The 57,671-nt window shown below is 72.1% G+C and carries 42 protein-coding genes, 1 tRNA gene and 2 pseudogenes (2 of these 45 cut by a window edge); 24 read left to right on the top strand and 21 right to left on the bottom strand.

Going from position 1 to position 57,671, the window contains the following annotated elements; translation table 11 throughout:
* The 10 genes from ACWCWD_RS09185 to ACWCWD_RS09140 form a co-directional block, all read left to right on the top strand.
* Nucleotides 1-165, top strand: partial view of a cellulose binding domain-containing protein gene (locus ACWCWD_RS09185; protein WP_450771382.1) — the 3' portion only. It extends 1,962 nt beyond the left edge of the window; only the last 165 of its 2,127 coding nucleotides appear in the window; the start codon falls outside the window, past its left edge; its stop codon occupies nt 163-165.
* A 415-nt stretch (nt 166-580) separates the two neighbouring features.
* Nucleotides 581-1,375 carry a Crp/Fnr family transcriptional regulator gene (locus ACWCWD_RS09180; protein WP_450771381.1) on the top strand — a complete coding sequence of 265 codons (795 nt, stop codon included), beginning with the start codon at nt 581-583 and terminating at the stop codon, nt 1,373-1,375.
* 1 nt (nt 1,376) lies between these two features.
* Nucleotides 1,377-2,300 (top strand): hypothetical protein, encoded by a 924-nt coding sequence (locus tag ACWCWD_RS09175; protein WP_450771379.1) that lies wholly within the window; start codon nt 1,377-1,379, stop codon nt 2,298-2,300.
* A complete protein-coding gene (locus tag ACWCWD_RS09170; RefSeq protein ID WP_450771377.1) occupies nt 2,297-4,474 on the top strand; it encodes a hypothetical protein in 2,178 nt (725 codons plus the stop codon). The genes ACWCWD_RS09175 and ACWCWD_RS09170 overlap by 4 nt, the downstream gene beginning before the upstream one ends.
* Entirely contained in the window at nt 4,471-5,355 is an 885-nt protein-coding gene (locus tag ACWCWD_RS09165; RefSeq protein ID WP_450771375.1) for a hypothetical protein, read from the top strand. Before ACWCWD_RS09170 ends, ACWCWD_RS09165 begins: the two co-directional genes overlap by 4 nt.
* 212 nt (nt 5,356-5,567) lie before the next feature.
* Nucleotides 5,568-5,831 carry an S-type pyocin domain-containing protein gene (locus ACWCWD_RS09160; protein ID WP_450771374.1) on the top strand — a complete coding sequence of 88 codons (264 nt, stop codon included), beginning with the start codon at nt 5,568-5,570 and terminating at the stop codon, nt 5,829-5,831.
* Nucleotides 5,818-7,830: a hypothetical protein gene (locus ACWCWD_RS09155; protein WP_450771372.1), complete on the top strand. Its 2,013-nt coding sequence runs from the start codon at nt 5,818-5,820 to the stop codon at nt 7,828-7,830. Before ACWCWD_RS09160 ends, ACWCWD_RS09155 begins: the two co-directional genes overlap by 14 nt.
* A 26-nt stretch (nt 7,831-7,856) precedes the next feature.
* Nucleotides 7,857-8,585 carry a hypothetical protein gene (locus ACWCWD_RS09150; protein WP_450771370.1) on the top strand — a complete coding sequence of 243 codons (729 nt, stop codon included), beginning with the start codon at nt 7,857-7,859 and terminating at the stop codon, nt 8,583-8,585.
* Nucleotides 8,582-8,854 (top strand): helix-turn-helix domain-containing protein, encoded by a 273-nt coding sequence (locus ACWCWD_RS09145; RefSeq protein ID WP_450771369.1) that lies wholly within the window; start codon nt 8,582-8,584, stop codon nt 8,852-8,854. The genes ACWCWD_RS09150 and ACWCWD_RS09145 overlap by 4 nt, the downstream gene beginning before the upstream one ends.
* Nucleotides 8,855-8,947: 93 nt before the next feature.
* Nucleotides 8,948-10,003, top strand: a complete 1,056-nt coding sequence (locus tag ACWCWD_RS09140) for a hypothetical protein (RefSeq protein ID WP_450771367.1) — start codon at nt 8,948-8,950, stop codon at nt 10,001-10,003.
* A 699-nt stretch (nt 10,004-10,702) separates the two neighbouring features.
* Here the strand turns inward: ACWCWD_RS09140 and ACWCWD_RS09135 are convergent.
* Nucleotides 10,703-11,404: pseudogene (locus ACWCWD_RS09135) on the bottom strand (hypothetical protein).
* Between the two features lie 27 nt (nt 11,405-11,431).
* Here ACWCWD_RS09135 and ACWCWD_RS09130 point away from each other — a divergent pair.
* Nucleotides 11,432-11,800: a hypothetical protein gene (locus tag ACWCWD_RS09130; RefSeq protein WP_450771365.1), complete on the top strand. Its 369-nt coding sequence runs from the start codon at nt 11,432-11,434 to the stop codon at nt 11,798-11,800.
* Nucleotides 11,801-11,977: 177 nt separating this feature from the next.
* On the opposite strand, the gene ACWCWD_RS09125 is transcribed toward ACWCWD_RS09130, so the two are convergent.
* Nucleotides 11,978-12,050 (bottom strand) — tRNA-Arg (locus tag ACWCWD_RS09125).
* A 317-nt stretch (nt 12,051-12,367) separates the two neighbouring features.
* Between ACWCWD_RS09125 and ACWCWD_RS09120 the strand changes: the two genes are divergently transcribed.
* The 7 genes and pseudogenes from ACWCWD_RS09120 to ACWCWD_RS09090 all read left to right on the top strand — a co-directional run bounded on the left by ACWCWD_RS09120 (nt 12,368) and on the right by ACWCWD_RS09090 (nt 22,457).
* A complete protein-coding gene (locus tag ACWCWD_RS09120; RefSeq protein ID WP_450771364.1) occupies nt 12,368-14,014 on the top strand; it encodes a dynamin family protein in 1,647 nt (548 codons plus the stop codon).
* Nucleotides 14,011-16,431 (top strand): GTPase, encoded by a 2,421-nt coding sequence (locus ACWCWD_RS09115; protein WP_450771363.1) that lies wholly within the window; start codon nt 14,011-14,013, stop codon nt 16,429-16,431. Before ACWCWD_RS09120 ends, ACWCWD_RS09115 begins: the two co-directional genes overlap by 4 nt.
* Nucleotides 16,432-16,669: 238 nt before the next feature.
* A pseudogene (locus tag ACWCWD_RS09110) lies at nt 16,670-17,035 on the top strand (single-stranded DNA-binding protein); the annotation flags it as partial.
* Between the two features lie 800 nt (nt 17,036-17,835).
* Nucleotides 17,836-19,272, top strand: coding sequence for a Cys-Gln thioester bond-forming surface protein (locus ACWCWD_RS09105; RefSeq protein ID WP_450771362.1), 1,437 nt, complete (start codon nt 17,836-17,838; stop codon nt 19,270-19,272).
* A gap of 376 nt (nt 19,273-19,648) precedes the next feature.
* Nucleotides 19,649-21,313, top strand: coding sequence for an energy-dependent translational throttle protein EttA (ettA, locus tag ACWCWD_RS09100; RefSeq protein WP_450771360.1), 1,665 nt, complete (start codon nt 19,649-19,651; stop codon nt 21,311-21,313).
* 5 nt (nt 21,314-21,318) lie between these two features.
* Nucleotides 21,319-21,741: an acyl-CoA thioesterase gene (locus tag ACWCWD_RS09095; RefSeq protein WP_450771358.1), complete on the top strand. Its 423-nt coding sequence runs from the start codon at nt 21,319-21,321 to the stop codon at nt 21,739-21,741.
* Nucleotides 21,738-22,457 (top strand): hypothetical protein, encoded by a 720-nt coding sequence (locus tag ACWCWD_RS09090; RefSeq protein ID WP_450771357.1) that lies wholly within the window; start codon nt 21,738-21,740, stop codon nt 22,455-22,457. Before ACWCWD_RS09095 ends, ACWCWD_RS09090 begins: the two co-directional genes overlap by 4 nt.
* A 30-nt stretch (nt 22,458-22,487) precedes the next feature.
* On the opposite strand, the gene ACWCWD_RS09085 is transcribed toward ACWCWD_RS09090, so the two are convergent.
* Nucleotides 22,488-22,892 carry a globin gene (locus ACWCWD_RS09085; RefSeq protein ID WP_327175860.1) on the bottom strand — a complete coding sequence of 135 codons (405 nt, stop codon included), beginning with the start codon at nt 22,890-22,892 and terminating at the stop codon, nt 22,488-22,490.
* 40 nt (nt 22,893-22,932) lie between these two features.
* Nucleotides 22,933-24,318 (bottom strand): MFS transporter, encoded by a 1,386-nt coding sequence (locus tag ACWCWD_RS09080; RefSeq protein WP_450771356.1) that lies wholly within the window; start codon nt 24,316-24,318, stop codon nt 22,933-22,935.
* Between the two features lie 270 nt (nt 24,319-24,588).
* Between ACWCWD_RS09080 and ACWCWD_RS09075 the strand changes: the two genes are divergently transcribed.
* A complete protein-coding gene (locus ACWCWD_RS09075) occupies nt 24,589-25,485 on the top strand; it encodes a LysR family transcriptional regulator (RefSeq protein ID WP_450771355.1) in 897 nt (298 codons plus the stop codon).
* Nucleotides 25,486-25,608: 123 nt separating this feature from the next.
* Nucleotides 25,609-26,598: a methyltransferase domain-containing protein gene (locus tag ACWCWD_RS09070; protein ID WP_450771354.1), complete on the top strand. Its 990-nt coding sequence runs from the start codon at nt 25,609-25,611 to the stop codon at nt 26,596-26,598.
* 58 nt (nt 26,599-26,656) lie between these two features.
* Here the strand turns inward: ACWCWD_RS09070 and ACWCWD_RS09065 are convergent, their stop codons facing one another.
* The 14 genes from ACWCWD_RS09065 to ACWCWD_RS09000 form a co-directional block, all read right to left on the bottom strand.
* A complete protein-coding gene (locus ACWCWD_RS09065) occupies nt 26,657-28,177 on the bottom strand; it encodes an FHA domain-containing protein (protein ID WP_450771353.1) in 1,521 nt (506 codons plus the stop codon).
* A 138-nt stretch (nt 28,178-28,315) separates the two neighbouring features.
* Entirely contained in the window at nt 28,316-29,659 is a 1,344-nt protein-coding gene (locus ACWCWD_RS09060; RefSeq protein WP_450771351.1) for a vWA domain-containing protein, read from the bottom strand.
* 159 nt (nt 29,660-29,818) lie between these two features.
* Entirely contained in the window at nt 29,819-31,426 is a 1,608-nt protein-coding gene (locus ACWCWD_RS09055; protein WP_450771350.1) for a PP2C family serine/threonine-protein phosphatase, read from the bottom strand.
* Nucleotides 31,427-31,428: 2 nt separating this feature from the next.
* A complete protein-coding gene (locus ACWCWD_RS09050) occupies nt 31,429-34,419 on the bottom strand; it encodes a tetratricopeptide repeat protein (RefSeq protein ID WP_450771349.1) in 2,991 nt (996 codons plus the stop codon).
* The gene (locus ACWCWD_RS09045) at nt 34,416-35,807 is read right to left on the bottom strand and encodes a hypothetical protein (RefSeq protein WP_450771348.1); all 1,392 of its coding nucleotides are present in this window, start codon (nt 35,805-35,807) and stop codon (nt 34,416-34,418) included. Before ACWCWD_RS09045 ends, ACWCWD_RS09050 begins: the two co-directional genes overlap by 4 nt.
* Nucleotides 35,808-35,851: 44 nt before the next feature.
* Nucleotides 35,852-36,877 (bottom strand): glutamate ABC transporter substrate-binding protein, encoded by a 1,026-nt coding sequence (locus ACWCWD_RS09040; RefSeq protein ID WP_450771347.1) that lies wholly within the window; start codon nt 36,875-36,877, stop codon nt 35,852-35,854.
* 44 nt (nt 36,878-36,921) lie between these two features.
* Nucleotides 36,922-38,301, bottom strand: a complete 1,380-nt coding sequence (locus ACWCWD_RS09035; RefSeq protein ID WP_450771346.1) for a hypothetical protein — start codon at nt 38,299-38,301, stop codon at nt 36,922-36,924.
* Nucleotides 38,302-38,571: 270 nt separating this feature from the next.
* The gene (locus tag ACWCWD_RS09030) at nt 38,572-39,546 is read right to left on the bottom strand and encodes an N-acetylglucosamine kinase (RefSeq protein ID WP_450771344.1); all 975 of its coding nucleotides are present in this window, start codon (nt 39,544-39,546) and stop codon (nt 38,572-38,574) included.
* Nucleotides 39,537-40,802 (bottom strand): 6-phospho-beta-glucosidase, encoded by a 1,266-nt coding sequence (locus tag ACWCWD_RS09025; protein WP_450771343.1) that lies wholly within the window; start codon nt 40,800-40,802, stop codon nt 39,537-39,539. The genes ACWCWD_RS09030 and ACWCWD_RS09025 overlap by 10 nt, the downstream gene beginning before the upstream one ends.
* Before the next feature lies 1 nt (nt 40,803).
* Nucleotides 40,804-41,709, bottom strand: coding sequence for a carbohydrate ABC transporter permease (locus ACWCWD_RS09020; protein WP_450771341.1), 906 nt, complete (start codon nt 41,707-41,709; stop codon nt 40,804-40,806).
* 3 nt (nt 41,710-41,712) lie between these two features.
* Nucleotides 41,713-42,654: a carbohydrate ABC transporter permease gene (locus ACWCWD_RS09015; RefSeq protein WP_450771340.1), complete on the bottom strand. Its 942-nt coding sequence runs from the start codon at nt 42,652-42,654 to the stop codon at nt 41,713-41,715.
* Between the two features lie 6 nt (nt 42,655-42,660).
* On the bottom strand, nt 42,661-43,992 hold the full coding sequence (locus ACWCWD_RS09010; RefSeq protein ID WP_450771338.1) for an ABC transporter substrate-binding protein: 1,332 nt from the start codon (nt 43,990-43,992) through the stop codon (nt 42,661-42,663).
* Nucleotides 43,993-44,050: 58 nt separating this feature from the next.
* Nucleotides 44,051-45,274: an ROK family transcriptional regulator gene (locus ACWCWD_RS09005; protein WP_450771336.1), complete on the bottom strand. Its 1,224-nt coding sequence runs from the start codon at nt 45,272-45,274 to the stop codon at nt 44,051-44,053.
* A 205-nt stretch (nt 45,275-45,479) separates the two neighbouring features.
* Nucleotides 45,480-46,544 (bottom strand): mechanosensitive ion channel family protein, encoded by a 1,065-nt coding sequence (locus tag ACWCWD_RS09000; RefSeq protein WP_450771334.1) that lies wholly within the window; start codon nt 46,542-46,544, stop codon nt 45,480-45,482.
* Nucleotides 46,545-46,863: 319 nt separating this feature from the next.
* On the opposite strand from ACWCWD_RS09000, the gene ACWCWD_RS08995 reads away from it, so the two are divergent.
* The 4 genes from ACWCWD_RS08995 to ACWCWD_RS08980 all read left to right on the top strand — a co-directional run bounded on the left by ACWCWD_RS08995 (nt 46,864) and on the right by ACWCWD_RS08980 (nt 50,391).
* Complete coding sequence (locus ACWCWD_RS08995; RefSeq protein ID WP_390963072.1) at nt 46,864-47,400, top strand: HNH endonuclease; 537 nt, start codon at nt 46,864-46,866, stop codon at nt 47,398-47,400.
* A gap of 253 nt (nt 47,401-47,653) precedes the next feature.
* Nucleotides 47,654-47,986 carry a hypothetical protein gene (locus ACWCWD_RS08990; RefSeq protein WP_450771332.1) on the top strand — a complete coding sequence of 111 codons (333 nt, stop codon included), beginning with the start codon at nt 47,654-47,656 and terminating at the stop codon, nt 47,984-47,986.
* Nucleotides 47,987-50,137, top strand: a complete 2,151-nt coding sequence (gene malQ / locus ACWCWD_RS08985) for a 4-alpha-glucanotransferase (RefSeq protein WP_450771330.1) — start codon at nt 47,987-47,989, stop codon at nt 50,135-50,137.
* 20 nt (nt 50,138-50,157) lie between these two features.
* A complete protein-coding gene (locus ACWCWD_RS08980; RefSeq protein ID WP_386890766.1) occupies nt 50,158-50,391 on the top strand; it encodes a hypothetical protein in 234 nt (77 codons plus the stop codon).
* Between the two features lie 204 nt (nt 50,392-50,595).
* Here ACWCWD_RS08980 and pepN read toward each other — a convergent pair whose 3' ends face one another.
* The 3 genes from pepN to ACWCWD_RS08965 all read right to left on the bottom strand — a co-directional run.
* A complete protein-coding gene (gene pepN, locus ACWCWD_RS08975; RefSeq protein ID WP_450771329.1) occupies nt 50,596-53,172 on the bottom strand; it encodes an aminopeptidase N in 2,577 nt (858 codons plus the stop codon).
* 169 nt (nt 53,173-53,341) lie between these two features.
* Entirely contained in the window at nt 53,342-54,370 is a 1,029-nt protein-coding gene (locus ACWCWD_RS08970) for an aspartate-semialdehyde dehydrogenase (protein ID WP_450771328.1), read from the bottom strand.
* A 342-nt stretch (nt 54,371-54,712) separates the two neighbouring features.
* A protein-coding gene (locus ACWCWD_RS08965; protein WP_450771327.1) for a S8 family serine peptidase crosses the window boundary here: on the bottom strand, nt 54,713-57,671 show its 3' portion. Its footprint extends 347 nt past the window's final position; the window shows 2,959 of its 3,306 coding nt (coding positions 348-3,306); the start codon falls outside the window, past its right edge — the gene reads right to left on this strand; it ends in the stop codon at nt 54,713-54,715.

Here is a 57,671-nt window from a genome sequence, read left to right as displayed (position 1 = left end):
TACCAGACCGGCTCCCACGTGCGGGTGACCGCACCCGACGGCGCGGGGCCACTGGCCCCGGACGGCGGCTCCACGGTCTCCTTCGGATTCGTCGGCGCCAACGACGGACCCAACCCGGACCCGACGGTCTTCCGCCTCAACGGGGCTGTCTGCGCTCGCGGCTGACGCCCCGTCTGCCCCATCCCGCGACCTTGCCCCCAGGCCCACCCTCCCGCGCGGACCATTCCTGCGGTGGGGTGGGCCTGAGCGGGAGGGACGGTCCGCCCCCGCCCTGCCCTACCCCGACGCGCTTGCCGTCCAAGGTGCGGGGAACCCCCTGGACGAGAGCTGGCAGAGCCTCATCGAGCGGTCCTGCAGAACGCCGCGCTCACGACGGCAGGGAGAACCGAACACGAGCACCTGGGCCGGTCGGCAGGCGGTTTTGGCGGCACCCCGGCCAGTACTCCGAGCTGCGGCGTGGCCCGGTCGGGCGCGGCTGAATTTTCGCCGGATGGAAGAGTTCCGGCCTCTTTGCCGTTCCGCGGACACGGAAAGCGGAGTTCGACGCTCACTCAGAAGCCCCCTCCTCTACTGTGATCGCATGAGCGAAGATCACTCCCTCTCGCTGTCGCCCCTTCGTGCGCTGGTGCCGCACGAGAAGTGGGCGGAGCTGACGCGGAATCCGACCCAGACCTACCTTGCCGGTCGAGCGTTGCTGCGCCAGGGCGACAGGGGAACTCACGTGCTTGCACTGGTCAATGGGTTGGTTAAGGTAGTCCGAACCGACCGCGACGGGCGGCAGCGGCTACTTGCCTTTCGGGGGCCTGGCGAGATCCTGGGTGAGATGGCGCTCCAAGGCGCCGGCATGCGAATGGCTAGTGTGTGGGCAATGAGCAAATGCAAAGCAGTGCTCGTCCCTGGGGAGAAATTCCGGTGTTTTGTGGACGATCACCGGCTCGCCTATCCACTCGCTGTGATGGCGTCCCGCCGTCTGCTGGAGCAGACCGAGATCCATGACGGGGCTGTCCACGAGCGGCTTGCCGTGGCCCTGCTTCGCCTGGTCGAGGTATCCGGCGGGGCCCAGTCCTTCGATCTCTCCAGGGAAGACCTGGCCCAGCACATCGGCGTGGGCCGCAAGGCCGTCAGCAAGGCGCTGGAACGACTTGGGCAGGACCGGGTGAAGGCGGGGAAGCGCCGGATCGAGGTGATCGATGCTGAAGCTCTGCGCGAGATGACCGGCGTCCCGGGAGTGGGGTGTGCTCCACGTCACCTCCCGTCCGGTCTTGCGGCGCAGAACGTTCTCTCGCCCCCTGTGAGGCTCGAAACGCGAGACACCCCACGCACGAACGGCCCGCTCCGACCTCCGAGAGGCCGGGTGGGCTTCACAGAGGAGTGATATGCGAGAGTTGACCAGCGAACTGCCCGGGCGAATCGCCGGCCCCTACACGCACAGCCGGCCCCTGCCGCCCTATCTGGGCATCCTGGCGGTGGACGCCAAGGACTTCACGGGACGCCCGGCTGTGGAGCACGAAGCCGTCAGCCGGGTTGTACCGGAGCTTCTCAAGACCGCGCTGGCCAGGGCCGAACTGGGAGACCTCTGGGCGAACCGCGCCTTCCCCGCCACGACCGGGGACGGCTACGTCTTCGGGTTCGACCCCGCACACCTGCCCTTCGTGATTCACCCCCTGCTGCTCACGCTCCAGGACGTACTGACCGACTACAACGTCCTGTCGTACGGGGCGGTGCCCATCAGGCTCAGGGCGAGCGTGCACGTCGGCCCGCTGCCCGACACCGGCGACGAGTTCGGCGGCAACGGTACGGCCCGCAACGACATGCACCGGCTGCTCGACTCACGTCCCGTCAAGGCCGTGCTCACGTCGCACAGGGAGAACGTCACCCACGTTGCTGCGATCCTCTCCGACCGCTGCTACGAGGATGCTGTCGCCAGTGGGTACACCGGGCGGCATCCCGACCACTTCGTGGAGGTGGCCGCGACGATCGATGGCAAGCCGTTCTCCCAGCGGGCCTGGATCTATGTGCCCCAGCCGTCCGGACCCCTCTACGAGGAGACCTCAGACGCCGACACAACCGAGGAAGCCGCATTGGAAACGGTGCATCCGCAGCCGCGTGACGGCACGCCGACTCCCCCGGCGAGCAATGTTGCCCCCCGGGGCAACATCAACACCGGTACGGTCCACGGCGGACAGAGCGTGGCCAACCACCATGTCGCTGGGGATCACGTCGAGGGCAACAAGGCCGGCTGTGTCCGCGGTTTCCAGGGAGATCAGGTTCGCGGCAACAAGTACCAGGGGCGGCAGTGACCCCGGACGAGGAGCCGCAGTCGACGGAGCCGTCCGGTTCTGCACCGTCCGCGCCGCAGCCGTCACCCGCCGACGGACCGCCGCGTACCGAAGCCGAGCACGACATCCCCGAGCTGCTCGACGCCATCGGCGCAGCCGTCAGGGGGGCGCGCCCGTTCGTGTACGCCCCACGGGGAAACTTCAACTCCGGAGCGGTCCACGGGGGCCAGCGGGTGCACAACGGATCCGTGGGCGAAGGGCGGGGGCCCAGGGAAGGCCGGGTGCGCGAGGGACCCGTCCCGGAGGCCGAGGTGCGGGCCGCTGCCTTCGGGTTCGCGCGTCCCGACTGGTTCGGGGAAGCCCTCGCGGAGTTGAAGAAGGGGCCGCTCTTCCTGGCCGGGAGACCGGGCTCGGGCCGCCGTACTGCGGCGCTCAACCTATTGCGCGAGAGCTGCGGGGAGGGTGCTCTGCTGCGGGCGTTGGACAGCGTCATCGAACTCGACCGCTGGCAACCCACCGACTCTTCGGCGCGGGGTTACTTGATGGACGGACTGTTCCCGGCCCGGCCTCTGCGGCCCGCTGTCCTGGGACATGTGCGCTCACTTCTCGAAAAGGCGACGGCACAGATGGTGATCATGTTGCCTGATGACGCGGCGTTACTGCGTCGCCTCGAACGAGACTTGCACGTCAAGCCTGTCCAGTGCACCCCGCCGATGCCTGGCATGGTCTTCGGAAGCTACTTCGAGGCGATGGTTCCGGACCAGCGGGAGCGCGAGCGCCTCATGTCCGCGCTGAATCCGCGCCACGAGCTGAGCGACCTGCTGGTGCCGGAGCTGGTTCCGGCCGAGGTGGTGGAGCTGGTTACGGCCCTTGTGGAGGCCGATGGTGATGCCGACGCGCTCGGTGATCTGGGAGCGAGGCTGAGCTTCCAGGCGGAGCGGGAGGTTCCCGCACTCATGCGGAAGTTGCGCGATGACCCGGACGCTCTGGCCTTCTTGCTGGCAGCCTCCGTCTACGAGGGCCTGGATCACCGGCTCGTCATGGAGGAAGCCGCGCGCTTGCTGAAGCTCGCCGGAGGCCGTCTGGCGGCAGAGTTGCCGCCCAGGGACACCTCGGGGGCCGAGAAGTCCGGGGGACCGAACCCGGAGTTCGTCTTCCGCAGGTCCCTGACCGACCTACTGCACAGCGTGCGTGCCGTCCGCCAGGAACGTGCGGTCAGCACGGAGGGAGCCTACGCGCACAGTGTGCAGAGGGTCGTCTTCGTCAGGCACCGGCAGGCCGAAGCGGTACTCAGGCACGTGTGGCGCGAGTACGGGCAGCTGTCGGACCTTCTCGTCGAGTGGCTGCGGGAGGTGCGGCGCACCACCGAACTCACACGTCCAGTGGGCCAGTTCATGGGCAGAGCGGCGAGCTGGGGAGGTGGGCGACAAGCTCTGCAGCACATTCAGGCCCTCGCCGAGTCGGATCGCAGGACCAGCCGCCTCATCGCGGCGAACGCGCTGGGCATCGCGGCCGAGGACCCGGTGCTCGTTGCGGAGGTGCGGTATCGCCTCCAGAGCTGGAGCTGGGCAGCCGGTGTCGGCCTGAGGACGACGGTGGCGTACACCTGCGGGGCTGGGTTCGGGCTTTCGCGCCCCGACTTGGCCCTTCGGCTTCTTCGCGATCTCCTCCTCGGCGTCCGCAGCCGTCCCGGGGATCGAGGCCGGAAAGACGATGACGATGTCCTGCTCGCCGTGCGGGTGGCGATACTGAGTCTTTTCCAGGCCGGCAACGAAGCGAAGGTGTTCGGTCGGCTTGTCGAATGGCTGAATTCGGAGCTTGGTGACCCGGAACAGGTGTTGTCGCTGTTCGGCGAGCTGCTCCAGTCCCCCGACTGGTTCATGCGAGAACTCGCGGACGGGACTCCGGAATCTGGGGCGATCGTGGAAATCGTCCGGCGTGCTTTGAACGGGAAGAGTTCGTTCGACGCTACCTGTGCGGCCATACTGCGCTGCGCGGACTGGGCGCGATGGGAAGAGACCCAGGCGCAAGCGATGGAGTACCTGATCACCGAATTGGCCCGTGACATGCGATTCGGTGAATTCCGGTTGTTCGTCGAAATGGACGGGAGGGGAGAGCCCGGGTGGGCCGGTCTGAACACTGCGCGGGCCTCGCTCAGCAGGTGGCGCGCCGGTGAACGAGTGGCGGCAGAATGAGGGCCGAATCGATCGAACGTCTCTTCTTCCGGGTCGCCGGCCCGCCCTGGCGGGAGATCCTCCGGCAGCGTTGGTCCGGGAGCAAGGACTGGTCCCTGGTGCTCAGGGACGAGGCCGGGGACTACCTCTCTCTCGGCCGTGGTGCGGATCCGGACGACGCCGGAGCCTATGAACCCGTGCAGGACGGGGCGGCTGCGCCCGGCCTGCGCGGGCGGTACACGGATGTCTTCCGGGTTGACGTCACCGAGCACGTGGACACACGGGCGGTCGGACTCCCCACCGTGTACGGATCGGAATCCGTGGATCTGTGGGTCTCCTGGTGGGTCCACGACCCCGTACGCCTAGTACGTACGAGGACCGCGCACGGCTGGCATGTCGTGCGGACGTCCCTTACCGGCGCTCTGCATCACCTGGCCGAGGCGCAGGCGGTGGCGGGCGGCCGGCTGGGCGCCCCGGAGATCATGCAGTACCTGGGCGTGCCGCAACGCCTGGACGAAACGGGTCTGAGCTACCGGGTGTTCGACGTCCGGCTACGTGAAAGCGGCGAGGAGCTGCTGATCGGCCAGGAGAAGGTCGACGGAGTCCGCTACTCCTGGACTGCTGACCGAAGCGGTGAGTACGAGTTCTGCCTTCAGGCGCTGCATTCGGGGCCGGTGTCCCTGGCGGCACTCTGGCTCCTCAGGCATCCCGACCAGGTGCGCCAGGTACTGGACTGGGCCGTGGACCACCAGGGTCTGCTGAGTCCTCCGCGCAGTGACTGGCAGGAGGAACTGGCTGCCCTCCTGGGCACGCTCACAGAACAAGAGCGCAAGGAGATCTCCTACATCCTGCGGGACCGTATTTCCGCGCTCGGGCGTCCCGTTCCAGGTGCGGCCATCTGACCTCAGCCTATGCGCTCGATAATCGAATAAATGGGCGAGTGTGCTGTCTTCGGGCAGCACACTCGCTTTTTCCTTGAGGAAGGTTTCCGGATTCTGGTTCTGTGATCACGGTCACCCGCCTTCTGGTCTTCGGGAGCGGATGCGCAGGCCGATGCGCGGGATTCTCGATTCGTCCAGGAGACGCGGGTGCCCGATCCATATTTCGGGTGTCCATGGCATTGAAGGTCGACATGAGAGCAGAAAAGAATCGACGTGAAGACGGCGTCGTAGAGTTTCCCCGGCCGCAGGTGAGTGCCGAGTCGATGGTGGCCCGACGCGAGAAGCAGGGCGCCGACTCCGAGGCGGAGTCGTCCCGGAGAACGGTCCTGAACGCCGAACGGGGCATCATCAACACCGGCATCGTCCACGGCGGCCAGCACATCACGACCGCAGAACTTTCCAACCACGTCGACGGTGGGGCCGATGGGGACATCTGAGACTCCTCAAATCGGCGACCTCGACGCCTTCGTAGCAGCCCTGGCCGGACGGGAGATGGTGGTCGTGGCGCCCCACGGCACCGTCAATACCGGCCTGGTGACTGGCGGCCAGCGGCACACCGCGTCCCACCACCCGGCCGAGGGCGCCGCGGTCTCGGGGTCGATGCGACAAGGCCCCGTACGGGCACGGCACCTGGAGACGCTGAGGCGACGCTTTGTGCCGCCGCCCGGCTTCGAGGACGCTCTCGCCGCACTCGACTCCGGCATCACCGTGCTTGTCGGAGAACCGGGGTCGGGACGCGAGACGCACGCCCTCAACCTGTTGGCCCACGGTGGCGAGGAGCCCGTGCTCGTCCAGGTGGACGGGGCCGTCAATTTCGCTCGATGGGCGCCGCGGGCTCAAGGGGTCTATGGCTACCTGGTGATGGACCCCCCGGACCCGTTCGCGCTCCGGGCATGGGAACTCTCCCGTCTGGAGACAGCCTTGGCCGAGGCGGGGGCTCGTCTGGTCATCGTGCTGCCGGATGTCCCGGGACTGGCTGCCGCCCTGCCGGAACGCCTGGGCATACCCGTGGTGCACCACTGCCAACCGGACGCACTGCAAGTCTTCAGCGCCCATCTGGCCGAGGCGTCCTTCGGCCGAGAAGCGGTTGCCGGGTGGCTGCGGAGCCTGGAGCCGCGCCAATTGGCCGAGTTGTTGCCAGAAGGGTTGCCGCCCCGCTACGCCGCGCGGGCGGCGGAGGCTGTGCGCCGACTGGGTGGCGCGAACGGTGGTGAGGTGCTGCGCCATGTGGCCCGGGCAGAGGGCGCTGAAGTCGTCGCCCGGACTCAGACGGATCCGGCCCTCCGTGCCGCCTTGCTTGCTGTCACCGTCTACGGAGGGCTGCAGCACAGCGTGGTGAGGGCGCGAGCCGACGATCTGCTCCAACTGGTAGTGCCGGGAGTGGATTGCGAAACCGATCCGCACAGTTTGCACGGCCGCACGGCGGGCGGAACCTACCGTCAGGCATGGCCCAAGACCTTGCGACTGATCGGGGCACGTCGTGCGTGGTGCACCGAGGGCGGGAGGACGGACACGCTTTCCTTCTTCTGGCCTGCCGTGAGCGAGGGGGTGTGGGAAGTCCTGTGTCGGGACCATGCGGATCTCGTCCCCCTGCTGCATTCCTGGCTCGCCGACCCCGGCCCCGAGGCCGACCAAGTCGAACGGGCCGGGCGGGCGGTCGCCGCCATGGCGGTGGCGACTGGAGGCCGATCCTTGGAGAATCTGCGTGAGCTGGCGCTGGCTCCGTCACGTGCGGCTTCTCTGGTGGCGGGATGGTGTCTGGGGGCGCTTGTCCAGGATCCGACCGCGGGAAGGGTAGCTGCTGACCTGCTGGAACAGTGGAGTGTCGCGGCCGAGGCGCCGCTCCGCGAGACAGTGGTCCACGCCTGCCACCCGGATTGCGGCCAGGTCGAGGAAGAGCAAGCCCTGCGGCTGTTGCAACGACTCATCGCAACGGACGAGGGCACGGGTGCTGCCCCGTCCGCCGTTGCCATCGTGGAGACGCTGGTGCGCCGTTTCGAAGCGGGGGGCTCCGATGCCAGGGCAGCCCTCCAGCGCCGACTGCGCGACTGGACGGAGTTGGAGGGCATTCCGAGCTTGCTGACGGCCCTGTGCTTTCCCGCGGTGGTGAACAGAGACCTCGCATGGTGGAGCAACCGGCTTCTCGCTGACGCCGGGTCGGCCTCCAGCACCGTGCAGCTTGCAGCACATGCTCTGAACGAGCCAACCGCCTTCGCGGCCATGCGGGACGTCCTCCTCGACTGGTGCGCCGAGGCGGCATCCGCGGAGCGGCGGGACCGGGCATTGGGCGAACTCCTCGACGGCCTGGTGTCCTCCCGCCAACCCGGCGTACTCCGATGGCTCCTGGCCATCGACAGAGGCCCAGAAGCGATGCCCGGGAAGGAGCAGGCGGCTCGGGCGCTGGCCGCGTGGCGTGCGGCGAATCACGTGTCTTGAACTCCGATCGACCAGGAGGACCACCGATGTCACTTCCCCCTCACCCCGGCATCTTTGCCGCCGTCGAACGACTCTGTGCCTACAGCGAGCCGACACCCCTGTTACGTCTCTACGAGGGAACGGAACGGGCCGGCGTTCCACTGGCTCTGGTGCGTGCCCGTCAACTGCTCTATGACCGCTCCGTGTGCCCCGAGACGCGTTCGAGCCTGTGGCGCCAAATCGCCGAGCGTATTCATTCCGATGTCGTCGGGCGCGAATGGCCGGAGGCCGTCGTGTGGCTGGGACTACCAGGTCTCCGCCGCACCGCCTACAAGATCAGCCGGCGCTTCGGAGTCGATCGAGGCGACGCAGAAGCTGAGTTGATCACCTGCTATCTCGAAGCGCTGGCAGGCCTCGGGACGGATGATCCGGACCCAGGTGCGACTGTGCTGCGTACAGCTTGCTCACGCGTGTACGACCTGTGGCGCGACGCTCGCCGTGAAATGGCCGTGGACAGCATGGAGCGGGTCGGCGGCGCTCTCGGCGAAGCGGGGGCCGTGGGCTGCTGGCAGGCGGACTACGACCCGGTTCCGCGCCACGCCGGGCTCTCGGCCACGGTGCGTGTCACCGTCCCGGCTCACCGGGTCGAGGGCATGCGCCTCGGCGCTTTGGCCCGGACGTGGGGAGTGGCCGATGCCGCCACGAGCGTCGGGTTCTCGGGCCGAGGCCGACAAGTTGCCAAGGTATCCCTGCGCCGCGTACGGAGGAACGGATGAACGACCGCGTCGACACGCCTCTCACCTTCCGCGAGATCTTCGATCTTCCGGTCAGCGTCAGTCTGCGTACGGCGGCCAGGGCTTTCGGGGTGTGCCTTGGTACGGCCTACCGGCTGGTGGACCAGAAGGCATTCCCGTGCCCTACGGTGCGCGTCGGCCGACGCCACCGCGTGCTCACTGCGGACCTCCTGAGCGCACTGGGCATTGAGGAGCGCCCCGTGTTCGCGGACGAGGTCGCTGACGGAGTGGCGCTCACCCTCTTCGACTGATCGCCACCTCCAATCATCACCCCGTCGGTTGCCCGGTGCCTGACGCTGCCTGCCGACCGACGGGGCTCCCGTCCCCATCCGAAGGAGTCCGTCATGCCCACCTGCCTCGCCATCTGCGGAACCTCCGCCGCTGTCGATGCTCCTGGTCAATCCAGTCCAGGGGAGCGGCAACGATCCACGGTCCTCTACGAGGACATCGTGCTGCCCGCTTGTGAACAACTCGGCCTCACCCTCCTGCGAGCGGACCTGCTCGAAGAAGCCGGCCTGCCCGCAGACCAACTGCTGCGCATGCTCATCGAAGCGGATGCCGTTGTCGCCGATCTCGCTGCATCCGGCGCGGAGTTGTTCTATGGGCTTGGCATGCGACACGCGCTCGGGCGGTTCACCGTCCACGTCACAGAGGGAACCGAGCGGATCCCAGGCCCCGGAACGATGCCCCGGATCCCTTTCCCGTCTCACTCCGCCGAAGCCGCCGCCATCCGAGGGCGACTGACCAGCGTCCTCGCCGAGGGACTGAGCGGGAGCGGCCCGCTGCCGCTCCTCGGGACATCCCCCGCGGGTCGCGATGCCGAACTGGCTGCTGGGGGCAACGAGGACGCCCCGGGCCTGTTCGATCGGATTGTCGAGGCGGAAGCGCAGATGGAGGCCATCCACAGCGACATGGCCGACGTGGAGTCCGCCCTGACGGACCTCGGGGAGATGATGGCGCTGATCGGCGAGGACATGGACAGAGTCAACCATCCCGGGGCTTCCATGAACATGCGGATGACCGTGATCAACCGCCTGGCCAAAGCCATCGAAGGACCGGCCGACGACTTGGCGGCATCGGCCGAGCGCTTCGCGGCGCGGATGGGAGCCAGCGTTGACGCGTTTCGGGCGTTCCTGGAATGGGCTGCGAGCACACCACGCAACGAATGGCCCGCGGGTGCGGACGAGGCGCTGGACCAGGTGCTTACGACCTCTGAGGAAGTACAGGGCGCTGCTGGCGCGTTCCATGAGGTTATGGCCGTGATCAGCATGTTCGGCTCCTCCAGCCGACAGTTGCGCCGCCCTTCCCAGCAGATCAACAAGTCGCTTCAGACGATGCTCCGGGCCGTGACGGTGCTGGATGAACTGAGAGACCAGGCCCTGGCGCTGAGGAAGATGTGAGGCTCCTCGGCCGTAGCTGACACGGGAGATGATCGACTGCGGCCGGGAAAGCGGTGCAACCTCGCACCAGCAGGGTCGTCCGCGTGAACGTATGAGTCCCGGTGCCTGCAGTGCATAGACAGCGATGTGGTTACCGGTCGTGCAGGCACGATCCCTCTCACCTCCTCCAGCGGTTCGGCGAGGGATGCGGAGCCGAAGGCCGACGCTGTGGCGGTCGGCAGAAGTTGGAGCGGTCCTTCGGGGTCTTGGTGCTGGTGCGCACCAAGGCCCCTCCGTGTGCTTTGAGGGGCGGGTGTGATGACGGCCGATATGTCGAACGCCGTGACAGATGGCGCATCGCTTCGTCATCTTCGACGCCGGCTGGCCACACGTGCGACGCAGCCTCCCCGGCTCGCTGAGAGGTGCCGGGCGCTCCGGATCGCCGAGTGGGGTGCGGCGCAGTGCGATCGCCGCCCGGTCGTACGGGAGTGGAGCGCGGAGACGGCCGCCTGTGCCCGTGGTCCTACGCGGCCGCGGACCGCGCCTGCTCAGCCGTTCAGAGTCGTACGGACTAGGTATCCTGACCGCCGCCCTGCCGGGTGAATTCGGCCCAGGCCGCCCACCTTGCGTACGTCGAGAGTCTGCGGAAGCCACGCGCAATGGTCATCCTGATCGGCACCTACGAGCCCACCGCACCAAAGCGAGTGGCGACGTGGACTGCTATTGAGGGATGGTCTCGGAGGGGTTGGTGGACCAGTTGGTGACGATGGGCTTGTCGACCGTGGCGGTGTCGGGGAGCTTGAGTTCGGCGGGGTAGGGGTCGTCGTCGGTGGTGGCGATGATGACGCTCTCGAACTCCTTGCCGCCGTCGCTGGCGATGGTCTTGGGGCTGATTCCGGTGCACACGACGGCGGATCCGGTGAGCTTGATGGGGTCGTCGCCGCCCTGTCCGAGCGGGGAGACGACGCCGTCGGCTCCGGAGCCGACGGACACCTGGAAGTGCTGACGTCCACGTAGCTGGTGATGCTGGAGTTGGCCTTGGCGGTGACGAGGTAGTAACCACCAGCCTGGGACTTCGCGGTGACCGTGAAGTGCAGGTCGTTGGTGTTGCAGGACTGCCCGTAGCCGCTCTTGTCGCCGTTGCTGTCGGAAGCCGCGGTCTTGTCGCCGGATCCGCTCCAGGTGAAGCCACCGGAACCGAAGTTGCTGGAACCAGCTCCGTTGGGAGTGGATGCTCCGGAACGGTAAGCGCTGGCGGAGGTACTCGTGCCGGAGGATGTGCTGTGGCTTGCGGCGGAGGGAGCCGAGGAACTGTCGGCGCCTTCGGCGTCGTCGTGGCGGTAGAGCTGGTGACGAGGGGCGGTCACCGGCTGCGGCGGCGAGGAAGGGACGAGTGAAACGTTTGGCGAGGCGCGAACGCATCATGATCTCCAGCGACGATCGGTTGCGGTGCTTCTGCTTTCACCGATTGCACTAGGGACCAGCCGATCTTGCGGTGATCTGCTCTTCCAAGGTGAGACGGGCGGCGTCCTCGCGGGCTCGGTGATCCGGCGGGCCTGGCGGAGTGCCCGCGAGGCGGTGTTGGCTCCGCACGTCATCGAATCGCCCACCGGACGGCGGGTGTACGACAACCGGCACACGCGCCTGACGAAGTGGCTGAATGACGGCGTTCCGCCGGCCCAGGTCGCGGACTGGGCGGGCAACAGCGTTCCGGTGCTTCTGGCCACCTACGCGCGGTGCGTGGAAGGGCAACTTCCCGATCTCAAGAGGCGGCTCGAAGCGGCGGGAGACCTCCCGGAGTCGCAGGACGCCGGTTGACCGTTCGCCGAAAACTTCGACTCGTATTCGACTCGGCCACCCGCAAAAACCCGGTGACAGCCGTACAGCCCCGGTGTCCGACCTTGGTCACAGAGGGGGATGCCGGGGCTTCGTCGCTCCCACCGAAACCCGCCCTGACCAGCGAAAAGCCCTCCCGGAGGGGAGGGCTTCAGGCAGTGCCCCCGGCAGGACTCGAACCTGCGGCCAAGCGCTTAGAAGGCGCCTGCTCTATCCACTGAGCTACGGGGGCCGGGTGTGGGCCGTGGCGGACGGGAGCCCTGTGGTGGGGGAGTCCCTCGCCGTGCCGGGACAAGGATAGGGCTCTTGTCGCGGTGTCCCGGTTGCTTCGCCTGCGTGGCACCTTGTGGAGGTTCGGTGAAGCGAACCGATAATCGCAGCTGGGTACGGATCGCGCACCGGTTTTCGGGCCGGATCGCGCGGGTGTTGTGCACTCGTTATGCCCGCGCTGTGCGTGTCCCGCCTGCTCTCGGGGTGGAACCGCCGCGCACGGGTGGCCATACGCTTCAAAAAGGCGCCAAAAGCGGGCATTCTTCGCATGTGGTGACCATGGATGTACGGCCTCAGCTCATCGACGCACTCTCCGCCCTGCGCGACCGTGTCGCTGCCGTGCGTCTCCCACTACCGCTCCTGGGATCGGAACGGGCCCGGCAGACCAGGGACGAACTCCTCGCGCAGCTCGACGACTACCTGCTGCCCCGGCTCAAGGCGCCCGAGGCGCCGCTGCTCGCGGTGATCGGCGGATCCACCGGGGCGGGGAAGTCGACGTTGGTCAACTCGCTCGTCGGGTGCCGGGTCAGCGAGGCGGGGGTGCTCCGGCCGACGACCCGTACGCCGGTACTGGTGTGCCACCCGGACGACCACCACTGGTTCGCGGATGTACGGGTGCTGCCCCAGCTGACCCGGGTCTGGCTGCCGCCGGGGCGGGGGGCCGGGGCGGACGGGATCGAGGAGGCGGGCGTCGGGCGGGCCCGGGGAGCGACCCAGGAACTGCGGGTCGAGACGGCGATGAGCCTGCCGCGCGGGCTCGCGCTGCTCGATGCCCCCGACATCGACTCGCTCGTCGAACGGAACCGGGTCCTCGCCGCCGAACTCATCTGCGCGGCCGACGTGTGGGTGATGGTGACCACGGCGTCCCGGTACGCCGACGCGGTGCCCTGGCACATGCTCCGTACGGCGAAGGAGTACGACGCCTCGCTGGTCAGCGTGCTCGACCGGGTGCCGCACCAGGTGGTGGGAGAGGTCTCCCGCCAGTACGCGGCGCTGATGACCCGGGCCGGGCTCGGGGACGTACCGCGCTTCACCATCCCCGAGCTCCCCGAGTCGGCGGGTGGCGCAAGCGGACTGCTGCCCACCACGGCCGTCGCCCCGCTGCGTGCCTGGCTCACCCACCGGGCCCAGGACCCCGCCGCCCGGCAGCAGGCGGTGGGGCGTACGGCGGCCGGGGTCATCGACTCGCTGAGCGTACGGATGCCCGCCCTGGCCGGGGCCGTCGCCCAGCAGTACGCGGCGGCCGTACGGCTCACCGGTGCGGTGGAGGACGCGTACGAGAAGGAGGCCGAGCGCATCCGCCGTCGGCTCCGCAACGGTGCCGTGCTGGCGGGCGACGCCCGGACGCGCTGGCGCGGGTACCCGCTGGACAGCTCGGCCTGCGAGGTGCTGGAAGCGCTGGTGGAGAGCCTGGTCGCACTCATCCAGTGCGCCGTCGCCGCCGCCGACGAGAAGATCCGTACGGCCTGGCGGCGTGATTCGGCCGCGGCGGCGTTCCGCTTCGAGAGCGTGGGCAGGGAGGGCGGCGGCTGGGGCCCGACGGAGGACGTCGAGGGCCGGATCGCCGTGGCGGTACGCCGGTGGCGGCGGGTCGTCGAGGAGCTGGCCGAGGAGGAGGTGGGCCGGCTCGACCGCAGTGTCGCGCCGGACCCGGAGACCGTCGCCGCGCTCCTCGCCGCCGCTCTGCTCGGCGGGCGCCGGGCCCGCACCGCGGGGGAGCAGCTCGCCGAACGCATCGGCGCCCAGGGCGCCCTGAGACTGCGGGACAAGGGCGGGGCCCTGCTCACCAGCTATCTGGACCAGGTTCTGCGGGTGGAGCGGGAGCGGCGGCTCGCCCCGCTCGACGCGCTCGACATCGCCCCGGAACCGCAGGCGGAGCTGATCGCCGCACTGTCCGTGTTGCAGAGGGAGAGGAGGCAGCGATGACTGCCGTCGTGGATCAGGACCGGGAGCAGGGCGATCAGGGCCGGGGGAGGGGGAGGGGCCAGGGGAACGAGGATGCGGGCGGCAGGGGCGACGGCGACGTGACGGCGCCGGAGACATCCGAAGCGCCCGGGACGTCCGAGGCGCCGGAGACGTCCCCGGCGCCGGATGCGTCCACAGCACCGGAGGCGTCGGGGGAGGACGGCAGGCCCGAGGTCCCTGCCATCGGCGATCCGAAGGTGCCGGGGGCCGCACGCGCGGATCGGAACCCGGACCGGAACACGGACCGTAGCGCGGACTTCAAGCCGGACCTGAAGCCGGACCCGAACCCGGACCGGAAGGCGGGCACGGAGGCTGCCGGGCCGGTGGACGCACCGGACGCCGTACCCGGGGCACAGGCGGGCGCACGTGAACCGGCGGGCGACCCGGACCCGCAGGGCACCGCCGTCACCCCGGCGGGCGTGCCCTCGCACTGGGACGACGGGCTCATCGCCCGCCGGGCCGCAGCCCGGGCGGCCAAGGCCGACGAGCGCGAGCCGGCCGTGCCGGAGGCCGAACCGGGGCCCGAGGTCGAGGCGTACGTACCGTCGGGAGGCACGCTCCGGCCTCGGCTCGAAGCACTGCGCGAGCTGGTCGGGCTCTCCCGGGCGCGGCTCGACCAGGGGACGCTCGCCGAGGCGGGCCGGGTACTCGAAGAGGCCGCCGCGCGGCAGCGGCTCTCCTCCCGGCACACCGTGGTCGCCCTCGCCGGAGCGACGGGCAGCGGGAAGTCCTCCCTCTTCAACGCCCTCGCCGGAGCGCAGATCTCCGACACCGGGGTGAAACGGCCGACCACCTCCTCCCCGATCGCGTGCAGTTGGACGGACGGGGCCGCCGGGCTCCTCGACCGGCTGGCGATCCCCGGACGGCTCCGCCGCAGGCCGCACTCGGGGACGGCGGCGGCGGACGCGGCGCTCCAGGGGCTCGTTCTGGTGGACCTCCCCGACCACGACTCGGCCGCCGCCGGGCACCGGGAACAGGTGGACCGGGTCCTCGCCCTCGTCGACGCGGTGATCTGGGTCGTCGACCCGGAGAAGTACGGCGACGCCGCCCTGCACGAGCGCTACTTGCGCCCGCTCGCCGGTCACGCGGAGGTCAGCTTCGTCGTGCTCAACCAGATCGACCGGCTGCCCGGCGAAGCCGCCGACCTGGTCCTCGACGATCTGCGCCGGCTGCTCGACGAGGACGGCATGGCGGTGGGCGAGCACGGCGACCCCGGCGCCACCGTGCTGGCCCTCTCCGCCCTCACCGGCGAAGGGGTCGGCGAACTGCGCGAGCTGCTGGGGAAGTTCGTGCAGGAGCGTACGGCCGCACAGCGCCGGCTCTCCGCAGACGTGGACGCCGCCGCCGCGCGGCTGCGCCCGGTGTACGTCGCGGAGGGGCGGTCCGGGCTGGGCGAGCGGGCCCGGGAGGAGTTCACCGACCGGCTCGCCGACGCGGTCGGCGCTTCGGCGGCCGGGCAGGCGGCCGAGCGGGAGTGGCGCCGGAACGCGGGCCGCGCCTGCGGCACCCCGTGGCTGCGGCTCTGGCGCTGGTACGAGTCGACGCGCAGGCTCGGCGGCCTGGAGCGCATCGGCCAGGTCCTGACACCCGCGCGGGAGGAAGAGGAGGCGACCGCACGGCAACGGGTCGAGCAGGCGGTACGGCTGGTGGCCGACGACGCCGCCGGAGGGCTCCCGGACCCATGGGCGCAGGCCGTGCGCGAGGCCGCGTACAACGGGGCGAACGGGCTGTCCGAGGCGCTGGACGAGCTGGCGCAGAAGGCGGGTTCGGCCGCCCCCGCCCGTGGCCGGAGGGCCGGAGCCGACGCAGCGGCGGCCGACGTGACGGGAGGCGGCGCGGCGGGAGGCCGTGCAGCAGGGGCCGGTACGTCGGGCGGGGGCGCGAAAGTGGGCGGGGGCGGCGGTACGCGTGGCTCGGGGCGGTCCGGACGGAACCGGTTCCGGCGGGCCGGGGCGGAGACCGGGGGCGGCCGTGTCCAGGGCTCGCCCGTGCCGCTCGGCCGGCCCGCCAAGCCGCCGCGCCCCAAGTGGTGGCCGGCCGCGGTGGTGGTGCAGGCGTCCATGACCCTGCTGCAGATCTTCGGCGGGCTGTGGCTGGTCGGCCAGATCGCCGGGGTGCTGGAACCGGGACTCGTCGTCCCCGCGCTCGTGATGCTCGCCGGAGTCGTCGGCGGGCCGCTGGTGGAGTGGGCGTGCGCGGCAGCGGCACGCGGCCCGGCCCGGCGGTACGGGCAGGAGGTCGAGCGGCGGCTGCGGGACGCGGCGGCCGGATGCGGCCGCGCCAGGGTCCTCGACCCGGTGGCCGCCGAACTCGCCCGGTACCGCGAAGTACGCGAGCGGTACGGGGCGGTGACGGAGTTGTCCACAACCGGCCGGTAATCCACAGGCCCCGGCAGGATCGCCGCACCTCGTCCAGCATGGAGTCCTCGCACCGGCCCGCACACGGGCGCGGTGGCGGAGGCGGCAGTACGGGGGAGCGGGGAGAGCCTCGCGTACCCACCGGTGCGCGGGGCTCTCCCGCGTTCCGGGGCGTACGCGAGGGCGACCTCGTACCCCCGGCTGCTCGCACAGGGCGGGCTCGCCCGCACGGACAGGAAGCGAAGGCGGGGGACAGGACATGAACGAGACCTTGGTGACGCTGGTCGGCAATGCCGCGACGGGGGTGGAGTTCCGCGAGACGGCCTCGGGCGGGATGGCGCGGTTCCGCCTCGCCGTGACACCACGCCGCTGGGACCGGGAGAAGCAGCTCTGGGCCGACGGGCACACGAGTTTCTACACGGTGTGGGCCTGGCGGGGCCTCGCGTCGAACGTGGCCGCCTCCGTCTCCGTGGGCGAACCACTGCTGGTGCACGGCCGACTGAAGGTCCGGGAGGAGGAACGCGAGGGCGCCCGCCGGACGTTCGTGGACGTCGAGGCGGTGGCGGTGGGCCACGACCTGAACCGGGGCTCCGCCGCGTTCCGGCGCGCGACACGACGCGAGCCGCCGTTCGGCGCGGAGGCAGGCGCGGAGGCAGGCGTGGGAGTGGGCGTGGGCGCGAGAGCAGGTGCGGGGCCGGGGGCGGGGGGCGGTCCGGGCACAAGTACGGGCACAAGTACGGGCGCAGGACCGGACACAGGTCCGGGCACAGGTCCGGGCATGGGCGCAGGCGCGGGTACGGGAGAGGGCGCCGGTGCAGGTGAGGGTGTGCGAACGAGAGCCGGCGCGGGTCCGGGAGGTGGCCCGGGAGGAGGCCGGGGAGAGGGCCCGGGGGGTGGGCCGGGAGGGCCGTGGGGACAGGACGCGGACGGTCCGGTTTTCGCGAGCGAACCGGTCGGTGACGGTCCCTCCTGGGAGCTCGGGCCCGCTGGTGAGGAGGGAGGCCGCGCCGGGGCCGCGGAGGCTCCTCGTGCGGCGACGCGATCACGCGAGCCGACGGCCCGTCAGAAACGGCCTGTGGGCCTGGTGTCGGCTCCCTGAGGGTGTCGACGAGCGCTCGGTGCACGGTTGGTGACGGGGTGCTGATGGTTTGTGGCGTGCGCCGTGGGGCGGGAGTGGCGGCGATAACGATTGCGATTCGGAATGGTTGTACGACCGTAAGACGGGGGAGCGGTTTCGGCCCCCCTCCATAGGATTCCCCCGTACTCATGGGCACTTGAGTCTTTCGGCGGGGCACTCCCCACACGCGTACAGAGCGCGAGGGCTCCGCCCCGGAGGGGAATTCTGTGACTTCTGCGTTTTCTGAGATTTCAGCGCTTCAAGATTCCGACATATCGACCGGACCGGCCCTCGGTGCCGGCCGGGCCGTGCGCCGGCCGCTGCGGGGACGGGGCCACGGGCTCGCCCGCCTGGCCTCCACCGCACTGGTCACCGGTCTCGTCGCGGCGGGCGCCCTCACCGGCGCGGGCGCGGCGGCGGCCGACGAGGCACCCCAGCACCAGGGCGGCGCGACCGCCGTCCTGGACGGGCTGAAGACGTCCGACAAGGCCGTGATCAAGACGGCCGGAGCGGACGACCTGCGCGTCTCCGCCGGTCTCTTCGAGATGACCGTCGACGGCGGCGGCAAGCTCAAGACCTACTGCATCGACATCCACAACCCCACCCAGCCGGCGGCGGAGTACGAGGAGAAGGCCTGGGGTGAGTCCTCGCTCGGCAAGAACGAGAACGCCGGCCGCATCCTCTGGATCCTTCAGCACTCCTACCCGCAGGTCGACGACCTCGCCTCGCTCGCCAAGGCGGCCGGCGCCGACTCGCTCACCGAGGGCACCGCGGCCGCCGGTACCCAGGTCGCCATCTGGCGGTTCTCGGACAACGCCGACGTCACCGCGGTGAACAAGGACGCCGAGAAGCTCGCCGACTACCTCCAGGGTGCGGCCCAGAACTCGGCCGAGCCCCAGGCGTCGCTCACCGTGAGCCCCGCCGTCGTCTCCGGCCAGGCCGGCGGCCTGCTCGGACCGGTCACCGTCCACACCGACGCGGCCGAGGCCGCGGTGGCCCCGCCCGCCGACGCCGTCGCCAGCGGCATCAAGATCACCGACAAGGACGGCAACCCCGTCTCGAAGGCGACCGACGGCACCGAGCTCTACTTCGACGTGCCGAAGGGCGCCGCGGACGGTACCGCCGCACTCACCGTGCAGGCCACCACCTCCGTCCCGGTCGGCCGTGTCTTCACCGGCGTGACGACCACCAGCCAGACGCAGATCCTGGCCGGCTCCAGCGAGTCCGTCGTCTCCGCGCAGGCCACCGCCACCTGGGCCGCCAAGGGCCCGGTTCCCGCGGTGACCGCGCAGAAGAACTGCGCCAAGGGCAGCGTGGACTTCACCGTGACCAACAGCGGTGACCAGCCGTTCACGTTCACGTTCCAGGCCGGAACCGACTACACCGTCGAGGCCGGTGGCACCAAGACCGTGTCGGTCCCGGTCGGTGAGGACAAGGCGTACGACCTCACGGTCTCCGGAGTCGACAGCGACTTCAAGCAGAACTTCAAGGGCGTGCTCGACTGCGTCACCGCCTCCACCCCCGCCCCCGGCGACGAGGGCACCGACACGCAGGCCGGCGCCTCGCCGAGCCCCGTCGCGACCGCCGCCGCTGCCGACACGACCGGCGGTGAGGGCGACCTCGCCGCCACCGGTGGCTCCAGCGCGACCCCGGTCATCGCCGGCGTCGCCGTCGTGCTCGTCGTTCTCGGCATCGGCACGATGGTCTTCCTCCGCCGCAAGAAGTCGGCAGCCGGCGCCCAGTAGTGGCCGCCGGGTGCGCGCGGTGACCGCGCGCACCACGCCGTAGCGGTGTGACGGCGTGGCGGCAGGAGTGCCGCACCGCCGCAGGACCGTACGACCGAAGGCCCCGGCCCCCGGATTCCCCGGGGGCCGGGGCCTTCGCACGTACCCGCAGGTACCCGACGCGCCCCGCCCGCGCCCCCGCGAGCCCGATTCTCCGGCGGCTTCCGGCCGCCTCCGGTGGCGTCTCGTCCGGCGATGTCGCCTTTGCCGCCGCTCGCGGCCCCCCGCCGCAGCCCAGGTCAGCGGCCCCGGGTGGGACGGGTTTCCCCCGTGGGCTTGTCGTCAGGCAAGATGGGGTGTATCTGCCCACACCTCTATTGCTGCCGGACGGTTTCTCTTGGCTGAGTTCATCTACACCATGCGCAAGACGCGCAAGGCGCACGGCGACAAGGTGATTCTCGATGACGTCACCCTGAACTTCCTGCCCGGCGCGAAGATCGGTGTCGTCGGCCCCAACGGCGCCGGTAAGTCCACGGTGCTGAAGATCATGGCCGGCCTGGAGCAGCCGTCCAACGGTGACGCCTTCCTCTCGCCCGGCTTCAGCGTCGGCATCCTCATGCAGGAGCCGAAGCTCGACGAGGAGAAGACCGTTCTGGAGAACGTCCAGGACGGCGCCGCCGACATCATGAGCAAGCTCAAGCGCTTCAACGAGGTCGCCGAGCTCATGGCGACCGACTACTCCGACGCGCTGCTCGAAGAGATGGGCAAGCTCCAGGAGGACCTGGACCACGCCAACGCGTGGGACCTGGACGCCCAGCTGGAGCAGGCCATGGACGCCCTGGGCTGCCCGCCCGGCGACTGGCCCGTGACCAACCTCTCCGGTGGCGAGAAGCGCCGCGTGGCGCTCTGCAAGCTGCTCATCGAGGCGCCCGACCTGCTGCTGCTCGACGAGCCCACCAACCACCTCGACGCCGAGTCGGTGAACTGGCTGGAGCAGCACCTCTCGAAGTACGCGGGTGCGGTCGTCGCCGTCACCCACGACCGGTACTTCCTCAACAACGTCGCCGAGTGGATCCTCGAACTGGACCGCGGCCGCGCGCTCCCGTACGAGGGCAACTACTCCACCTACCTCGACAAGAAGGCCGCGCGCCTCAAGGTCGAGGGCCGCAAGGACGAGAAGCGCGCCAAGCGGCTCAAGGAAGAGCTGGAGTGGGTCCGGTCCAACGCCAAGGGCCGCCAGACCAAGTCCAAGGCCCGCCTCGCCCGTTACGAGGAGATGGCTGCCGAGGCCGACAAGATGCGGAAGCTGGACTTCGAGGAGATCCAGATCCCGCCGGGCCCGCGCCTCGGTTCCATCGTCGTCGAGGTCGAGCACCTCTCGAAGGCCTTCGGCGACAAGGTCCTGATCGACGACCTGTCGTTCACGCTGCCCCGCAACGGCATCGTCGGCATCATCGGTCCGAACGGCGCGGGCAAGACCACGCTGTTCAAGATGCTCCAGGGCCTGGAGACGCCGGACTCCGGCACGGTCAAGATCGGCGAGACGGTCAAGATCTCGTACGTCGACCAGTCCCGCGCCAACATCGACCCGAAGAAGACCCTCTGGGCCGTCGTCTCGGACGAGCTGGACTACATCAACGTCGGCCAGGTCGAGATGCCGTCGCGGGCGTACGTCTCCGCGTTCGGCTTCAAGGGCCCGGACCAGCAGAAGCCGGCCGGTGTGCTCTCCGGTGGTGAGCGCAACCGCCTGAACCTGGCGCTGACGCTCAAGGAGGGCGGCAACCTGCTGCTCCTCGACGAGCCCACCAACGACCTGGACGTCGAGACCCTGTCGTCGCTGGAGAACGCCCTGCTGGAGTTCCCGGGCGCCGCGGTGGTCATCTCCCACGACCGCTGGTTCCTGGACCGAGTCGCCACGCACATCCTGGCGTACGAGGGCGACTCCAAGTGGTACTGGTTCGAGGGCAACTTCGAGTCGTACGAGAAGAACAAGGTCGAGCGCCTCGGCGCGGACGCGGCCCGCCCGCACCGCGCCACGTACAAGAAGCTCACCCGGGGCTGATCACCGTGGCCCGTCACCTCTACCCCTGCCCGCTGCGCTGGTCGGACATGGACGCCTTCGGCCACGTCAACAACGTGGTCTTCCTCCGCTACCTGGAGGAGGCGCGCATCGACTTCATGTTCCGGCTGGCGCCCGGGGACGGTTCGCCGTCCTTCGCGGGCGGTTCCGTCGTGGCCCGCCACGAGATCGACTACCTCCGGCCGCTGGTCCACCGCCACGAGCCGGTCACCGTCGAGTCCTGGGTCACCAAGATCGGCGCGGCGTCCCTGACGATCGCGTACGAGATCAAGGACGCGGATCTGGTGTACGTGCGGGCCTCCACGGTCGTCGTGCCCTACAACCTGGTGGAAGGGCGGCCCCGGCGGATCTCCGCCGAGGAGAAGCTCTTCCTCCAGGAATACATGGAGCAGGAGCCCGCCGCGGCATGACCGTGCCTGTGCACTCCGTGCTCTTCGCCGACGCGAGGGAGGCGGCGGACCTCGCCGCCTTCCTCGGCCGGCTGCTCCACTACGACCGCGCCGCCGCCGTCCGCCTCCAGGCGGCCGGCGGAGCGCTGGCCGTGTTCGGGCGCCCGCCGTCGTTCGACGTGCTGGCGATCCGTACCGCCCGCCTGGCCGGAACCGGGAGCCCCGGGACCGTCGAGACCTTCGACGTCACGGTGTCGGCGGGGGAGTTCCTGGAGACCCTCGGCCCCGAAAGCCCCGAGGACTCCGACGGAGGGGCCGGCGTGCTGCCCGCCCCCGTCACCGGACCGCCCTGGACCGGGCTGCTGCCGCCGCGCGGCCCCTGGCGGGAGATCCCCGGTCTGCCGGGTCCGCAGGACCTGCGGACCGCGCTGACCGTGGCCGTCGGCGAGTTCCGCGCCCGCGACGAGGCGCTCCCCGAGGAGCGCCGCACCCGGGCCGAACGCGATCTGATCGGCCGCGAGATCTGGTCCCGGCAGGTCGGCGGGACCCCGCTCCCGCTGCGTGCCGTGCACGCGGCCCAGTCGCTCGGCTTCCTCCGCCCCCAGCCGGACTTTCCGGTCAGCCTGCTGTCGGCGGGTTCCTGGCTGCGCCTGCGGACCCCGTACGGCTCCGTCGCGCTGCGCGCCGAGGGCAGCGGCGGGCTCGGAGCGCTCCAGGTGTCGGTCGGCCGACGCTGAAACCCCCGCGCCGGCCCCCGCACAGATGCTTCAGTCGGCCGTGTTCACCATCGAGGCCGCCGCGTACGTGAGGTAGGACCACAGCTGCTGCTCGTGCTCGGGGGCGAGGTCCAGCTCGTCCAGGGCCACCCGCATGTTGGCCAGCCAGGCGTCGTGCGCCGCCCGGTCCACCCGGAACGGCTGGTGCCGCATCCGCAGCCGGGGGTGGCCGCGGTGGTCGCTGTACGTCCGGGGGCCGCCCCAGTACTGCATCAGGAAGAGCGCGAACCGCTCCTCGGCCGGACCCAGGTCCTCCTCCGGGTACATCGGCCGCAGCAACGGGTCCTGGGCCACTCCCTCGTAGAAGCGGTGCACCAGGCGCCGGAAGGTCGCCTCGCCGCCGACCTGCTCGTAGAAGGTCTGCTCCTGAAGCGTGTCGCGCGGGTTCTCTGTCACGTCTCCATGGTCGCAGACGTACCGGCCCAGGTCCGGGGTCCTAGGACCCCTGCGGACCGGCGGTGGGGCGGGCCCACCCGAAGACGAGTCCGGCCAGCGCGCAGATCCCGGCCGACAGCAGCAGGGACCAGCCGGCGTGCGCGGCCGCCGCGGCGCCCATGAGGGCGACGCCGAGGGTGGCGCCGACCTGGCGTACCGCGTTGAGCAGGCCCCCGGCCGAGCCCGCGGTGCCCTCCGGGGCGGCGCCGACCACCGCCGCGGCGAGGGCCGGCAGCACGAAGGAGATCCCGAAGCCGGTGAGCAGCAGGCCCGGAGCGAGCCAGAGGCAGCTGACCCCGGTGAAGGCCGGGAAGGCGAGCGCCGCACCCCCGGCGGTCAGCAGGGACAGACCGGTCAGGATGGGGGGCCGGGGACCCCTGCGCGCCACGATCCGGCCGGTCAGCGGCGGATTGGCGGCGAACGGGACCGTCAGCGGGAGGAAGACGAGCCCGGTCTCCAGCGCGGTCAGGTGCCACTGCCGCTGGAGCAGCAGGGGGAGTACGAAGAGCGCGCCGGCCAGCGCGAAGCCGACGGCCGCACCGGCCAGGAGACCGGCCCGCACCCGGGCGGACCGCAGCAGCGCGCGGTTCAGCACCGGCGACCGGCTCCCCCGCTCCCGTACGAGGAAGGCGAGCGCCGCGAGGAGGAATCCCGCCGACGACCACACCGCGTGCCCCGTGTTCCGCGCCCCGGCGGCGATCAGCGCGTCCGTGAGCAGCGCCAGCGCCACCGCGGCCGCCGCCTGGGCGGGCCAGTCGATGGGGCGGTCACCGCGCGGACAGGCCACCGAACGCCCCCGGGTGAGGGCCAGCGCCACCAGCCCGACGGGCACGTTGACCCAGAACACCGCACGCCACCCGGCCGCCTCGACCAGGAGACCCCCGACGAGCGGGCCGGCCGCGACGGCCGCCCCGCTGACCGCGGCCCACACCGAGATGGCCCGCGCCCGCTCGGCCGGCTCCGGGTAGAGCCGGCCGATCATCGCCAGGGAGGCGGGTACGCACGCCGCCGCGGCCGCGCCGGAGACCGCCCGGAGCAGCAGCAGCGTGGTCAGGCCGGGAGCGACGGAGCTGAGCACCGACGCGAGGACGAACACCGTGACACCGCCCCGGAAGAGCCGCTCGGCCCCGAACCGGTCGGCCGCGGCCCCGGCCGACAGCAGCAGCGCCGCGAAGGCCACGGTGTAACCGGTCACGGCCCACTGGAGTCCGGCCATCGACGTGCCCAGGGAGGAGGCCAGATCGGGCTCGGCGACGGAGAGCACCGTGGTGTCGAGGAGGACCATGAAGTAGCCCAGCGAAATGCCCGTCAGCGCACGGGCCCGCCGTCCTTTCGGGCTCTTCGGGGCGGAGACGCCCGTGGACGTGGGCGGGTCGACGACAGCCATGACGGGACGGCCTCCTGTGAGTTCGGGGAGTTCGGGGAGTGCGGGAAGTTCGGGAAGTGCGGGAAGTTCGGGAAGTGCGGGAAGTTCGGGAAGTGCGGGAAGTGCGGGAAGTGCGGGGAGTTCGGCCGCGCGGTCGGGAACGGGAGCGGGGCGTCCGGGCGAACTCGGGTGCAGGCAGCCCACCTTGGCCGTCGCGGGGCGCGGGCTCCACCGGCTCGTCCGCACGGGGCGTTCGGAATCTCCGAACGCCCGCCCGCGTTCTCCTCCGTCATGGAGCTACGCCAACTCAGGGTCTTCGCGGCCGTCTTCGACCACCGGACCGTGACCGCGGCCGCCGTCGCGCTCGGTCTCGCCCCCTCCTCGGTCTCGGAGCAGATCCGCTCCCTCGAATCGGCGCTCGGGGTGTCCCTGTTCGACCGGGGGCCCCGGGGGATGGAGCCGACGGCCGCCGGGCAGCGGCTGCGCGGCTGGGCGCGTTCCCTGCTCGACACGGCCGAGCGGGCCGTCCGCGACGTCCGGGCCGAGCGCCGGAGGCTGCGGCTCGGCGCTCTGGAGACGCTGGCCGGCTCCCACGTCCCGCTGGTCCTCGCCCGGCTGGCCGAGCGGCGGCCCGGGACGGACGTCGAGGTGCACGCCGACGGCAGCCGCCAGGCACTCTTCGCGGACGTCGTCGCGGGGCGGCTCGACGCCGCGCTGCTGCTGGACTCCGGCGAGGAGATCGGCGGCCTCGGCTTTCCGCCCCCGTCCGAACCGCTGGCCTTCGTCGATCTCGACCCGGTCCCGCTCGCCCTGGTCGCCGCTCCCGCGCACGCGCTGGCCGGCCGGAGCGCGCTGGTCCCCGCCGACCTCGGCCGCGAGCGGCTCCTGGTCAACGTCCCGGAGTGCTCGTTCCGGATGGCCGGTGACCGGATCCTCGGTACCGGCCCCGAGCGGGTCCGGGCCGGCGGGGTGACGGTGATGCGCGCCTGGGCGGAGCACGGCCTCGGCATCGCGCTGCTTCCGCACTTCGCGGTCGCCGACAGCCTCCGGGCGGGCACCCTGGTCCGGCTCGGCCTTCCCCTGCCCGACCTCAGCCTGCGCCTCGTCTGGCGCGAGGACCGCGAGGCCCTGCCCGGCCTGCGGGACATCCTGTACGCCGCCGCCCACGCCACCCACCCGTCCCCGTGACGGACCCGGGCGACGCACCCGGGCGACGGACCCGGCCGAGGCACCCGGCCGAGGCACCCGGCCGAGACACCCGGCGGGCCGCCGCCGCTCGCCCGGCGGGCGCCGCCGCAGGAGAGTGGAGGCATGGGTGGACCAGAGCGCGCGGCGCGCGATCCGTTCGAAGCCGCAGGGGCGGCGGCCCGGCAGGCCATGGTGCGGCTCATCGTGGCCGACGGCGGGCTGCGCGATCCGGCCTGGCGTGCGGCCTTCGAGGACGTGCCCCGCCACCTGTTCGTGCCGTACTACTACGAGGGCGGGCTCCTCGGCCACGTCCGCCTCTGGGGCGAGGACGCCGACCCCGTACGCCGCGAGCAGTGGCTGCGCGGGGCGTACGCGGACGGGCCGCTGGCCACCCGGATGAAGGACGGCGAACTCGTCTCCTCCAGCAGCCAGCCCTCCCTGATGGCGCTCATGCTCGAAGCGCTGGACGTGCGCGAGGGCCAGAGCGTGCTGGAGATCGGCGCGGGCACCGGCTACAACGCCGCCCTGCTCGCCCACCGGCTCGGCGACCGGGCGGTCACCACCGTCGACCTCGACCCGGAGATCACCGAGTCCGCCCGCCGCCACCTCGCCGCCGCCGGATACCGCCCCACCGTCGTCACCGGCGACGGGGCACGCGGCTGCCCGGGGCGGAGCCCGTACGACCGGATCATCGCCACCTGCACCCTGCCGCTGATCCCGGAGGACTGGCTCGCCCAGTGCGCCCCCGACGCGCGCATCCTGGCCCCCTTCGCGACCGGGCTGATCCTGCTCCGGGTACGGGAGACGGCGGGCGGGCGGCGGGCCGAGGGGCACTTCCTGCACACCCCGGCGTTCTTCGTACCGCTGCGCGGGACACGGGAGCGGTACGGCGGCCCGGCCCGGCGCATGACCGGGAACGACCTCTACTCGTTCCTGCTCACCCTGGCGGGCGGCACGCTCGGCGCGGACGAGGCGATGAACCTCTGGGAGGGCGAGGGGCGCCCCGACCGGGAACGCTTCGGCCTCACCGTCGACCGGGGCCGGCAGTGGGCCTGGCTGGACGATCCGGAGGGCCCGTACGTATGGCCCCTCACCGGTCACGAGGAGCGGTGAGGGGCCATACGGGGTGCGGCTGGGGGCGGGGGCAGTCCCGGCGGGCTGCCGGGGCGGGTCAGCCCCGGCGGACCGTGATCGTCGTCCACGCCCCGACGTGCACCTGGTCGCCGTCCTGGAGCGGGACCGGTACGTAGGGCTGGATCGGGTCCTCGGCGCCGTTGAGCGTGGTGCCGTTGGTGGAGTTCTGGTCCACCACCGCCCAGCCGCCGTCCGGCTGCTTCACCAGGACCGCGTGCTGGTGCGAGACGCCCGGGTCCTCCGGCGGCACCGCCAGGTCGATGTCGGGCGACTCGCCGGTGGAGTGCCGACGGCGCCCGATGGTGACCTGGCTGCCCGCGAGTTCGAGGTGCTGCTCGGGGGAGTACGCCGGCAGGTTCAGCCCGGTCGCCTCCGGGCCGCTGCGCTGCATCATCGCCAGGAAGTAGTCACGGTCCGGCGCGATCACCGCGGTCCAGGTGGCCGGCCGCGGCGGCTCCTGGCCACCGGGACCCGCCTGGCCGCCCTGCGCCCCCGGACCCGCCTGGGCACCGGGGAAGCCGCCCTGACCGGGGAACGGCGGAGGGAAGGCCCCCTGGGGGCTCTGCTGCTGGAAGGCGTGCGGCGGCTGCTGGTGCGGCGCGGGGGCGTGCGGCGCCTGGGCACCCGCCTGCGCCCCGGCCTGGCCCCGCGAGGGCGGCGGCAGCATCCAGTCGTCCGCCTCCGGCGCGGACGCCGGACCGGGCGCGGGCGGCGCGCTCTGCTGGAACGACGGCGGCGGGCTCTGCTGGAACCCGGCCGGCGGACCCTGCTGACCACCTTGCTGACCACCCTGCTGGCCCTGCGGACCGCCCTGCTGACCGACCTGCTGGCCCTGCGGGTAGGACGGCTGCCCGGGGAACTGCTGACCGCCCTGCGGGAACGGCGGCTGCGGGCCCGGCCCGCCCTGGGGGTTCGGCTGCCCCGGACGGCCCTGCTGCCCCTGCTGGAAGGCCGGCGGCGGGCCCTGCTGGAAGGCCGGGGGAGGCGGGCCCTGCTGGAAGGAGGAGGGCGGCGGACCCTGCTGGAACGCGCTCGGCGGCGCCTGCCGTCCGTCGCCGTCCGGTACGAGCGGCTCCGCCGGGCGGTTCAGCTGCGAGGGGCGCGAACCCTGGTACTCGAAGGGGTCGCGCGGCTGCGGGGCCTGCGGGGCCGAGGTGTGCGGGCCCTGCGACTGCGGGGCCTGCGGGGCCTGCCGGGGGCCGGGCTGCGCCTGGAAGCCGGGCGGCAGGTTGAGACCGGGCGCGGCTCCGCCACCGGCGCCGGGCTGCGGAGCCAGCGGGGTGTACGAGGTGGCCGTGTTGGTGAGGAAGTTCCACCGGCACTCCTCGCAGAACGGGCCCCCGGGCTCACGCGGGGTCCGGCACTGCGGGCAGAGCTCGACGCCGGCGGTCGGCTGACCGCCGGGGCCGGAGCCCTGCGGGTAGCCGTACCCGGGCGCGGGCGGCGGAGGGGGAGGCGGGGGGACGGTACCGGGCGGGCGGGCTCCGGCCATGCGATGTCCGCAGACCTCGCACCAGTCCTCGGAACCCGACTGGTGTCCGTTCGGGCAGGTCGGCATGTCGGCGCTTCCCCCTCTCCTCGTCCGGCCCAGGGGGCCGTCATGCTCGTCGATCGCCGTGCGCGCGGCGGGGCGGAGGGTCCGCCCTCGGCCGTGCGGACGACTCTGTCGCTCGGCTTCGTCTGTGTCGTTCTCTTGCTACTTCTTGACGCGAACGGTCTTGGTGGAGCGCGTTTCGAGTGTCATCTCGTCCGCTTCCGCGACCTTCGCTTTCAGTCGCACAGTACCTGTCGCGGCGTCGACCACGTCGACCACCTTCGAAAGCAGCTTCGCGGTGTCCTCGTTGCCGGAGACCGACGCGAGCTGCACCGCGCGCCCCAGTTTCGCGGTCGCCCCGTTCAGGTCCCCGGCCTTGCGGGCGTCGAGTCCCTGCTGGATCACCCGGGCCAGCTCGGCCTGGCCCGTATAGTGCGCGACCTGCGGATTCATCGCCGTGGACGCCACCAGATCGTCCGTCCACACCGCCCGTACGAGCCCCTGCGCGAGGGTCACCGGAGCGCCCCCGCCCGAGGGGGCGGGGAGCACCAGGGAGACCCGCGCCGCCAGCATCTCCTGGCCGATCCGGGCCTGGGGAACCCTGACGCACACGTGATAATCGCGGGATTCGTCACCCCAGGAACCCGTCGGATAGTCCCCGGCGCGCGGTCCCGCCCCCGTCCTGCGCCCGGTCAGGTCGACGACCGACGGAGCGACCTGCTTCACGAAGAGGATCTCGGTGTCCACCGGCGTCCAGAGCCGCAGCGCCACGTCCGCGACCTCCTTGCCCATGGCGTTCTCCATCATCCGCGTGAAGTCCGCGGCCAGCCCGGCCGGGTCGGCGACGATGTCGGCGGTGCCCAGCAGGGCGGAGGCGATGCCCGTGACCTCCTTCACCTCCCAGTCGGTGCCGACGCCCCGGGCGTCACAGGTGAAGCGGCCCGCGCAGGAGTCCAGGGCCGCCCGCAGATCCTCCGGCGCCTCGTGCTCGTTGCGCCCGTCGGTCAGCAGGATGCCGTGCCGCAGATCCGCCCCGGCGGTGCCGAACAGCCGGTCGGCGAGGCGCAGCCAGGTGCCGATCGCCGTGCCGCCGCCCGCGCTCAGCCCGCGCAGCGCGTCCTTGGCCTGCGCCTTCGTCAGCCGGTCGGCCGTGGCGAGCCGGCCGTTGCCCGGGTAGACGTCCTTCGCCACGTGCGTACCGGCCACCACCGCGAACCGGGTGCCGTCGCGCAGGGTGTCGATGGCCGCCGCGGTGGCGTCCCGGGCGTTGCGCATCTTCGTCGGCGGGTACTCCATCGACCCGGAGCAGTCGACCATGAGCACGACCGCCGCGTTCGACGCGGACGCGGCCGCGTCCCCGGCGAGCGGCACCCCACCCGTCGTACCGCCTCCCGTGGAGGTGACGGTGACGATCGCGTTGACCTCCCGGCCCCCCTCGGGGAGGTAGCTGTTCTGGTACACGTCGACGGAGAACCGCGGCGCTTGCGACTTGGAGAAGTTGGCCATGGAGCGGCTCCTCGGTGCCCCACCGGTGGGACGGATACGGGCGTGCGGTTGGCGGTCGGTGACCGGGCGGGAAACGGTCCGGAAGCAGCGGTAAGCAGCGGGAAGCGGTGGGAAACAGCCGGAAGCGGTGGGAAACGGCCGGGAGCGGTCGGGAGCCCGTCAGCCGGAGTGTGCCCCGGTGGCCGGTACGGCGAACGGCAGCAGCGCCACTGTTACGTTGTCGTGGCCCCCGCCGTCGAGCGCGTGTCCCACCAGCACCTGGGCTCCGTGCAGCGGGCGTTCGCCCGCGTCCCGGGGTACGGCGGCGGCCATCTCCTCGGCGGACTCCGCGTAGTTCCAGAGCCCGTCGGTGCAGACCACCACGGTGCCCGGCCGGTCGGGCTTGAACGCCGCGGTGTGCGGGTCGAGTTCGTAGGCGTCGGCGCCGAGCCAGCCGGTGATCGCGTGGGCCCGCTCGTCCGCGTACGCCTGCTCCTCGCTCATCAGGCCCGCCGCCACCATCTGCGCGGCCCAGGAGTCGTCCTCGGTGAGCCGGGCCGGCTGCTGGGTACGGTCGGCCGGCACCCAGTAGACGCGGCTGTCGCCGACCCAGCCGACGATCAGCAGACCGGCGGCGACGACCGCGCCGACCAGGGTGCAGGCCGGAGCGTTCTGGTGACGGTGCGGATCGTGCTCCGTCGCGCCCTCCTGCTCCTCGGCCAGCGCGTTGACGGCCCGGGAGGCCGCGACGATCGCTTCGTGCATCGCCTGCTGCGGGTGGGTGCCGCGCGGCAGGGACTCCAGGAGGGACGCGTCGGCGGCGTGCGCGGCGGCTGCCGACGCCTCGTCGGGCCGGTGCGCGGAGGACACCCCGTCGCAGACGATCGCGACGACGGCCGGCGAACCGTCCGGCAGCGCCGTCGTCGACACGGCGAAGGAGTCCTCGTTGCGGTGGTGGCGCAGCCCGCGGTCGCTGACCGCCGCCACCGGGCCGAGCTCCCGCTCCATGTGGTCGCGTTCGCGCGGCTGGGCGTGGCCGCAGGTCTCGCAGTACCCGTCGGTGTCCACCCGGCCGGCCCGGCAGGCGACGCAGAGCTTGGTGCCGGCCGGGGCGCTCGTACCCGCGGCGGGGGCCGTGGCGGTCGTGACGGTGCCGGGGGCCGCGGTGGCCCCGGGGGCGCGCGGGTCGGCGGCGGGTACGCCCTCGGGGGCGGACGCCGGTGCCGCCAGCTCGAAGTCCCCCGATACGTAACCGGGGTCGGCGTAACCGGGGCTGAGGGAGCCGGGGGCGTGGCCGGGGCGCTGCCCCGGTACCGCCCGGTCGTCGTGGCGCACGGCGGGCGGGGCCACCGGCGCGGCGGGGGCCGCCGCCGCGCGGGCGTACAGCGGGTGCCCCGCGGAGTCGAGGCCCGGGAGGTCGGCCGGACGGTGGACGGGCGCGGGCTGGTCCGAGGTGTCGGTCTCGGACGCGGGCGGCCACTGGACCGGAGCCGGAGCCGGAGCCGGAGCCGGAGTCGCAGCCGCAGCACCCGGGGCCGCTCCCGGCGGGGCGGGAGCCGTAGGGGCCACGGGCGGAACATGCGGTACGGGCGGAACAAGTGGTGCGGGCGGGGCCGGTGGGGGTGGAGGCGGGGTGGTGATCGCCATCGTCGGCCGGTCGCCCGGCCGTTCGGGCACGGCCGACAGGTCGTAGCCGCAGGCGCCGCAGAACAGGTCGCCCGGCTCCAGCGGTTCCGCGCAGCTGGGGCACGTCGGCAGGGGAGCCGCCTGCTGGTGGATCTGTGACATCTTCACACCCACGTCCGGGGGCGGAAACGGTTGGCCCGCTCCACCAGTTCGATCCTCTCGTCGCCCTGCTGAGCCAGCCTGGCGAGCATCCGATAAGCGCGTTCCAGCCCGAACCGGAGCCCCCGCTCGTCCAGTTCGCTGCCGAGCAGCGTCCGCGCGCCCGGCCCGGAGAGCGCGGGACCCGCGGACGGACGGGCGGGTCCTGTGGAGAGTACCCAGTCCAGCGCGGTCCCCAGCACCTCCGTCGAGAGGCGCTCGCGGCGCACCGCGTCCAGCCCCAGCCCGGCCAGCGCCGTGATCTGCTCCGAAGCGGCGGCCAGGTCGTCCGCCAGCGGCTCTCCCGGGTCGCGCCCGCGCAGCCGCGCGCGGACCGAGGCGACCCGGGCGGCCGTGAAGTGGATCGACGCGGCGGGCACCGACTCCAGCGTCCGTACGGCACCCGTACGGTCCCCGACGGCGAAGCGCACCCGGGCGAGCCCGAACGCGGCGCTGACGAAGCTCGGATCGGTGGTCCAGACGAGGTGGTAGTAGTCGGCGGCGTTGTCCAGCTGCCCGAGCACCTCCGCGCAGACGCCGAGCGCCAGCTTGGGTGCCGGTTCGCCCGGGAACGCGTCGTACACCGCCTCGAAGGAGAGCGCCGCGCGCTCGCGGTCACCGGTCACCAGGGAGACGACCCCCCGGTACCAGACCACCCGCCAGTCGTCCGGGTGCCGGGCCTCCAGCTCGCCCAGCACATGGCCGGCCGCGCCGTACTCCGCCAGCTCCAGCAGGGCGCGCAGCTCGCGCAGCCTGGTCTCCGGGGAGGGGGCCGGTACGGTGCGCAGCGCACCGATCAGCTCCTGCGGAGCCGCCGCCATCACCCCCGCGAGGAAACCGGCGTTGGGGTCGCTCGCGTCGACGCGCGGCACCGGCAGAGCGAGCGCGGTGGCACCGGCGTCGAGACCGTCGAGCCACTGGCCGGCCCCGGACGGTGCCGGTCCCGCCCCGGACGGCGGGACCGGAACGGCCGCCGCCGGGTGGGCGTACGGCGGAGCCGCCTGCTGCGACGGCACGTACGGGGACGCCCCGCCGGCCGGCGGACGGCCGCTCGTCGGACCGCTCACATGGGTGGGCGGGGCGCCGAGGGCCGCCGCCGAGGGCTGGTACCCGGCCGGCGGGGTGTACCCGGACGGCTGGGAGTACGGGGAGGGCTGGGAGTACGGGGAGGGCGCCGCGTATCCGGAGGGCCCCGTGTATCCGGAAGGCTGGGAGTACGGGGCGGGTGCCGCGTACCCCGGGGCCGGTGCGTACCCGGCGGGCTGCGGGCCGGGTGCTCCGGTGCGGGCCGGGGGCACACTGCCGTACGGCCCCGGGCCCACCGGCAGTGCCGCCGCCACCGCCGGAGCCACCGCGCCCGGAGCGACCGCGCCCTGCGGGGCGGCTCCCGCGAGGGCGCCCGCGGTGGGCTTCCCGCGCCGCTTCGGGCGTCCCGGGCGTCCCGACCGTCCCTCCGTCCGCCCGCCACGGCCGCCGAGGCGGGAGACGTCACCGGTCAGCTCGGCGAACAACTCCGTGTCCGTCACCCGCAGTTCCGGGCCGAACAGGGTGGAGAGCGCCGGGCGCGGGCGGCCCGACTGGAGCGCCACGACCTCCCGGAGCACCCCCGTCAGCTGCTCGGCCATCTCCTCCGCCGAGGCGAAACGCCGTGCCGGGTCGGGGTCGGTGGCGCGCACCAGCAGCCGGTAGAAGGACTCGTACGTCCGGAAGACCTCGATGTTCTCCGGGTCGGGCAGCGAGTCCACGAAGACGTTGGTGTAGCCCTGGAAGTCGAAGGTGAGCACCGCGAGGGTCCGCGCCACCGTGTACAGGTCGGAGGCGACCGACGGGCCGACCTCCCCGACCTCGGGGGCCTGGTAGCCGATCGTGCCGTAGATCGCCGACTCCTCGTCGTCCATCCGGCGGACCGCGCCCATGTCGATCAGCTTGAGCTGGTTCTCCGTCTGGATCGCGTTGTCGACCTTGAAGTCGCAGTAGAGGAGGTTGCGGCTGTGCAGGTGGCCGAGCGCCTCCAGCGCCTCGATCCCGTACGCGCACGCCTGCTCGACCGGCAGCGGATCGCGCCTCCCGGCCGGGGTGCGGCGGTCGTTGGCGATCTCCTTCAGCGCCTTGCCGCCGACGTACTCCATCACGATGTAGCCGTCCAGCGAGCCGGTCCGCTGGTCGAGGTGCTCGACGAAGTTGTAGATCCGCACGATGTTGGAGTGCTCGATCTCGGCGAGGAAGCGGCGCTCCGAGATGGCCGCCGCCATGGCGTCCTGGTCACCGGTGTCCAGCAGGCCCTTGAGGACGACCCAGCGGTCCGAGACGGCCCGGTCCACCGCGAGGTACACCCAGCCGAGCCCGCCGTGCGCGAGGCAGCCCGCGACTTCGTACTGCCCGTGCACCACGTCACCGCCGCGCAGCTTCGGTACGAAGGAGTACGGGTGCCCGCACTTGGTGCAGAACCCCTCGGTGCGGCCCGGCCGCTCGCCGCGCGCCCGGCCCACCGGCGCCCCGCAGTCCGAACGCGAGCAGAACCGCTTCCGCTCGGGGACCTCGGCGTGCGCCATCACGGCCGCACGCGGATCGGGGCGCGGCACGTCCGGCACCTGCACGAGGCCCGCGCCGAGGCGCCCCCGGCCGGAGGAGCCGCCCGACGCGCCGGAGGCCCGTACCGACACCGACGGCACGCTCGCCCCGCCGGACAGCCCCCGCGAGAGCCGGCCCGAGACGGACCGCCGCGAGGTCGACGAACGTGAGGAGGCACGGCCCGAGGAGCGCGAACCGGCCGGTGCGGACGCCGAGTTGCCGGCGCGCGCGGCGAAGGCGCCGCCCGCGACGCCGGTGGGCGGGGAGGCGACCATGCCGTTCGGGGAGACGACGGGGGCCAGACCGCAGGTGTCGCAGTACAGCTCGCCCTCGCCCATGTCCTCGTACGCGCCCTCGCACGTGGGGCGCTGGCACCGGCTACTCATCGCGTCTCCCGCTCGTCGTGCCGGCCGTGCCGGTCGTGCCCGTCGTGGGCGCCGGGCTCGTCGTACCGCCGGTCCTCGGGCGGGGGCGTCCGGCCCGGAGCCGTCATCTCGGCGGCCGTGCGCTGGTAGCGCAGCACCGCCTGGTCCGCGACCCGCAGATCGCAGGGCGCGCTCCACAGCATCCGGCGCGCCGCGTCGTACTGCTCGATCAGCAGCGGGTCCTCCGCCAGCCCGTGGCGCGCCACCTTCGCGCGGTACGCGTCGAGCCGGCCCCGCAGCTCCGCGCGGACGGCGAGCGGGGCGGTCACCGAGGTCAGCGACTCGCGGGCGCGCAGCAGCTCCTCCTCCGCCTCCCGCTCCAACTGCTCCAGGAGCGGCGGGAGCCGGTGCCAGCGGGCGTGCCTGCGGTGCTCGGAAGCGGCGGCCAGCCGCTCCTGGAGCGCGGTCGGCGGACCGCTGACGGCGGGCACCTCCGAAGCGGCGATCTTCGCCAGCACCTCGCCCCGGGCGTTCCGTGCCTCGGCCAGCGTGCGGTCGGCCCGCGAGAGCACGTCCCGCAGCCGGGCGAGCCGGTGTTCGGCGTCCTGCCGGACCGCGAGGACCGCCTCGATCTCCCGCCGCACCTCCTCCAGCGCGCGGGCCGCCCGGTCGTACCGCGCGGTGTCCGCGCGCCCGCCGCCCGGCGCCGCGCTGCCCGGACCCGGCAGCCAGAACGCCAGCGGATCGGCGATCACCAGGGCCCGCAGCTCGGCGAGCTCCCGGGTGATCGACTCCAGGTCGTCGCCGGACGGGTGCTCGCCCGGCCGCACCCCCACGGAGTGGGCCAGCGAACGGGTGCGGTGGAGCTCGGCGGCGAGCAGGTCGATCCTCGCGGGCAGCGCCGACCAGACGGAGTCGGAGGCCACCACCATGTCGAGCGAGTGGGCGTAGAGCGTGTTCATCCGGCTCACCAGCTCCTCCAGCGAGAAGCGTGTCGCGAGCCGGGCCGGACCCTCGGCCGAGGGGTCGGGCGGCGCCGCGCCGTGCGCCACGGTGATCTCGCGCCCCCGGAGCAGCCCGGTGAGGGTCTCCAGGTCCTCCCGGCCGGGGTGACGCCGGCGGGCACGCACCTCGCGTGCCCGGGAGAGCGCGTCGGCGTACGCGTCGAAGTACCCCCAGAGCAGGGTGATCGACCGCTCGGTGGTGGCCCAGCGCTCCTTGGTCACCCCGGACAGGTCGGCACCCTCCAGGAGGCGTCGGCCCGCATGGTCCTGCAGGGCGAGGAGAGAGGTCTCGATCGCCTCGTGCTCCGCGCCGAGCCGGGCCAGCGCACGGTCAGCCTCGTCCCGGTCCATGACGGGGCCCGGGGGCCTGGACGCGTAGCTGGGGAAGGGTCCCGCGACGCTCATCGCTCACCTCTCCGCTCTCCCCGCCGGCCCGTGGGCCGCCGGGATCAGTTGCTCCGGTACGAGGGCGCCGGGGGCGCCGTGACGCCGGGCAGCCCGGCCTCCAGCCAGGTGCGGTACGAACGCATCCACGGGCTGTCCGCACCGCCACTGCGGTAGTCCGCCAGCACCTGGTTGACCCGGGCCACCAGGTCGTCGGAGCCGAGCTTGGCGGCGACGCCGTAGTACTCCGTCGTGAAGGGGCCGCCCTTGAGCTCCACCGTCGGGTCCTGGGCCACCTGGCCCGCCGCCAGCGCGTTGTCCGTCACCACCGCGTCCACCTCACCGAGCTGGAGGCGCACCAGGCAGTCGAGCTGGCTGGGGACGGTCAGCCGGTCCTCGTCCCCGGCGGTGCCGTCGTGCGCGTCCTCGAAGACCGCGCCGTACGACTGCTTCTTCAGGGCCTCGTACGCGGTGGAGCCCTCGGCGGTGCAGACCCGCTTCCCGCGCAGCGAGGCGTTGTACCCGGTGATGTCGGAGGCGATCGGGGCGAGCACCTGCTGGCCCGCCCGGAAGTAGGCGGTGGAGAACGCGACCTGCTTCAGCCGCGCGCAGTTGATCGTCATCGTCCGCACCACCACGTCGACCCGGCCGCTCTCCAGCGCCGCGATCCGCTGGCTGGTCGGGATGGCCCGGAAGACCACCTTGGAGGAGTCGCCGAGGATGTCCTGGGCGATGGCCCGCACCAGGTCGATGTCGAAGCCCTCCAGCTTCCCGGTCGCCGGATTGCGGTACCCCCAGCGGTAGCTGTTCTGGTCCACCCCGGCGACGAGCTTGCCGCGCTCCTTGATCCGCTCGACGCCCGGGCCGTCGTTCCGGGACGGCGGCAGGCTCGCCTCGGGCTTGTCGCAGGTGTCGGCGCGCACCTGGGTGGCCTTCGCGGTGCCCGGGCCCGGGTCGCCGCCGAAGGAGGCGGCGGTGCCGTGCGTCAGCGGCAGCAGGGCGAACAGGGCGGTGAGCGCGCAGGCCACCGCCATGGCCGTCACCCCGCCCCAGCCGCGCAGCCTGCCCCCGCCGGTCCGTGTCCGTGCCATCGCTCCCCCTCCCACCGCTCCTCCCGCTGCCGGTACGTCCTCGTTCACCGGTACTCCCCGAGTCTCCGGCCGATCCCGATGATCGCGGCGACCGCTCCCAGCACCGCCAGGACCCCCGCCCCCACCGGCAGCCCGTCCAGGGCGCCGCGGCCCCGGCCGGCCGCCGCGTCGAACTGCTTCTGCTCGTGGGCCAGGGCCGTCTCCAGCGCGGCGTCCACCTTCGAGAAGCACTCGCCGGTGGAGTCCTTCGCCCCGATGACCAGGGCGAGCGCGCCCTCGTAGTCGCCGCCGTCGTCGGTCTTCCGGGCGTCGGCGTGGCGCTTCTGCCACTCCGTCACGCTGCCGACGGCCGTCTTCACCGGGGTGCTCCCGGTGGAGTCGTCCGCCAGCTCGCCCGCCTTGCCCAGCTCGGTGCGGAGCGTGGCCATGTCGGCGGTGTAGTCGGTCTGGTACTGGTCGGCGGAACCGTCCGCGGTCAGCACCGCACCCCGGGCGACCAGCGTGAGGTTCTCGTTGGCGCGGGCCTTGAGGGAGGCGATCCGCGCGCCGTTCAGCACGTCCAGCGAGGCCTGGCCGTCCGCCATGGCGTGGTGCAGCTCGGCCCTGGCCAGGGTCTGCCCGGCGGCCAGCCAGACCAGCGCGGCGGCGGTCGCGGCCGTCGCGGCGAGCAGCCCGCGGCTGAAGACCCGGTTGGTCCGGCGGTAGTCGCGCCGCTGCGCCCAGGCCAGTACGGCGAGGGCCACGATCCCGGCGGCGAGGGCGACGAGCGGCCACTGCCGGGCGTCCCGCTGGTCGGCGTCGAGCCGGCCGGTCTCCGCCGTGTACAACCGCTCGGCCGCGGGCAGGAGTTCGCCGCTCATCTTCTGGTTGGCGTACCGGAGGTAGGCGCCGCCCAGCGGCAGCCCGAGGCGGTTGTTGGCGCGGGCCCGCTCGACCAGTCCGGTGTAGACCGGGAGGAGCTCGTTCATCGTGCGGATCTCACGGCCCGACGAGGTGGTGGCCTCGGTGTTCGCCGCCGCCTTCACCAGCAGCCGGGAGGCGTTCAGGATGTCCTTCTCGTACTGGGCGCGGACGCTCGAAGGCTCCTGGGTGCCCGCGAGGAACCCGCTCGCCGCCATGGTGTCCGCGTCGGCGAGCGAGCGGTAGACGGCCGCCGCGTCCGCGCTGAGCGGCTGGCTGCGGCTGACCACGTCGTCCGCGGCGGCGGCCCGCCCGGAGACCTCCACGGCGGTCACCGCCCCGAACGCCACGACGAGCAGGGCGAGTACGGCTCCGACGAGCCGCAGCCGCCCCGGCTCGGTCGTCGCCGCGTCGCGCAGCCGTCCCGCCAGCGCGGATGCCGCCCCGCGCCGCTGCGCGGGCACGCCGGAGGTCCGCACCGCTCCCTGCTGTCGCGGCGGGCCCCCGATCGGCGGGTGTGTCACTCGGCTTCCCCCTCGGTCACTGACGGCGCTCCCGCCCCCGGCCGGTCGGGGGAGTGGCGCCCGGGCTGAAGTATGGCCGCAGCGACCGGCATCCACCAGGAATACCTGGATCTCGCACCGGACTTGAGCCTTACGCCCATGACCGGACCGCCCCCGCTGTGAACACGATCGGCACAGGTGATCGGTTCCCGTACGTGAGGGCCGTCCCTGCCGACGGAGTACGGAAGTTGACGAGCGGACACCGGTCGGCCGGCCTCCCCGGCCCGCCCCTCAGGCGTACCGCGCGCGCAGCCTGGCGTGCGCCTCGGGTGCCGCCCCCGTGTGGTCCAGGCCCAGCAACGCCGCTCCCAGTACCGGTGGTTGGGCCACCACGCGGATCTCGGCCCGGGGTGCGCGGGCGGTGAGCGACGAGGTGATCCGGCGGTCCAGGTCCGGGTGGCGCGCGGCCAGCACGCTGCCGCCGAGAATCACCGGAACGTGCTCCTCCAGAAGACCCAGCCGGTCCAGCGCCACCGAGGCCATCGCGACGACCTCGTCCGCGAGCCGGTCCACCACCGCGCGCGCCACCGGGTCACCGGCCGCGCCCGTCGCGAAGAGCACCGGGGTCAGCTCGTGCCGGCGCTCGTACGGGATGTGCTCCCGGTGCAGCGCCTCGATCAGCTCGTACATCGACGCGAGCCCGAAGTGCGCCGGGAGCGCCCGGGCCAGCTCGGTCGGCCCGCCCCGGCCGTCCTCGGCGCGGGCGGCGAACCAGAGCGCCTCCTCGGCGAGCCCTGAACCGCCTCCCCAGTCACCGGATATCCGGCCGATCGCGGGGAACCGGGCGGTGCGGCCGTCCGGGAGCATGCCCACGCAGTTGATCCCGGCGCCGCAGACCACCGCGACGCCCCGGGGCTCGTCCACCCCCGCGCGCAGCACGGCGAAGGTGTCGTTGCGCACCTCGACCGTGTGCCCCCAGCCGCGTTCGAGCAGCGCGGCCGCCAACTCCTCCTCCTCGACCGGGAGGTCGGCGTTGGCGAGGCAGGCGGAGACGTGCGCGACCGGTCCGGCCGGCTCCCCGGCCGAGGCGAACGCCCCCGCCACGGCGGCGGCGAGCACGTCCAGCGCGGCGGGGATCCCGACCACGGGCGGCTGGAAACCGCCGCCCCGGCCCGTGCCGAGCACCGTGCCGTCCTCGCCGATCAGTGCCACGTCGGTCTTGCTGTTCCCCGCGTCGATGGCGAGGACCGAAGGGTTCACGCCCACGCGAGGTGCTCCCGGTTGTGCGCGATCAGCCGGTCCGTGAGGCCCTCGGCGTACTCGAACTGCCCCACCAGCGGGTGGGCGAGCAGCGCCTTGAAGACGCGGTCCCGGCCGCCGTGCAGGGCGGCCCGCAGCGCCAGGTCCTCGTACGCGGTGACCTGGGCGATCAGCCCGGCGTAGAGCGGGTCCAGCGCCGGGACGGCGAGCGGCACGGCGCCCGAGCCGTCGACCCGGGCCTGCGTCTCGATCACCGCGTCGTCGGGGAGGAACGGCAGGGTGCCGTTGTTGAGGGTGTTGACCACCTGCACGGTGGGGGCGCCCCCGCCGAGCAGCGAGGAGGCCAGGTCGACCGCCGCCTCGGAGTAGAAGGCGCCGCCGCGCTTGGCGAGCAGCGCGGGCTTCTCGTCCAGCGCCGGGTCGCCGTACATCGCGAGGAGTTCCTTCTCCATCGCGGCGACCTCGGCGGCCCGGGACGGCTTGGTGCCGAGCTCCCGGACGACCTCGTCGTGCGCGTAGAAGTACCGCAGGTAGTACGAGGGGACCACGCCGAGCCGGTCCACGATCGCGCGCGGCAGGTGCAGGTCGGCGGCGATGGCCTCGCCGTGCTCGGCCAGCAGGCGCGGCAGCACGTTCTCGCCGTCCGGGCCGCCGAGGCGCACCCCGAGCTCCCAGGAGAGGTGGTTCAGCCCGACGTGGTCGAGGTGCACCTCGGCGGGGGAGACGTCCAGCAGCCGGGCGAACTTGCGCTGGAAGCCGATCGCGACGTTGCAGAGGCCGACGGCCTTGTGGCCGGCCTGGAGGAGCGCCCGGGTGACGATGCCCACCGGGTTGGTGAAGTCGATGATCCAGGCGTCCGGGTTGGTGCGGCGGACCCGCTCGGCGATGTCCAGTACGACCGGCACGGTACGCAGCGCCTTGGCGAGGCCGCCCGCGCCGGTGGTCTCCTGGCCGACGCAGCCGCACTCCAGCGGCCAGGTCTCGTCCTGGTTGCGCGCGGCCTGTCCGCCGACGCGCAGCTGGAGCAGGACGGCGTCGGCGCCCTCCACCCCGGCGTCGAGGTCGGAGGTGGTGGTGATGGTGCCGGGGTGGCCCTGCTTGGCGAAGATCCGCCGGGCGAGGCCGCCCACGAGGTCGAGGCGGTCGGCCGCCGGGTCGACGAGCACGAGCTCCTCGATCGGCAGGGTGTCCCGCAGACGGGCGAACCCGTCGATCAGTTCGGGTGTGTAGGTGGACCCGCCACCCACTACTGCGAGCTTCATTTCAGCCCTTCACTCCGGTCAGTGTGACGCCCTCGACGAATGCCTTCTGGGCGAAGAAGAAGACGGCGATCACGGGGGCCATGACCAGAACGGTCGCGGCCATGGTCAGGTTCCAGTCGGTGTGGTGTGCGCCCTTGAAGGACTCCAGGCCGTAACTGAGCGTCCAGGCGGCCGGGTTCTCGGACGCGTAGATCTGCGGCCCGAAGTAGTCGTTCCAGGCGGCGAAGAACTGGAACAGCGCGATGGCGGCGATGCCCGGCTTCGCCATCGGCAGCACCACCCTCAGCAGGGTGCGCAGTTCGCCGCAGCCGTCGATCCGTGCCGCGTCCAGGTACTCGTCCGGGATGGTCAGCAGGAACTGGCGCAGCAGGAAGATGGAGAAGGCGTCGCCGAAGGCCATCGGGATGATCAGCGGCCAGAGCGTGCCGGAGAGGTCCATCTGCTTGGCCCAGAACAGGTACATCGGGATGATCACGACCTGCGGCGGCAGCATCATCATCGAGATGACCAGCATCAGCGACAGCTTGCGGCCCTTGAAGCGGAACTTCGCGAGCGCGTAGGCGACGGGCACCGAGGAGACCACGGTCAGCACGGTGCCGGCCCCGGCGTAGAGCAGGGTGTTGCGCCACCAGGTGAGGAAGCCGGGGGTGTCGAAGACCCGCCGGTAGTTCGCCCACTCCCAGGTGTCGGGGGTGAGGTCGCGGGTCAGCGCCTGCTGGTCGCTCATGAGCGAGGTCAGCACCACGAAGACCAGCGGGAGGACGAAGAAGAGGGCGGCGGCGACGCCGAGCGAGTGCACCGCGATCCACTGCAGCAGTGCCTTGCGGCGGGCGGTGCGCTCGGCGGCCGTGCGTGCGGAACGGACGCCACCGGCAGGGGTGCCGGGTGTGTCGAGCAGCTGGGTCATGGGTCAGTCACCGGCCTGGACGAGGTTGTTGCGGCCCCGCATCAGCAGTGCGGTGAAGGCCATGGCCAGGGCGAACAGGACCAGGGCGACGACGCAGGCGGAGCCGTAGTCGAAGCGCTGGAAGCCGAGGTTGTAGACGAGCTGGGGGAGCGTCAGGGTCGACTTGTCGGGATAGCCGGGCTCGAAGGACTGCCCGGAGCCGCCGATCACCCCGGAGGCCACCTTCCCCGCCACCAGGGGCTGCGTGTAGTACTGCATCGCCTGGATGACCCCGGTGACCACGGCGAACATCACGATGGGCGAGATGTTCGGCAGGGTCACGAAGCGGAACCGCTGCCAGGCGGAGGCGCCGTCCAGCTCGGCCGCCTCGTACTGCTCGACGGGCACGTCCAGCAGCGCCGCCATGAAGATCACCATCAGGTCGCCGATGCCCCAGACCGCGAGCATGGTCAGCGCCGGCTTCGACCAGGAAGCGTCGTTGAACCAGCCGGGCGTCGGCAGACCGAGGTCGCCCAGGATCGAGTTGACCGGCCCCGTCCCCGGGTTGAGCAGGAAGACGAAGGCGAGGGTCGCGGCCACCGGGGGCGCGAGGTAGGGCAGGTAGAAGAGGGTGCGGAAGAGCCCGGTGGCGGTCTTGATCCGGGTGATCAGCAGCCCGACGCCGAGCCCGAACACCACCCGGCAGGTGACCATGACGATCACCAGCCAGAGGGTGTTGCGCAGCGACGGCCAGAACATCGGGTAGTCGGTGAAGACGTACGTCCAGTTCGTCAGCCCGTTGAAGACCGGCGCCCCGAACCCGTCGTACTTCGTGAAGGAGAAGTAGACGGTCGAGATCATCGGGTACGCGAAGAAGAAGCAGAAGCCGATCAGCCAGGGCGACAGGAACGCCACCGTGCGCAGCGCCGACCTGCGGCGCTTGGAGCGGAGTGTGTACGTGGTCATCGCGGGCTACTTGGCCTTGGCGATGTCGGTGTCGATCTGCGCGGCGGTCTTCTCCAGACCGGCCCGGAGGTCCTTCACCGAGCCCTTCTCGTACTGGTAGCCGAAGTCCTGGAGGGTCTGCTGGTACGTGGCCCCGTTGACGGCCCCGTCCGGGGTGTTGGAGTGCGGGTTCTGCGCGATGTCCAGGAAGGTCTTGAAGCGCGGGTCGAACTTCAGGTCGGGCGACTTCAGCGCCTCGAAGGTGGAGGGCACGTTCTTGATGCCGTTGGCGAAGTCGACCACCGCCTGCGTGTCGCTGGTCATGAACTTGACCAGCTCCCACGCGGCGTTCTGCTTCTTGCTGGCGGGCGCGATGCCCATGATCGTGCCGGAGAGGAAGCCCTTGCCGTAGGTGTCGGCCTCGTCGTCGGCGACGGGCATCGGCGCGACCCCGATCTCGAAGTCCGTGCCCGCCTCCTCGGCCATCCCGAGCCGCCACTCGCCGTCCATCTGCATGGCGACCTGGCCGGTCTGGAACGGGTGCTTCGCGCCCCACTCGTCCCCGAAGGAGCCGCGGAACTTCTCCAGCTTGTCGTAGCCGCCGAGGTCCTCGACCAGCTTCTTCTGGTACGTGAACATCTCGGCGAAGGCCGGGTCCTTGGCGATGTTGGACTTGCCGTCCGCGTCGAAGTACGCGTGGTCCCAGGAGCCCAGGTAGTGGTCGGCGACCGACTCGTAGCCGTGGAAGGTCGGCATGAAGCCGAGCTGCTGGTAGCTGTCGCCCTTGGTGACCGTGAGCTTCTTGGCGTCGGCGGCGAACTCGGAGAGGGTCTTCGGCGGTGCGGCGATCCCGGCCTTCTCGAACGCGTCCTTGTTGTAGTAGAGCCCGTACGCGTCGGCCAGCAGCGGCAGCGAGCAGCGCTTGCCCTCGAACTGCGTGTAGTCCAGGAGCACCTTCGGGAAGGTCTTCTCCAGGTCCAGCTTCGACTTCTCGATGAACGGCGTCAGGTCCGCGAAGGCCCCGGACGAACAGAACTTGCCGACGTTCGACGTGGTGAAGGACGACACGACGTCCGGACCGTTCGAACCCCCGGCGCGCAGCGCCTGGTTGAGCTTGTCGTCGTTGATGTTGCCGACGACGTTCACCTTGATGTTCGGGTGGGCCTTCTCGAACCGGTCGACGTTGTCCTGCACCGCCTTGACCTCGGACGGCGCGCTCCAGCCGTGCCAGAAGTTGATGGTGGTCTTCGCGTTCGGGTCGTCCGTGGAGCCGCTCTGGGACTGGCCCGTGCAGGCGGTGGCGAGGACGGATATCGCGGCGACCGCGACGGCGGCCGTGGTGAGGCTGTTTCTGCGCATGGCAAAGCTCCTTGAAGACGGTGAAGGAGAGGCGACAGCGGTACGGAGTGCGGGAAGTTCAGGGGCGGGAGGTGTCGAACACCTCGTCGCGGGTGTCGGCGAGGGCGCGTTCCAGGGCGCCGCGCAGTACCGGCAGCCGGACGGTCTCGGCGAGGACGAGCGGGGGCCGGGAGGCGGCCAGTTCGGCGAGTTCGGACTGGATCAGGGCGCGCAGCCGCTCGCCGCCGGCCGAGATCAGCCCGCCGGCCAGCACGATCAGCCCGGGGTCGAGCACGGCCGTCAGGGAGGCGAGCCCGGTCGCGAGCCGCTGCGCGTAACTCCGCAGCAGCTCGGTCAGCCGCTCGTCCTCGCCGTACGCGGCGGCGGCGCGGGTCACCAGGGCGGCGGCCACCTCCGGGTAGGGCTGCTGCGGGGTGTCGATGCCGAGCGACGCGGCGAGCCGGGGGATCGCCTGGGCGCCCGCCAGTTCCTGGAAGCCGCCGGCGTTGGCCTTGACGACCTGGCGTACGAGCGGGGTACCCGGCACCGGCAGGAAGCCGACCTCCCCGGCGCCGCCGGTGAAGCCCCGGTGCAGCCGGCCGTTGATGACGAGCGCGCCGCCGAGCCCCTCCTCGTTCCAGAGCAGGACGAAGTCGTCGTGGCCCCGGGCGGCCCCGCGCCGCTGCTCGGCCACCGCGACCAGGTTCACGTCGTTCTCGTACTCCACGGGCATGGGCAGCGCCGCCGCCAGCTCGTCGAGGAGGGTGGCGGAGTGCCAGCCCGGCAGGTGCGAGGCGTAGCGCAGCCGGCCGGTGCCCGGGTCGAAGGCGCCCGGGGTGCCGATCACCACCCGGTGGACCGCGGACCGGTCGAGACCGGCCTGCTCCACCGCGCCGTCCAGCGCCCGGACGACCTGGTCGACCGCGCTCTCGGCGCCCCGGCCGGGGGTGCGGAGCTCGAACTCGCCCACCGTCCCGCCGGTGACGTCGGCGACGGCGGCCACGATGCGCTGGGCGTTCACGTCGAGCCCGGCCACGTACGCCGCCTCCGGGTTGACCGCGTACAGCTGCGCGTTCGGCCCCGGGCGCCCCTCGGTGGTGCCGGTGGCCCGCACCAGCCCGGCCGCCTCCAGCCGGGCCAGCAGCTGCGAGGCGGTCGGCTTGGAGAGACCGGTGAGCTTGCCGATCCGGGTACGGGAGAGCGGGCCCAGCTCCAGCAGCAGGTCGAGAGCGGCGCGGTCGTTCATGGCGCGCAGCAGCCGGGGGGTGCCGGGCACGCCGGTGCCCGGGGTGGTTCCTGCCATGGAGGTGGTCCGCTCTCTGTTAGGAAAGTTTCCTATCCGGTGGGAGCAAGGTAGGCGTCCGTACCCGGGGCGTCAATGGCGAGGCGGCCGGGCAACGAAAGCGTTACCGGCGGAGGGCGCGTGGAATGGGGCCGAAACACGCAGGAGGGCCTCCGCGGCATGCGCGAAGGCCCTCCTGACGTGCGGGTACGGGCGTGTGGTTCGGCTACTTGCTGATGCTCGGCGGGGTGAGCGGCGTCGCGGCGAGCGACTGCGGCGAGGTCGCCGAGGCGTACGCGGACGGGGCGGCCATCGCGGCCGTCGGGTCCGCCTTCGACTCGGCCTCCGGCTGCGCCGGCCCCGCGCCGATCATGCTGATGCCCGCCTCGTCCAGCGACCTCTTGATGCGCCAGCGCAGCTCGCGCTCCACGGCCAGCCCCTTGCCCGGCATGGTCTTCGCGGTGACCCGTACGGTCATCGAGTCCAGCAGGACGGCGTCCAGGCCGAGGATCTCCACCGGGCCCCAGAGCCGCTCGCTCCACGGCTCCTCCTTCGCCATGACCTCGGTGGCGGCGGAGATGGCGGCGCGCACCCGGTCCAGGTCCTCCGTCGGCCGGACGGTCACGTCGACACCGGCGGTGGACCAGCCCTGGCTGAGGTTGCCGATCCGCTTCACCTCGCCGTTGCGGACGTACCAGATCTCGCCGTTGTCGCCGCGCAGCTTGGTGACCCGCAGCCCCACCTCGATGACCTCGCCGGAGGCGACGCCCGCGTCCACCGTGTCCCCCACGCCGTACTGGTCCTCCAGGATCATGAAGACCCCGGAGAGGAAGTCGGTGACGAGGTTGCGCGCGCCGAAACCGAGCGCGACACCGGCGACACCGGCGGAGGCCAGCAGCGGCGCCAGGTTGATCTCGAAGGCGCCCAGGATCATCAGCGCCGCCGTGCCCAGGATCAGGAAGGAGGTCACCGACCGGAGCACGGAACCTATCGCCTCCGAGCGCTGGCGGCGCCGCTCGGCGTTGACCAGCAGTCCGCCGAGGGCGGTGCCCTCCACGGCCTGGGCGCTGCGGTTCATCCGCTCGATCAGATTGGTGAGGGCGCGGCGGATCAGGTAGCGCAGCACGATCGCCACGGCGGCGATCAGGATGATGCGCAGACCGGTGTTCAGCCAAGTGGACCAGTTCTGCTCGACCCAGCCCGCGGCGTCGCCGGCCTGCCGGGCGGCCTCGTCGAGCGAGCCTCCCGACCCGGTCGACGGGGCGGCGGCCAACAGAACGGACGGGGACACGGTGGGACCTCCAGAACGGGCGACAGCTGATCAACCAGGTTAACGACGGGCGCGGCCCGGATGATGTCCGCAGCCCACCGAGAGACGCATCTCATCCCTTCATCACACGTTTGTGCGCGTTTCGTCGCGCAGCCCGACCGCGCCCGGCCGTCCGTCGGGTGCGGGCCGCCGGGTGCGGGCCGTCCGTGCGGCCGTCGGGCGGAATCCGCCCGGCCCATTACCCGCACGTGGTGGCGCCCGGACCGGCCATGAGGAGAGACTGAGAGCGGATCGTCCCGGCGCGAGCCACGCGCCGCCGGCGTACAAGGAGGCATCCACCGTGCCGCACGTCCTGGTTCTCAACGCGTCGTACGAGCCGCTCGGCGTCGTACCGCTCCACCGCGCGCTCGTCCTCGTCCTCGAAAACAAGGCCGTCTGCCTCGAAGAGTCCGGCGCCCTCCTCCGCAGCCCCACCACCGCCGTACCGGCGCCCAGTGTGGTCCGCCTCAAGCGCTTCATCCGGGTCCCCTACCGGGGGCCCGTCCCGCTCACCCGCCGGGCGCTCTTCGCCCGGGACGGCGGCCGCTGCGTGTACTGCGGGGCCGCCGCCACCAGCGTCGACCACGTCGTCCCGCGCAGCCGGGGCGGTCTGCACGCGTGGGAGAACGTGGTGGCCGCCTGCCGCCGCTGCAACCACGTCAAGGCCGACCGGCACCTCCCCGAACTCGGCTGGCGCCTGCGCCACCAGCCCGCGCCCCCCACCGGCCTCGCGTGGCGGATCATCGGCACCGGCCACCGCGACCCGCGCTGGCTGCCCTACCTCCAGCCGTTCGGCGCGGACGACGCGATGGCCCGGATCGACGGCGTCTCCGCGTGAGCACCGCCTGCCGCCCCGGTCGCGGGACCGGGACGGCAGGACGGTGAGGGCAGCCGGATCGGCCGGTGGATCGGGAGGCGCATCGGCAGGTGGATTGGCTGAAAATGGCTCAAATCTGCCGTCCGGGGGAACGAGATGTGACCCACGGCACGTTGAAGACCTCGGCATCGGACCTATGCCACGCTCACGTCTGCGCACCCGAGGGCTGGGTAGGTCTCTCATCCGTCCTGCTCCCACGGCCAGGAGGCCCACCTTGTCCGCAGCCGCGCGTGTCCCGCTCCCCGCCCTGTCCAAACAGGTCCCCGGTCCGGCCGGCCCGGAGCCGCTGACCAGTGAGCCGCTGACCAGTGAACAGCCCCTCCCGCCCGCAGCCGTCCCCCGTCCCTTCGGCGGACCGCCCCGCACCGTCGTCACCGCCCCGCTCGACGTGCCCCGCGCCGCCGGTGCCGCACCCCTCACCAGCGAGCCGCCGCTCGTCGACGCCACCCCGCTGACGAGCGAGCCGCCGCTCGCCGTCGTCGCTCCGCTCACCAGCGAACCGACCGCCCCCGGTGTCGCGGGGGCCATGGAGTCTCCAGGAGTCTGAATGGGCCTCTCCCGGCTCGCCGCCCTGCACGGCGTCGCCACGTCCTACTCCCCGTCCGCGGGTGTCACGGTGCCCGTCCCCGACGACACGGTCACCGCCGTGCTCGCCGCGCTGGGCGTGGACGCCGCCACCCCGGAGGGCGTACGGAGGTCGCTCGCCGCCGCCGAATCGAGGGCGGGCTCCCGGCTGCTCCCGCCGACCGTGGTGGTCTGGGCGGGCGAGCCGCTGCCGCCCGCCCTCGCCACGCTGCCGATCGGGACGGCCCTGACGGTCGCCCCGGAGGCCGAACCGGGCGCCGCGCGGCCCGAGCCGGTCCGGCTGCGCGTCACCGGCGCGCAGGCCGACGTCCCGGACACGCCCCCGCCGTCCGCCGTCCCCGTCTGGTGGACCGACCCGCCCCTCGGCGTCCACCGGGTGACCGCGCGCACCCTCGACCACCGGCAGGGCACCGCCACCCTCGTCGTCGCGCCCGCCCGCGCCCCGCAGCCCCCCGCCCGCGCCCAGGGCTTCCTCGTCCAGCTCTACTCCCTGCTCTCCGCGCGGTCCTGGGGCATGGGCGACCTCGGCGACCTGGCCGACCTCGCCGCCTGGGCCGGACGCACCCTCGGCGCCGGGTTCGTCCAGATCAACCCGCTGCACGCGGCCGTCCCCGGACGCCCCACCGACCCCTCCCCGTACCGCCCCTCCTCGCGGCTCTTCCCCGACCCCGTCCACCTGCACGTCGAGTCGATCCCCGAGTACGGCCAGGTACGCGCCCGGGCGGTGCTGGACGACCTCCGCCAGGACGCCGCCGCGCTCTCGGAGGCGGTGCTCAACAAGGGCGCGCTGATCGACCGGGACGCCGTCTGGGAACTCAAGCGGCAGGCCCTGGAGCTCGTCCACCAGGTGCCGCTGACCCCCGGCCGCCGGGCCGCGTACTGCGACTTCCTCTCCGCCCGGGGCCAGGCCCTGGAGGACCACGCGCTCTGGTGCGCGCTGGCCGAGGTGCACGGCCCCGACTGGCACACCTGGCCCGAGCCGCTCCGCGACCCCCGCTCGCGGGAGACCGCCCGCGCCCGCACCGGACTCCTCGACCGGGTGGACTTCCACAGCCGGCTCGCCTGGCTGACCGACATCCAGCTCGCCGAGGCCCAGCGGGCCGCCGAGGACGCCGGGATGGAGGTCGGCGTCATCCACGACCTCGCCGTCGGCGTGCACCCGGCGGGCGCGGACACCTGGGCGGGCCAGGACCACTTCGCGCTGGGCATGTCCGTCGGCGCGCCCCCGGACGCCTTCAACGCCCGGGGCCAGGACTGGGGCCTGCCGCCCTGGCGGCCCGACGCCCTCGCCGCCTCCGGCTACGCCCCCTTCCGGCGCCTGCTGCGCGGCCTCCTCGCCCACGCCGGGGCGCTCCGCGTCGACCACGTCATGGGCCTCTTCCGGCTCTGGTGGGTCCCCGAGGGCAAGCCGCCCACCGAGGGCACCTACGTCGGCCAGGACGGCGAGGCGATGCTCGCCGTCCTCGTCCTGGAGGCCCACCGCGCCGGGGCCGTCGTGCTGGGCGAGGACCTCGGCACGGTCGAGCCCGGCGTCCGCGAGGCGCTCGCCCGGCGCGGCGTCCTCGGCACCTCCGTCCTCTGGTTCGAACGCGACTGGGAGGGCGACGGCCGCCCCCTGACTCCGGAGCGGTGGCGCCAGGACTGCCTGGCCACCGCCACCACCCACGACCTGCCGTCCACCGCCGCCCGCCTCTCCGGCGACCACGTGACGCTCCGCCACGAACTCGGCCTGCTCACCCGCACCCTGGAGGAGGAACTCGCCGAGGACGCCACCGACACAGCCGAATGGCTCGGCCTGCTCGCCCGGCTGCGGCTGCTGCCCGAGGGCGAGGGCGACGAGGAGGCCGCCGTACGGGCCGTGCACCGCTTCCTGCTGCGCACCCCCGCCCGGCTGACCGGCATCTGGCTCCCGGACACCGTGGGCGACCGGCGCCCGCAGAACCTCCCCGGGACCTGGGACCAGTACCCCAACTGGCGCCTGCCGATCGCCGACGGGGAGGGCCGTCCCCTGACGTTGGAGCAGATCACGGGCTCGCCCCGGCTCCACCGCCTGATGGACGGACTGGCCCCCCGCACCCCACGTACGGCACCCCCGGACGCGCGGCGTCCTTAGGCGTTCGCTACGTTTGCACCGTGGACAAGAAGAACGCTATGCGCGCCGGCGCCGTTGCGGCCGGTACGACGCTGATGATGCTGCTCATGTCGTCCCCCGCTCTCGCGCTCACGCGCGACGACGGCGACGACCCGGGTCAACACGGTCTGTCGGTCATCGAGACCATCAGCCTGTACGTCCTCGCGCCCCTCGCGCTGTTCGTGGTGATCGCGGGCCTGGTCGTGGTGCTCGACAAGTCCAAGAAGAAGGCGTAACCGCCTCACACGCTCACGCCGTGTGCGCCGCCGGTACGGGATACCGCGCGGCGCACACGCATGTCCGGATACGGGCGTGCCCGCGCCACCGGATACGCACGAGGGCGCCCGCACCCGCAGTGAGCCCCCGCCACACGCGAGGGCGCCCTCCCCGGCACGTACCGCCCGGGGAGGGCGCCCTCGCGTCGCTCGCGTGCCGAGCCGTTACGCGGTCGCGGCGGCCGCGTCCGCCGCCCGGGCGCGCAGGGCGCGCTCGACGCCCGCGCGGGACTCCGACATCAGCCGGCGCAGCGCCGCGTTCGGTCCGGCCGAGGCCAGCCAGGCGTCCGTGGCGTCCAGCGTCTCCTGGGAGACCTGGATCGCCGGGTAGAGGCCGATCGCGACCTGCTGGGCCATCTCGTGGCTGCGGCTGTCCCAGACGTCCTTGACCGCCGCGAAGTACTTCTCCGCGTACGGCGCCAGCAGCTCGCGCTGCTCGGTCTGGACGAAGCCGCCGATGACGGCCTCCTGGACGGCGTTCGGCAGCTTGTCGGACTCCACGACCAGCGCCCAGGCCTCCGCCTTGGCCTCCTCGGAGGGACGCGCGGCGCGGGCCTCGGCCGCGTGCCGCTCGCCCGCCGCGGTCCGGTCGCGCTCGTACTCGGCGGCGATCTCCTCCTCGTCGAGCAGACCGGTCGCGGCGAGGCGCTGCACGAACGCCCAGCGCAGCTCGGTGTCGACGGCCAGGCCCTCGACCGCCTTGGTGCCGTCCAGCAGACCCTGGAGCAGGTCCAGCTGCTGCGGGGTACGGGCGGTCGCCGCGAAGGCGCGGGCCCAGGCCAGCTGGTGGTCGCTGCCTGCCTCGGCCGCGTTCAGGTGCGCCAGGGTGGCGTCCGTCCAGCGGGTCAGCAGCGCCTCGCGGGACTCCGGCGCCGCGTACTGGTCGAGCGCCAGCTTCAGCTGACGGTGCAGCGACTGCACCACGCCGATGTCCGACTCCTTGCCGATGCCGGACAGCACCAGCGCGAGGTAGTCGCGGGTCGCCAGCTCGCCGTCGCGGGTCATGTCCCAGGCCGAGGCCCAGCACAGCGCGCGCGGCAGCGACTCGGCGAAGTCGCCCAGGTGCTCGGTGACGAACCGCAGCGACTCCTCGTCGAGCCGGACCTTCGCGTAGCTGAGGTCGTCGTCGTTGAGCAGGACGACGGCCGGGCGCTTCGTGCCCTCGGGCAGCCGCACCTCGGTGCGCTCGCCGTCCACGTCCAGCTCGATCCGCTCGCCGCGGACCAGCTTGCCGTCGGCGCCGAGGTCGTAGAAGCCGATCGCGATGCGGTGCGGGCGCAGCGTCGGCTCGCCCTTGGCGCCGGCCGGGAGCGCCGGGGCCTCCTGGAGCACGGCGAAGGAGGTGATGCGGCCCTCGGCGTCCGTCTCGATCGACGGGCGCAGGATGTTGATACCGGCGGTTTCCAGCCAGGACTTCGACCAGGTCTTCAGGTCGCGGCCGGAGGTCTTCTCCAGCGCGCCCAGCAGGTCGGTGAGCCGGGTGTTGCCGAAGGCGTGCGCCTTGAAGTACGCCTGCACGCCCGCGAAGAACTCGTCCTTGCCGACGTAGGCCACGAGCTGCTTGAGGACCGAGGCCCCCTTGGCGTACGTGATCCCGTCGAAGTTGACGAGGACGTCGTCGAGGTCGTTGATCTCCGCCATGATCGGGTGGGTGGACGGCAGCTGGTCCTGCCGGTACGCCCAGGTCTTCATGGAGTTGGCGAACGTGGTCCACGACTGCGGCCACCACGACCCCTCGGCGTCCGCCAGGCAGGCGATCGAGGTGTAGGTGGCGAACGACTCGTTCAGCCAGAGGTCGTTCCACCACTCCATGGTGACCAGGTCGCCGAACCACATGTGGGCCAGCTCGTGGAGGATGGTCTCCGCGCGGCCCTCGTACGCGGCGTCGGTGACCTTCGAGCGGAAGACGTACTGGTCGCGGATGGTGACCGCGCCCGCGTTCTCCATCGCGCCCGCGTTGAACTCCGGCACGAAGAGCTGGTCGTACTTGGCGAACGGGTACGCGTAGTCGAACTTCTGCTGGAACCAGTCGAAGCCCAGCCGGGTGACCTCGAAGATGTGCTCCGCGTCGAGGTGTTCGGCGAGCGAGGGACGGCAGTAGATGCCGAGCGGCACGGTCTGGCCGTCGCGCTCGTAGCTGCTGTGCACCGAGTGGTACGGGCCGGCGATCAGCGCGGTGATGTACGTCGAGATGCGGGGCGTCGGCGCGAAGGTCCAGACGTCGTCCGCCGGCTCGGGCGTCGGGGAGTTCGAGATCACCGTCCAGCCCGCGGGGGCCTTGACGGTGAAGGCGAAGGTGGCCTTCAGGTCGGGCTGCTCGAAGCTGGCGAACACCCGCCGCGCGTCCGGCACCTCGAACTGGGTGTAGAGGTACGCCTGCTCGTCCACCGGGTCGACGAACCGGTGCAGGCCCTCACCGGTGTTGGTGTAGGCGCAGTCGGCGACGACCTTCAGCTCGTTCGCGCCCTCGCGCAGGTGCGGCAGGGCGATCCGCGCGTCGCGGAAGACGGCGGCGACGTCCAGCGCGGTGCCGTTGAGGACGACGTCGTGCACGGCGGGGGCGATGAGGTCGATGAAGGTCTCCGCACCGGCCTCCGAGGAGTCGAAGCGCACCGTGGTGACGGACCGGAAGGACCCGCCTTCCTGCGCCCCGGAGAGGTCGAGCTCGACCTCGTAGGAGTCCACGGTCAGCAGGCGGGCCCGCTCCTGTGCCTCTTCGCGGGTCAGATTCGTGCCAGGCACCCGGTCATCTCCTTCGATCGTGACGTTTCGGGTCATCTTTCCACGTCAGGGGGTGGCCGCGTTAAGGGCTTTCGCGCGGAGCGGAGCCGCGGAACCAAGCGCGAGGGGGCGGCCACCGGTGGTCACCGGTGGCCGCCCCCTCGGCCGTGTCCTCGTGGTGCCGGGTGGGTCAGCCGTTCAGCTCGGCCGCCACCAGCTCGGCGATCTGCACCGCGTTCAGGGCCGCGCCCTTGCGGAGGTTGTCGTTGGAGACGAAGAGCGCGAGGCCGTGCTCGACGGTCTCGTCGACCCGGATGCGGCCCACGTACGAGGGGTCCTTGCCGGCCGCCTGGAGCGGAGTCGGGATCTCGGAGAGCTCGACGCCCTCGGCGTCCTTGAGCAGCTCGTAGGCGCGCTCGACGCTGATCGGACGTGCGAACCGGGCGTTGATCTGGAGCGAGTGGCCGGAGAAGACCGGCACGCGCACGCAGGTGCCGGAGACCTTGAGCTCCGGGATGCCGAGGATCTTGCGGGACTCGTTGCGGAGCTTCTGCTCCTCGTCCGTCTCGTACGAACCGTCGTCCACGATCGAACCGGCGAGCGGCACCACGTTGAAGGCGATCGGGCGCTTGTAGACGGCGGGCTCCGGGAAGTCCACGGCCCCGCCGTCGTGGGTCAGCTTGTCCGCGTCGGCGACGACCTTGGAGGCCTGGCCGTGCAGCTCGGAGACGCCGGCGACACCGGAGCCGGAGACCGCCTGGTAGGTGGCGACGGTGAGGGTCTCCAGACCCGCCTCGTCGTGCAGGGGGCGCAGCACGGGCATCGCGGCCATCGTGGTGCAGTTCGGGTTGGCGATGATGCCCTTGGGGCGGTCCAGCGCGGCCTTCGGGTTGACCTCGGAGACGACCAGCGGGACCTCGGGGTCCATGCGCCAGGCGGAGGAGTTGTCGATCACGACGGCGCCCTGCTGGGCGACCTTCTCGGCCAGCGCCCGGGAGGTGGCGCCGCCGGCGGAGAAGATGACGATCTGCAGACCCGTGTAGTCGGCGGTGGAGGCGTCCTCGACGGTGACCTCGGTGCCCTCGAAGTCGATTGTGGAGCCCGCAGAGCGGGCGGAGGCGAACAGCCGCAGCTGGGTGACCGGGAACTCACGCTCGGCCAGGATCTTGCGCAGGACTGTGCCGACCTGACCGGTGGCGCCGACGATTCCGACCTTCACGGAAGACTCCTCTGTACGTGTGTGCGGCCCTGGGGGCTCGTCCCGTCGCCCCTGGTGAGCGGGGCGAGGTGCGGCCCTTTGCCGCCCCATGATGCGTATGTCCCTGCCCACCTTGTCCAATCCATTGTCCGGCCTGCGGACTCCCGCGGCCCCGGCCGCAGGTTCTGCCGTCGCGCGGGCCCGGGGAGCGAACATCTTCGGCGGGGTACGGAGGCTCCGCCGGAGCCCGTCGGCTCGTCCGGCCCTGCCCTGCCCCGCCCGGCCCGGCCCCGGACATGCGGCGGGGCGGGTGCCCGTGAGAGCGCCCGCCCCGCCCGGTCCGGGGACCGGCCGCCGGGGGTGTTACCCGACGACCTTGTCGATCAGGACGCTGCCGGTGCCCGCGGCGGTGCCGTGGGAGTTCACCAGCTGGACCTCGCCGAAGAACTGCCGGCCCGCGGGGGCCGCGGCGGCGACGAGCACCTCGGCGCCGAACTCGGCGGAGGCACCGCTCGCCAGGCTGACCGGGGTCGACTCGTCGACCTTGATCGTGCCGAGCGCCGCGGAGTAGTACACGTCGCGGTAGTCGTACGCGGTGGTGCCGGACGGTACGTCGTAGCCGTCGATCTCGACCGTGTAGGTACCGGCGGGCGGCGAGGCGATGCTCACCGACTCCTCGGAACCGGCGGTGGTCGACGCGCCGACCTGGACGCCCCCGAGGAAGACGTAGAGGTCGATGTCCGCGTTGGTGTCCGAGGTGGAGCCGATGGCGACGTCGAGCTTCTCGGCGCCCGCCGGGACGGTCACCTGGAAGGTCTGCGACTGGCCCGTGGAGATCGACGGACGCTGGACGTCGGCCGAACCGAGGCTGCCGCCCTTGAGGTTGCCGGTCAGCGCGGCGGCCTCGTTGGTGACGGTCCAGTGCACCGCCGCCGGGGTGCCGATCTTCGCCTCGGCGATGGTCTGCACCGCCGGGTCGAAGGTCGCGCCGAGCAGCGACACGTCGAGCTTGAACGGGTTGTCCAGGAGCGGGGACGTACGGCGGGCCTCGACCTCGATCTCCCACACGCCGGGCTGCGGGTCCTGGTAGGCACGCGCGTCCGGACGGCAGGTGTTGGTCGGGCTCGTGTAGTTCGGGTAGCAGTAGATCGTGGAGCTGTCCTCCATCTGGACCCCGTAGGGGTGGATGGAGATGAACCGCGTCTGGCTGCCCGACCGCAGGCCGCTCAGCGCGACCTCCAGCGTCTTGGCGCCCTCCGGCACGTTCAGGAAGTACGACGTGGTGCTGTTGCGCTGCACCGAGCCGGACGCCTTGAACGCGTTCGTCGGGGCCTTGATGTCGGTGGCGACGACGACGGTGGTCAGGATCTGCTGGTCCACACCCACGGTCTTGGCGTCGTTCACCTCCAGGATGGCGCTGTGCGTGCCGGCCGAGCGCGGTTGCGCCTGGACCTTCACGGTCACCGGGGTGCCGAGCGGCAGCTTGACGGTGCTCGGGCCGACCAGCTTGAAGGTGCCGTCGTCGTTCTTCCACGACAGCTTGTGCGCGACGTCGCGGTCGGCGCCCGTCGTACGGGTGATGACCACGTCGTACGTCTTCTTCTGGCCGGTCTTCAGGCCGCCCTCACGGTCGTAGAGGCCGGTGCCGAAGCCCGGGTCCTTGAGCGCGAAGTCGATCGAGGTGTCGACCGGGGCCTTGACCGCGTACTCGTTGGCCGTGGCGCCCTTCTTGATGAGCTTCCACGCGTCCAGGATGTTGATCAGACCGGAACCCTGGGCGTGCGCCGGCACGTTCTTGATCCGGGTCGCGGAGCTGGTCAGCGCGGTGCGCAGATCGGCCGGGGGCAGCTCGATGTGCTTCTGCTTCGCGGCGGAGAGCAGCAGCGCGGTGGCGCCGGCGGCCTGCGGGGAGGCCATCGAGGTGCCCTGGAGCATCGAGTAGCCGGCCGGCAGGGAGTAGCCCGCCTCGGCGACCGGGACACCGGGCAGCCAGGTCGGGGTGGTGTTGATGGACGCGCCGGGGGCGGTGATGATCGGCGCGAAGCCGCCGTCCTCACGCGGACCGCGCGAGGAGAAGGGCAGCATGTCGTACTTCTTGGTGACCAGGGAGCCGTAGTTCGACGCCCAGGTGTCCTTGGAGATCGACGCGCCCACCGAGATGACGTGGTCGGCGAGACCGGGGTCACCGATGGTGTTCACACCCGGACCGTCGTTGCCGGCCGAGATGACCAGCTGGACGCCGTAGATGTCGATGAGCTGCTTGTACAGCTCGGCGCGCGCGTTGTTGCCGTCGTTGAGCGGCGGCAGGCCGCCGATCGACATGTTGACGACGTCGACACCGCGGTTCACGACGAGGTCGATCATGCCCTCGGTGAGCGCGATGTTGGTGCAGCCGCCGCTCCAGGTGCAGGCGCGCGAGGAGACGATCTTCGCGCCGGGGGCCGCGCCGTTCATCGCGCCGCCGAACAGGCCGTTGGCCGCGGTGATGCCCGCGACGTGCGTACCGTGCTCGCCCTCGATGATGCCGATGCTGACGTAGTCCGAGGTGGCGCCCGCCGCGTTGTAGACGACGTTCTTGCGCGTCTCCACGACGAACGGGATGCGCTCGGCGACGTCGGTGCGCGGGTCGTCGGTGCCGAAGTAGGCGACCTGGAACTTCTCGTTGTACGGCTTGAGGGCCGTGTCGTCGGAGAAGTCCCCGTTGCTGTTCAGGTCCACCCGGGTCACGCCGGTGACCGGGTCGTACAGCACGCCCCAGCTGTCGGTGTTGTCACCGTCGCGGTTGAGGTCGCCCGCCATCTCGCCGCCGTTGGTGGCGGACTCCCGGAACAGGCTGAACTTGTACGAGCCCGCGGGCGCCTTGTACGTGACACCGCCGAGGGTGAACGACGGGCCGGAGACCGCCTGCGTCATCCGCAGCCAGGTGCCGTCGCCGTCGCTGACCGGGTCGGTCGCGGTGACCCAGTCGACGATCTTGCGCTCGCCGGTGCTGGTCTTCTGGAGCGCCGGGTGGGCGAGGTCCACACCGGAGTCCAGGATGCCGATGGTGATGCCCCGGCCGTCCGCCTTCGGGTTCTGCTTCACGAAGTCGACGGCGCCCGTCTCGAAGGACGGGTTGTACGGGTTCTTCGCGGGCGTCTTCTTCGACGGCGCCGCGTACGTGGAGGACGTCGTGGCCTTCTTGGCGCCCTGGGCGCGGTCGGCCTGCGGCGTCGGGTCGTCCAGCTCGATCTCCTGCTGGAGGTCGATGCCCAGCACCGACGACAGCTTCGAGGCGGACGCGATGGTGGCCTTCGCCGTCTTCGTCGGGACGGTCGCCCGG

It is taken from the genome of Streptomyces sp. NPDC001493 (assembly GCF_053597235.1).
Note: the sequence above shows the minus strand (reverse complement) of the source record. Positions and strands in the feature narration are given on the sequence as shown.

Coding starts and splice junctions, on each gene's coding strand:
- ACWCWD_RS09055 (WP_450771350.1), bottom strand. CDS start 31,426: ATGTCACAGATCCACCAGCAGGCGGCTCCCCTGCCGACGTGCCCCAGC.
- ACWCWD_RS09025 (WP_450771343.1), bottom strand. CDS start 40,802: ATGAAGCTCGCAGTAGTGGGTGGCGGGTCCACCTACACACCCGAACTG.
- ACWCWD_RS09140 (WP_450771367.1), top strand. CDS start 8,948: ATGCCCACCTGCCTCGCCATCTGCGGAACCTCCGCCGCTGTCGATGCT.
- ACWCWD_RS09120 (WP_450771364.1), top strand. CDS start 12,368: ATGGATGTACGGCCTCAGCTCATCGACGCACTCTCCGCCCTGCGCGAC.
- ACWCWD_RS09155 (WP_450771372.1), top strand. CDS start 5,818: ATGGGGACATCTGAGACTCCTCAAATCGGCGACCTCGACGCCTTCGTA.
- ACWCWD_RS09045 (WP_450771348.1), bottom strand. CDS start 35,807: ATGAGCGTCGCGGGACCCTTCCCCAGCTACGCGTCCAGGCCCCCGGGC.
- ACWCWD_RS09090 (WP_450771357.1), top strand. CDS start 21,738: ATGACCGTGCCTGTGCACTCCGTGCTCTTCGCCGACGCGAGGGAGGCG.
- ACWCWD_RS09160 (WP_450771374.1), top strand. CDS start 5,568: ATGGCATTGAAGGTCGACATGAGAGCAGAAAAGAATCGACGTGAAGAC.
- ACWCWD_RS09080 (WP_450771356.1), bottom strand. CDS start 24,318: ATGGCTGTCGTCGACCCGCCCACGTCCACGGGCGTCTCCGCCCCGAAG.
- ACWCWD_RS09060 (WP_450771351.1), bottom strand. CDS start 29,659: ATGGCCAACTTCTCCAAGTCGCAAGCGCCGCGGTTCTCCGTCGACGTG.
- malQ (WP_450771330.1), top strand. CDS start 47,987: ATGGGCCTCTCCCGGCTCGCCGCCCTGCACGGCGTCGCCACGTCCTAC.
- ACWCWD_RS09075 (WP_450771355.1), top strand. CDS start 24,589: ATGGAGCTACGCCAACTCAGGGTCTTCGCGGCCGTCTTCGACCACCGG.
- ACWCWD_RS09065 (WP_450771353.1), bottom strand. CDS start 28,177: ATGCCGACCTGCCCGAACGGACACCAGTCGGGTTCCGAGGACTGGTGC.
- ACWCWD_RS09115 (WP_450771363.1), top strand. CDS start 14,011: ATGACTGCCGTCGTGGATCAGGACCGGGAGCAGGGCGATCAGGGCCGG.
- ACWCWD_RS09145 (WP_450771369.1), top strand. CDS start 8,582: ATGAACGACCGCGTCGACACGCCTCTCACCTTCCGCGAGATCTTCGAT.
- ACWCWD_RS09010 (WP_450771338.1), bottom strand. CDS start 43,992: ATGCGCAGAAACAGCCTCACCACGGCCGCCGTCGCGGTCGCCGCGATA.
- ACWCWD_RS09020 (WP_450771341.1), bottom strand. CDS start 41,709: ATGACCCAGCTGCTCGACACACCCGGCACCCCTGCCGGTGGCGTCCGT.
- ACWCWD_RS09050 (WP_450771349.1), bottom strand. CDS start 34,419: ATGAGTAGCCGGTGCCAGCGCCCCACGTGCGAGGGCGCGTACGAGGAC.
- ACWCWD_RS09165 (WP_450771375.1), top strand. CDS start 4,471: ATGAGGGCCGAATCGATCGAACGTCTCTTCTTCCGGGTCGCCGGCCCG.
- ACWCWD_RS09150 (WP_450771370.1), top strand. CDS start 7,857: ATGTCACTTCCCCCTCACCCCGGCATCTTTGCCGCCGTCGAACGACTC.
- ACWCWD_RS09180 (WP_450771381.1), top strand. CDS start 581: ATGAGCGAAGATCACTCCCTCTCGCTGTCGCCCCTTCGTGCGCTGGTG.
- ACWCWD_RS09005 (WP_450771336.1), bottom strand. CDS start 45,274: ATGGCAGGAACCACCCCGGGCACCGGCGTGCCCGGCACCCCCCGGCTG.
- ACWCWD_RS09015 (WP_450771340.1), bottom strand. CDS start 42,654: ATGACCACGTACACACTCCGCTCCAAGCGCCGCAGGTCGGCGCTGCGC.
- ACWCWD_RS09040 (WP_450771347.1), bottom strand. CDS start 36,877: ATGGCACGGACACGGACCGGCGGGGGCAGGCTGCGCGGCTGGGGCGGG.
- ACWCWD_RS09070 (WP_450771354.1), top strand. CDS start 25,609: ATGGGTGGACCAGAGCGCGCGGCGCGCGATCCGTTCGAAGCCGCAGGG.
- ACWCWD_RS09175 (WP_450771379.1), top strand. CDS start 1,377: ATGCGAGAGTTGACCAGCGAACTGCCCGGGCGAATCGCCGGCCCCTAC.